49 protein-coding genes (2 of these 49 cut by a window edge) are annotated in these 57,671 nt (G+C 57.4%); 33 read left to right on the top strand and 16 right to left on the bottom strand.

All coding sequences use genetic code 11. The features are described 5' to 3' along the window. The 3 genes in view from dppC to ABJT94_RS17640 are tightly spaced (at most 11 nt apart) and all read left to right on the top strand, a layout consistent with a single transcriptional unit that may run on beyond the window. Nucleotides 1-463: the 3' portion of a dipeptide ABC transporter permease DppC gene (gene dppC, locus ABJT94_RS17650; RefSeq protein ID WP_348477350.1), read on the top strand. 437 nt of this gene lie to the left of the window's left edge; the window shows 463 of its 900 coding nt (coding positions 438-900); the start codon falls outside the window, past its left edge; the stop codon is at nt 461-463. A gap of 9 nt (nt 464-472) precedes the next feature. Then, nucleotides 473-1,468 (top strand): dipeptide ABC transporter ATP-binding protein, encoded by a 996-nt coding sequence (gene dppD, locus ABJT94_RS17645; protein ID WP_127556738.1) that lies wholly within the window; start codon nt 473-475, stop codon nt 1,466-1,468. An 11-nt stretch (nt 1,469-1,479) separates the two neighbouring features. Continuing rightward, nucleotides 1,480-2,502: a peptide ABC transporter ATP-binding protein gene (locus tag ABJT94_RS17640; protein WP_348477626.1), complete on the top strand. Its 1,023-nt coding sequence runs from the start codon at nt 1,480-1,482 to the stop codon at nt 2,500-2,502. A gap of 38 nt (nt 2,503-2,540) precedes the next feature. On the opposite strand, the gene ABJT94_RS17635 is transcribed toward ABJT94_RS17640, so the two are convergent. After that, entirely contained in the window at nt 2,541-2,999 is a 459-nt protein-coding gene (locus tag ABJT94_RS17635; RefSeq protein ID WP_348477351.1) for a hypothetical protein, read from the bottom strand. Next, nucleotides 2,978-5,347, bottom strand: coding sequence for a penicillin-binding protein 1B (gene mrcB, locus ABJT94_RS17630; RefSeq protein ID WP_348477352.1), 2,370 nt, complete (start codon nt 5,345-5,347; stop codon nt 2,978-2,980). Before mrcB ends, ABJT94_RS17635 begins: the two co-directional genes overlap by 22 nt. Nucleotides 5,348-5,743: 396 nt before the next feature. On the opposite strand from mrcB, the gene ABJT94_RS17625 reads away from it, so the two are divergent. Then, a complete protein-coding gene (locus tag ABJT94_RS17625; protein WP_348477353.1) occupies nt 5,744-6,745 on the top strand; it encodes an adenosine kinase in 1,002 nt (333 codons plus the stop codon). Between the two features lie 166 nt (nt 6,746-6,911). Next, nucleotides 6,912-7,457, top strand: coding sequence for a DUF4124 domain-containing protein (locus ABJT94_RS17620; RefSeq protein ID WP_348477355.1), 546 nt, complete (start codon nt 6,912-6,914; stop codon nt 7,455-7,457). Between the two features lie 63 nt (nt 7,458-7,520). On the opposite strand, the gene ABJT94_RS17615 is transcribed toward ABJT94_RS17620, so the two are convergent. Continuing rightward, on the bottom strand, nt 7,521-9,845 hold the full coding sequence (locus ABJT94_RS17615) for a DNA polymerase II (RefSeq protein ID WP_348477356.1): 2,325 nt from the start codon (nt 9,843-9,845) through the stop codon (nt 7,521-7,523). 43 nt (nt 9,846-9,888) lie between these two features. On the opposite strand from ABJT94_RS17615, the gene ABJT94_RS17610 reads away from it, so the two are divergent. Together ABJT94_RS17610 and ABJT94_RS17605 are read left to right on the top strand one after the other, a co-directional pair. Continuing rightward, nucleotides 9,889-10,671, top strand: coding sequence for a cyclic nucleotide-binding domain-containing protein (locus tag ABJT94_RS17610; RefSeq protein ID WP_348477358.1), 783 nt, complete (start codon nt 9,889-9,891; stop codon nt 10,669-10,671). A gap of 443 nt (nt 10,672-11,114) precedes the next feature. Beyond that, nucleotides 11,115-12,560 carry a protein adenylyltransferase SelO gene (locus tag ABJT94_RS17605; protein WP_348477360.1) on the top strand — a complete coding sequence of 482 codons (1,446 nt, stop codon included), beginning with the start codon at nt 11,115-11,117 and terminating at the stop codon, nt 12,558-12,560. A gap of 3 nt (nt 12,561-12,563) precedes the next feature. Here the strand turns inward: ABJT94_RS17605 and ABJT94_RS17600 are convergent, their stop codons facing one another. The 3 genes from ABJT94_RS17600 to ABJT94_RS17590 form a co-directional block, all read right to left on the bottom strand. Then, nucleotides 12,564-14,174, bottom strand: a complete 1,611-nt coding sequence (locus ABJT94_RS17600) for a methyl-accepting chemotaxis protein (protein WP_348477361.1) — start codon at nt 14,172-14,174, stop codon at nt 12,564-12,566. A 287-nt stretch (nt 14,175-14,461) separates the two neighbouring features. Next, nucleotides 14,462-16,228 carry an acyl-CoA dehydrogenase C-terminal domain-containing protein gene (locus ABJT94_RS17595; protein WP_348477362.1) on the bottom strand — a complete coding sequence of 589 codons (1,767 nt, stop codon included), beginning with the start codon at nt 16,226-16,228 and terminating at the stop codon, nt 14,462-14,464. 275 nt (nt 16,229-16,503) lie between these two features. Next, the gene (locus ABJT94_RS17590) at nt 16,504-18,285 is read right to left on the bottom strand and encodes an acyl-CoA dehydrogenase C-terminal domain-containing protein (protein ID WP_348477363.1); all 1,782 of its coding nucleotides are present in this window, start codon (nt 18,283-18,285) and stop codon (nt 16,504-16,506) included. A gap of 491 nt (nt 18,286-18,776) precedes the next feature. On the opposite strand from ABJT94_RS17590, the gene ABJT94_RS17585 reads away from it, so the two are divergent. After that, a complete protein-coding gene (locus tag ABJT94_RS17585) occupies nt 18,777-19,259 on the top strand; it encodes a fasciclin domain-containing protein (RefSeq protein ID WP_348477364.1) in 483 nt (160 codons plus the stop codon). Between the two features lie 103 nt (nt 19,260-19,362). On the opposite strand, the gene ABJT94_RS17580 is transcribed toward ABJT94_RS17585, so the two are convergent. The 5 genes from ABJT94_RS17580 to ABJT94_RS17560 all read right to left on the bottom strand — a co-directional run bounded on the left by ABJT94_RS17580 (nt 19,363) and on the right by ABJT94_RS17560 (nt 24,154). After that, nucleotides 19,363-20,289, bottom strand: coding sequence for a glyoxylate/hydroxypyruvate reductase A (locus ABJT94_RS17580; RefSeq protein ID WP_348477366.1), 927 nt, complete (start codon nt 20,287-20,289; stop codon nt 19,363-19,365). A gap of 46 nt (nt 20,290-20,335) precedes the next feature. Next, nucleotides 20,336-21,118 carry a glucosamine-6-phosphate deaminase gene (gene nagB, locus ABJT94_RS17575; protein WP_348477367.1) on the bottom strand — a complete coding sequence of 261 codons (783 nt, stop codon included), beginning with the start codon at nt 21,116-21,118 and terminating at the stop codon, nt 20,336-20,338. A gap of 154 nt (nt 21,119-21,272) precedes the next feature. Then, nucleotides 21,273-22,415 carry an N-acetylglucosamine-6-phosphate deacetylase gene (nagA, locus tag ABJT94_RS17570; RefSeq protein ID WP_348477368.1) on the bottom strand — a complete coding sequence of 381 codons (1,143 nt, stop codon included), beginning with the start codon at nt 22,413-22,415 and terminating at the stop codon, nt 21,273-21,275. Between the two features lie 81 nt (nt 22,416-22,496). Continuing rightward, entirely contained in the window at nt 22,497-23,273 is a 777-nt protein-coding gene (locus ABJT94_RS17565; RefSeq protein WP_127556753.1) for a GntR family transcriptional regulator, read from the bottom strand. Beyond that, entirely contained in the window at nt 23,273-24,154 is an 882-nt protein-coding gene (locus ABJT94_RS17560) for a BadF/BadG/BcrA/BcrD ATPase family protein (RefSeq protein ID WP_348477370.1), read from the bottom strand. Before ABJT94_RS17560 ends, ABJT94_RS17565 begins: the two co-directional genes overlap by 1 nt. A 403-nt stretch (nt 24,155-24,557) precedes the next feature. On the opposite strand from ABJT94_RS17560, the gene ABJT94_RS17555 reads away from it, so the two are divergent. From ABJT94_RS17555 to ABJT94_RS17505, 11 genes are all read left to right on the top strand, one after another. Further along, nucleotides 24,558-26,435, top strand: coding sequence for a family 20 glycosylhydrolase (locus ABJT94_RS17555; protein WP_348477372.1), 1,878 nt, complete (start codon nt 24,558-24,560; stop codon nt 26,433-26,435). 167 nt (nt 26,436-26,602) lie between these two features. Next, nucleotides 26,603-27,856, top strand: coding sequence for an extracellular solute-binding protein (locus ABJT94_RS17550; RefSeq protein WP_348477373.1), 1,254 nt, complete (start codon nt 26,603-26,605; stop codon nt 27,854-27,856). Nucleotides 27,857-28,108: 252 nt separating this feature from the next. Further along, nucleotides 28,109-29,098, top strand: coding sequence for a sugar ABC transporter permease (locus tag ABJT94_RS17545; protein ID WP_348477374.1), 990 nt, complete (start codon nt 28,109-28,111; stop codon nt 29,096-29,098). Nucleotides 29,099-29,105: 7 nt separating this feature from the next. Further along, complete coding sequence (locus ABJT94_RS17540; protein ID WP_348477375.1) at nt 29,106-29,948, top strand: carbohydrate ABC transporter permease; 843 nt, start codon at nt 29,106-29,108, stop codon at nt 29,946-29,948. 577 nt (nt 29,949-30,525) lie between these two features. Next, entirely contained in the window at nt 30,526-32,880 is a 2,355-nt protein-coding gene (locus ABJT94_RS17535) for an efflux RND transporter permease subunit (RefSeq protein ID WP_348477376.1), read from the top strand. After that, nucleotides 32,880-33,692 (top strand): outer membrane lipoprotein-sorting protein, encoded by an 813-nt coding sequence (locus ABJT94_RS17530; protein WP_348477377.1) that lies wholly within the window; start codon nt 32,880-32,882, stop codon nt 33,690-33,692. The genes ABJT94_RS17535 and ABJT94_RS17530 overlap by 1 nt, the downstream gene beginning before the upstream one ends. Continuing rightward, a complete protein-coding gene (locus ABJT94_RS17525) occupies nt 33,692-35,047 on the top strand; it encodes a DUF1302 family protein (protein ID WP_348477379.1) in 1,356 nt (451 codons plus the stop codon). Before ABJT94_RS17530 ends, ABJT94_RS17525 begins: the two co-directional genes overlap by 1 nt. Nucleotides 35,048-35,130: 83 nt before the next feature. Further along, nucleotides 35,131-35,811, top strand: a complete 681-nt coding sequence (locus ABJT94_RS17520) for a TetR/AcrR family transcriptional regulator (RefSeq protein ID WP_348477380.1) — start codon at nt 35,131-35,133, stop codon at nt 35,809-35,811. A 43-nt stretch (nt 35,812-35,854) separates the two neighbouring features. Next, nucleotides 35,855-36,151 (top strand): 2Fe-2S iron-sulfur cluster binding domain-containing protein, encoded by a 297-nt coding sequence (locus ABJT94_RS17515; protein ID WP_348477382.1) that lies wholly within the window; start codon nt 35,855-35,857, stop codon nt 36,149-36,151. A 178-nt stretch (nt 36,152-36,329) separates the two neighbouring features. Then, nucleotides 36,330-37,715, top strand: coding sequence for an AlkA N-terminal domain-containing protein (locus ABJT94_RS17510; RefSeq protein ID WP_348477383.1), 1,386 nt, complete (start codon nt 36,330-36,332; stop codon nt 37,713-37,715). Continuing rightward, entirely contained in the window at nt 37,712-38,191 is a 480-nt protein-coding gene (locus ABJT94_RS17505; RefSeq protein ID WP_348477384.1) for a methylated-DNA--[protein]-cysteine S-methyltransferase, read from the top strand. The genes ABJT94_RS17510 and ABJT94_RS17505 overlap by 4 nt, the downstream gene beginning before the upstream one ends. Here ABJT94_RS17505 and ABJT94_RS17500 read toward each other — a convergent pair. Next, the gene (locus ABJT94_RS17500; RefSeq protein WP_348477385.1) at nt 38,150-38,611 is read right to left on the bottom strand and encodes a GNAT family N-acetyltransferase; all 462 of its coding nucleotides are present in this window, start codon (nt 38,609-38,611) and stop codon (nt 38,150-38,152) included. The genes ABJT94_RS17505 and ABJT94_RS17500 overlap by 42 nt on opposite strands. Before the next feature lie 226 nt (nt 38,612-38,837). On the opposite strand from ABJT94_RS17500, the gene ABJT94_RS17495 reads away from it, so the two are divergent. After that, nucleotides 38,838-40,013, top strand: a complete 1,176-nt coding sequence (locus tag ABJT94_RS17495; protein WP_348477386.1) for a hypothetical protein — start codon at nt 38,838-38,840, stop codon at nt 40,011-40,013. Between the two features lie 65 nt (nt 40,014-40,078). After that, the gene (locus ABJT94_RS17490; protein ID WP_348477387.1) at nt 40,079-40,969 is read left to right on the top strand and encodes a DMT family transporter; all 891 of its coding nucleotides are present in this window, start codon (nt 40,079-40,081) and stop codon (nt 40,967-40,969) included. Here ABJT94_RS17490 and ABJT94_RS17485 read toward each other — a convergent pair. After that, nucleotides 40,966-41,484, bottom strand: a complete 519-nt coding sequence (locus ABJT94_RS17485) for a GNAT family N-acetyltransferase (RefSeq protein WP_348477389.1) — start codon at nt 41,482-41,484, stop codon at nt 40,966-40,968. The genes ABJT94_RS17490 and ABJT94_RS17485 overlap by 4 nt on opposite strands. After that, nucleotides 41,484-41,960 (bottom strand): ribonuclease E activity regulator RraA, encoded by a 477-nt coding sequence (gene rraA / locus ABJT94_RS17480; protein ID WP_348477390.1) that lies wholly within the window; start codon nt 41,958-41,960, stop codon nt 41,484-41,486. Before rraA ends, ABJT94_RS17485 begins: the two co-directional genes overlap by 1 nt. 173 nt (nt 41,961-42,133) lie before the next feature. Between rraA and ABJT94_RS17475 the strand changes: the two genes are divergently transcribed. The 3 genes from ABJT94_RS17475 (at nt 42,134) to ABJT94_RS17465 (ending at nt 44,198) form a co-directional block, all read left to right on the top strand. Next, complete coding sequence (locus ABJT94_RS17475; protein ID WP_348477391.1) at nt 42,134-42,670, top strand: GNAT family N-acetyltransferase; 537 nt, start codon at nt 42,134-42,136, stop codon at nt 42,668-42,670. A 145-nt stretch (nt 42,671-42,815) separates the two neighbouring features. After that, on the top strand, nt 42,816-43,706 hold the full coding sequence (locus tag ABJT94_RS17470; protein ID WP_348477392.1) for a hypothetical protein: 891 nt from the start codon (nt 42,816-42,818) through the stop codon (nt 43,704-43,706). Nucleotides 43,707-43,787: 81 nt separating this feature from the next. Continuing rightward, nucleotides 43,788-44,198 (top strand): hypothetical protein, encoded by a 411-nt coding sequence (locus ABJT94_RS17465; protein WP_127556772.1) that lies wholly within the window; start codon nt 43,788-43,790, stop codon nt 44,196-44,198. Between the two features lie 374 nt (nt 44,199-44,572). On the opposite strand, the gene ABJT94_RS17460 is transcribed toward ABJT94_RS17465, so the two are convergent. Beyond that, on the bottom strand, nt 44,573-45,094 hold the full coding sequence (locus tag ABJT94_RS17460; RefSeq protein WP_348477393.1) for an adenylate kinase: 522 nt from the start codon (nt 45,092-45,094) through the stop codon (nt 44,573-44,575). Nucleotides 45,095-45,427: 333 nt separating this feature from the next. Here ABJT94_RS17460 and ABJT94_RS17455 point away from each other — a divergent pair, with 333 nt between their 5' ends. Then, the gene (locus tag ABJT94_RS17455; RefSeq protein ID WP_348483231.1) at nt 45,428-46,177 is read left to right on the top strand and encodes a glycerophosphodiester phosphodiesterase family protein; all 750 of its coding nucleotides are present in this window, start codon (nt 45,428-45,430) and stop codon (nt 46,175-46,177) included. Between the two features lie 15 nt (nt 46,178-46,192). Here ABJT94_RS17455 and ABJT94_RS17450 read toward each other — a convergent pair whose 3' ends face one another. Next, on the bottom strand, nt 46,193-48,025 hold the full coding sequence (locus tag ABJT94_RS17450) for a methyl-accepting chemotaxis protein (protein ID WP_348477396.1): 1,833 nt from the start codon (nt 48,023-48,025) through the stop codon (nt 46,193-46,195). Between the two features lie 194 nt (nt 48,026-48,219). Here ABJT94_RS17450 and iadA point away from each other — a divergent pair, with 194 nt between their 5' ends. The 8 genes from iadA to ABJT94_RS17410 form a co-directional block, all read left to right on the top strand. Beyond that, nucleotides 48,220-49,392, top strand: a complete 1,173-nt coding sequence (gene iadA, locus ABJT94_RS17445) for a beta-aspartyl-peptidase (RefSeq protein ID WP_348477397.1) — start codon at nt 48,220-48,222, stop codon at nt 49,390-49,392. A gap of 107 nt (nt 49,393-49,499) precedes the next feature. Continuing rightward, a complete protein-coding gene (locus ABJT94_RS17440; protein ID WP_348477398.1) occupies nt 49,500-50,414 on the top strand; it encodes a GlxA family transcriptional regulator in 915 nt (304 codons plus the stop codon). A gap of 357 nt (nt 50,415-50,771) precedes the next feature. After that, nucleotides 50,772-51,977 (top strand): aspartate aminotransferase family protein, encoded by a 1,206-nt coding sequence (locus tag ABJT94_RS17435; RefSeq protein WP_348477400.1) that lies wholly within the window; start codon nt 50,772-50,774, stop codon nt 51,975-51,977. A gap of 262 nt (nt 51,978-52,239) precedes the next feature. Continuing rightward, nucleotides 52,240-53,253 carry an arginine N-succinyltransferase gene (locus tag ABJT94_RS17430; protein ID WP_348477401.1) on the top strand — a complete coding sequence of 338 codons (1,014 nt, stop codon included), beginning with the start codon at nt 52,240-52,242 and terminating at the stop codon, nt 53,251-53,253. Nucleotides 53,254-53,268: 15 nt separating this feature from the next. Then, on the top strand, nt 53,269-54,321 hold the full coding sequence (gene astA / locus ABJT94_RS17425; RefSeq protein ID WP_348477402.1) for an arginine N-succinyltransferase: 1,053 nt from the start codon (nt 53,269-53,271) through the stop codon (nt 54,319-54,321). Next, entirely contained in the window at nt 54,314-55,783 is a 1,470-nt protein-coding gene (gene astD, locus ABJT94_RS17420) for a succinylglutamate-semialdehyde dehydrogenase (RefSeq protein WP_348477404.1), read from the top strand. Before astA ends, astD begins: the two co-directional genes overlap by 8 nt. Then, complete coding sequence (astB, locus tag ABJT94_RS17415; RefSeq protein ID WP_348477406.1) at nt 55,780-57,120, top strand: N-succinylarginine dihydrolase; 1,341 nt, start codon at nt 55,780-55,782, stop codon at nt 57,118-57,120. Before astD ends, astB begins: the two co-directional genes overlap by 4 nt. 175 nt (nt 57,121-57,295) lie before the next feature. Beyond that, nucleotides 57,296-57,671, top strand: the 5' portion of a protein-coding gene (locus ABJT94_RS17410; protein WP_348477407.1) for a response regulator. Its footprint extends 128 nt past the window's final position; only the first 376 of its 504 coding nucleotides appear in the window; it begins with the start codon at nt 57,296-57,298; its stop codon lies off the right edge, out of view.

The following is a 57,671-nucleotide window of genomic DNA, read 5'->3' as shown; positions in this document are numbered from 1 at the left end:
GCTGCTGGCCATTGCCATTGTCGCGATTCTCGGCCCCAGCATCGTCAACTCCGGGCTGGCGCTGTCACTGGTGTACCTGCCGCACTACGTGCGACTGACGCGTGCCTCGGTTCTGACAGAAATCAACAAGGATTATGTGATCTCCTCCCGCGTAGCGGGCGCAGGTGCTTTACGCCTGATGTTTATTGTTATTTTGCCGAACTGCCTGGCCCCGCTGATCGTTCAGGCGACGCTCGGCTTCTCTAACGCCATTCTCGATATGGCCGCACTGGGTTTCCTCGGTCTCGGCGCCCAGCCTCCGCTGCCGGAATGGGGGTCAATGCTGGCCACGGCACGTGAATTCATTCAGAGCGCCTGGTGGGTGGTGACCTTCCCCGGCCTGATCATTCTGATGACCGTTCTGGCGTTTAACCTGATGGGTGATGGCCTGCGCGATGCCCTCGACCCGAAACTGAAACAATAGGAGACCGACATGACTGAGACTGACAAGAGCCTCCTGGTCGTAAACAACCTGTCGGTGGCCTTTGGAACCAAAGACAATCCGTTCAAAGCGGTCGACCGGGTCAGCTTTCACGTCGAACAGGGCGAAGTGCTGGGCATTGTGGGCGAATCCGGCTCCGGCAAGAGTGTGTCATCCCTGGCGCTGATGGGGCTGATCGATTTCCCGGGCCGTGTAACGGCGGATGAACTGCGATTCAAGACAACCGACCTGCAGACCCTGAACGAAAAGGCCCGGCGCAAGATCACCGGTGACGAAATCTCGATGATCTTTCAGGATCCAATGACCTCCCTGAACCCCAGCTACACCGTGGGCAATCAGATCATGGAGGCCATTGAAGTTCATCAGGGTGGCAGTAAAAAAGAGCGCCAGGCCAAGGCCATTGACCTGCTGCGCCAGGTTGGTATTCCAGCACCGGAAAGCCGCATCAACAACTACCCGCATCAACTCTCTGGCGGCATGAGCCAACGGGTCATGATCGCCATGGCGATCGCCTGCGATCCGAAATTGCTGATCGCGGATGAACCCACTACCGCACTCGACGTCACCATTCAGGCGCAAATCATCGAACTGTTGCTCAAGCTGCAGCGCGAGAAACAGATGGGCCTGATGCTGATCACCCACGATTTGGCATTAGTCGCCGAAGCCGCTGACCGGGTGGTGGTGATGTATGCCGGACAAATCGTTGAAACCGGACCGGCCAGCGACATTTTCAAGGCACCCAAACACCCCTACACCCAGGCACTGATGAACTCCCTGCCTGAGTCGTCTGAAGGTAAAGACCGGTTGAATGCGCTGCCCGGTGTTGTACCCGGCGCCAACGACCGGCCACAGGGTTGCCTGCTGAACCCGCGCTGTCCCTATGTGACCGATCGCTGCCGGGCCGAAGAACCTGAGCAATATGGCCCGCGAGGTCGTCAGGTGAAATGTTTTTACCCGCTGGATGAAGCCGGGAGGCCCACGGTATGAGTGAACAGCCAATGACCCAACAACCTTCCGAAACACCAGCGGCTAAACCACCGATCATGAGCGGTGTCGGCCTCAAGCAACACTACCCGGTCAAACAGGGGTTCATGAAACCACCGGGCCTGGTCAAAGCTCTGGATGGTGTTAATTTCACCGTTGAAGCAGGCAAGACGCTGGCCGTCGTCGGGGAGTCCGGCTGTGGCAAATCGACCCTGGCGCGTTTGCTGACCATGATTGAGCTGCCCACCGAAGGCGAGCTGAACTTCGACGGCAAAAACCTGCTGACGCTGGACCGGGAAACCCGCAAGGAATTGCGCCAGCGCATTCAGATTATTTTCCAGAACCCTTACGGGTCACTGAACCCGCGCAAGAAAGTCGGGTCCATTCTGGAAGAGCCATTGGTGATTAACGGCAAGCTGACCAAGGCAGAGCGCAAAGAGCGCGCCCTGAATTTGTTGCAGAAAGTGGGACTGAAGCCTGAACACTACGATCGCTACCCGCACATGTTCTCAGGTGGCCAACGCCAGCGTATCGCCATCGCCCGGGGGTTGATGATGAATCCCAAGGTCGTGGTGGCTGATGAGCCGGTGTCGGCCCTGGACGTGTCGGTACAGGCGCAGGTGCTGAACCTGATGATGGACCTTCAGCAAGAGCTTGATCTGGCTTACGTGTTCATCTCTCACGATTTGTCGGTGGTCGAGCACATTGCCGATAAAGTCATGGTGATGTATCTGGGTAAAGTGGTGGAGTACGGTGCAACCGAAGACATCTTCACACACCCCCAACACCCCTACACCCGGGCGCTGCTGTCATCGACACCGCGTATCGACCCTGAACACCGGATCGACAAAATCCGGCTGACCGGTGAATTGCCTTCTCCGCTGAACCCGCCCAGTGGCTGTGCCTTTCACGGCCGGTGCGAGTTTGCCAATGAACGCTGCAAGGTTGAGACTCCGGTGTTGAAAGACAAGAGCGGCGAATCTTCCGTCGCCTGCTTCGGGATCGACGAAAACCGCCTGCCTTACATTAACCGCTGAACCACCGCGCCGCAGCCTTTCGGCTGCGGCCTGTTCAGTCACTCGGGCTGAACAAACCGCTGTAACCCTGCCGCCAGTTCGCTGCCCGCTTCCGCATAGGTCAGACCTTTGCGCGCAATCTGCGTGGCGCCGACAGTATCTCCCTGACGGGATTTGAGTTCAGCCATCTGCAAATACAGGTCTGCTGCCTGGGGTTCGATGCGCAATGCCCGCAATAGCAGGGCTTCGGCCTGATCCCATTGGCCAACAGCCGCCCGTTCATGCGCTGAACGCTGCAGTGAATCCACCAGGCTGCTGCGAGTGGCGATGGGGGTTTCGATAGGCTGACCGGCACGTTCTTCCTTGCGTTCCCAGGTACTCAGCCGGGGATCATCGGGCTGATCTACCGGTACCGAAACGCACCCTGAAAACCAGATCACTGAGAGCAACACCCAAACCAAACGCCCATAAAAGGGACAAACCCGGCCCCGGTATTTTAATTGAACAGCCGTTGCCACCAGCCACCTCCTTCGTCATCGCTGGAAGGGTCGGGGCTGCCAGAGCAACCACGCCGCTCGGGGGGTTCTGAACCGGCTAAAAAGGGCAATACCCTCTGGTTATCACAGCGTTCGCTGACCTGAGCCCCCTGCGCATTCACCGGCACCCGAACCACGGTAGCTGGCTGCCCGCGCCGCTCCTGATTGGGTTTCAACCCGGCCATAATGTCAGCCCAAATAGGCAAGGCCCCGCTCGAACCCGTCAGTGGCGTTGGCTCGTTGCCATCGCGGCCAACCCAAACAACCGCCTGGCGGTCACTGCTGTAGCCGGCAAACCAGGCATCCCGGTTATCGTCAGTGGTACCCGTTTTACCCGCCAGCCACCAGCTTTGCGGCAAGCGCCACTGCAAGCTGCGCGCCGTGCCTTCCAGGGTGACCCGGTGCAGGGCTTCCTGGATCAGGTACATCTGTTCGGGCTCGAAACGCTGCTCTACCTGCAGGTCGAACCGCTGTAGTACGCCGATATCCGGGTGCACCACAGCGCGTATGGCGTTCAACGGGCTGTAGAAACCATTGCCGGCGATGGTCTGGTACATCTGGGCGACATGAAAGGGCGACAAATCCACGGTCCCCAGCATGACAGCGGGTACGGCTGGCAAGCGCTCACTCACGCCCAATCGATCGATAACATCGAACACTTCGGCGAGGCCCACTTCCATACCCAAACGCGCAGTCGCCTGGTTATAGCTGTTGGAAAAGGCATCGACCAGCAACGGTAAGCCATGGCTTTCCCGATCAAAATTTCGGGGCTCCCACACATCCCCATCGGCCGACGCCACCTGAACCGGTGCATCGTTGACCGGTGTGGCCAGAGTATAGCCAGCTTCAAGCGCCGCCAGATAAACCGCGGGTTTCATCAGCGAGCCCACCTGACGGCGCGCATCCAGCGCCCGGTTGAAACCAGCCAGTTCCGGTTTGCGCCCACCGGTAATCGCCAGCACATCGCCGGTGGAAGGCCGAGTCACGACCGCCGCCCCCTCCAGGGTGTCATGAGCCAGGTTGTAACTGGTTTCCAACTCAGCAAGGCTATTGGGCAAGACGGCTTCCAGGTGGTTTTGCGCCAGCGGATCGAGGGTGGTAAAGACGGTCAACCCTTCGGCCAGCAGATCCTGACGCCGATAGCCCTGGTCGAGTTGCCGGCGCACCAGGTCCATAAAGGCCGGATAACTGGCATCGCCAGGCACTTCGGTGATGTCCAGGCCAGAAGCCAGCGCGCGGTCGTATTCGGCCTGGGTAATCACCCCGGCTTCACGCCAGACAGACAACACCACATTGCGCCGGGCCATTGCCTGATCCGGGTTACGCCGGGGGTTGTAATAGGATGGCCCCTTGATCAAACCCACCAACAAAGCTTGCTGATGGATGTTGAGCGAGCGCAACGGACTCCCGAAGAAAAACTGAGCGCCCAGTCCAAAGCCATTGATAGACCGGCGCCCCTGCTGACCGATGTAGATTTCATTGATGTAGGCTTCAAGTATGTCTTCCTTGCTGTAATGCCACTCCATCAACAGGGCCATCAGCGCCTCATTACCCTTGCGCCACAGTGTCTGGTCGGCGGTCAAATACATGTTCTTGACCAGTTGCTGGGTTAGGGTACTCCCACCCTGGGCAATGGAGGCCGAGGTGACATTAGCCCAGAGGGCCCGGGCGATGCCGACTGGTGAGATGCCCCAATGCTGATAATAGCGCCGGTCTTCGACCGCAATGAGGCCTTCAATCAGGGATTGCGGCACTTCATCGAGCGGCAATAACAAGCGGTCCTCACCGCTGCCGGGATAAATCTGACCAATAAACAGCGGGTCGAGCCGGGCAACCAGAACCGGTTGCCCGGCCGTGGTTACCATATTGACCAGGCTGCCCTGGCTGAAGTCCAGCTCAAGACGTCGGGCGGGCTCCGGGTTGTCCCAGAAATCGAAACTGCGAGTGTGCACCGAGAGCGTTTGCCCGCGCCGCAAATACCGGCCAGACTGGCCAAGATCACCGGTCTGACGATACCCAAGTGCCTGCAACAGGGATTCGACCTGATCGGCACTGACCGGCGCTCCGGTATAGAGTTCCTGGGCTTCGCTGTACACCCGGGCCGGCACGGTAAAGCGCTGCCCTTCAAAGCGCTCGCGCACCACGGCGTTCAAATAGAACATCCAGGCGATCAGCACGGCTGCGCCAATTATGCTTAACTGCAGTAAACGCCAGCGCCACAAAGCACCCCGGCTCTGTTTGCGAGCCTTGCTGCTTCGTCTGGAACGGGATTTGGGTGCTGCGCTGCGGCGAGTACTGCCGGAGCGGGATCGAGTTGGTTTCTTTGCCATGGCGCGGGAGTATAAAGGGCGAATTGGTTGCTGTCTTTGGTCGTGTTGGCAGAATGGATAACCTAGGTTCGGAGTTTGGGTCGCCTCGGTGGTGATGGCCCGCACCGGATACCGGGTATGCCTCTGTGGGGTCGGCGTAAATCCATCCGTGGAGCCTAGGCCGCAGCATCCCTGCTGCGGACTACCCCACAGAGGCATACCCGGCACCCGGTGCTAGTCACTCTGGCAAACTCAGAAACTTGACAGAAAACCTATTTGGGAAACGCTTAATGGGTATTTGACTGATTGATCAGGATCGGTACACTGCCCGCCCCACCCGGTCGCCGACGTTGTTTGACAGACGCTGGCCGTTCGTCATCCTACCGGTATCCGCCGGTCTAACAGGCAGTTATGCGAATGAGTCATCTTGATATTTACGCGGTCGGACAGGCGCTGGTAGACGAAGAATACAGTGTCGATGAGGCCTTTCTGGCCACTCTGGGTGTGGCCAAGGCGCACCGGACCCTGATCGATTTTGAACGCAGCCGCACACTGCGCACAGCCGCCTCGCGCGAAGGTACCCTGCTCAAGCGGATGAACGGCGGCAGTGGCGCCAACAGCCTGACCGCCAGTGCGCAACTGGGGGCAAAATGCCACTTTTCCTGTCGACTGGGCGATGACGCCGACGGCGACTTCTACATTCAGCAGTTGACCGATTCCGGCGTGACAACCGACCCGCACGACCGTGTGAAAGACGGCCATACCGGTGTCTGCCTGATTATGGTAACCCCCGACGCCGAACGCACCATGAACACCTACATCGGCATTACCGACGATATTGGCATCGACAACGTCAACTTCGAGGCGCTTGCCGCCGCCGACTGGCTGTTCCTGGAGGGGCATTTGTCCATCTCAAGCCTGGGCCACCAGGCCGCCCTGGCCTGTCGTAACCGGGCACGCAAACTGGGCAAGAAGATCGCCGTAAACTTCTGCGACCCGGCCGTGGTGCGCCTATGCCGTGAGGAAATGACCGAACTGCTCAGCGACCGCTGTGACCTGCTGTTTTGCAACGAAGAAGAAGCCCGCATCTGGAGCCACAAGCCCGATCTGGAAGACGCCCTGTCCAGCCTCGATGACCTGGCCGATACCTGGGTGATGACCCGGGGCGACCAGGGTGCCATTGCCTTCGACGGTCACACCCGATTTGAGATCCCGGCGCACAAGGTTAAGGCGATCAACACCACCGGAGCAGGCGATACGTTCGCCGGAGCCTTCATGTATGGCTTGTCTCAGGGCCACAGCTACCAGACCGCCGGTGCACTGGCGAGCCTGGCCTCGGCGGTAAAGGTTCAGCACTCCGGTGCCCGGCTAGACCAGGCCCAATTGCTGGACTGCCGCAAGCGCATTCTGGGCCACTGACCCGGGGCGTCAGCCAACGAATGGCCCTTTGCCAGCAACCCATTGGGAGAAGTGTCGAGCGGGTCACAGCAAAACATTCACTTTCTGGGCGCCAGAGGGTTAAACTAATCGAAACGGTTTGTCATATTCTACACTGCTGCCGATGCTCACAGTTTAAGGAACCCTCATGAAACAAGGCTTGCTGTTAACAGCTTCCCGCCTGACGCGCTCAGCACTGGTTGTGGCGCTGGTCGGCTTTCTTGCATCCCAAGCTGGCCCGGCCCTGGCCGAAGGCAAGATTTACACCTGGACGGACGAAGAAGGCACGGTTCACTACGGTGACCGCCCACCGCGCAATGCCCAGGCCGAGGAAGTCAGCATACGGGGTCAGCGTCAGGAGGCCATCGAAGTCAATGCCGCCCAGCTTAACGGCACCTGGTTTGGCCGTGGCGCTAATGGCGGCGAAACCCGCATTCGCATTCAGGAAAACGGCGCCATACGCTTCACCCAGACACGCCCGGACCAGTCCATCTACAACTACCAGGGCATCTGGCGCCTGGAAGACCGTACCTTGAGCGTCATTACCGAGTTTATCGAAGAAGGGGGTGCCGGCACCGGCATGCAACGCTCGGTAGAACCCGTGCAGCTCACATACACCTTCACCGCCTTCAGCCCGGAAAGTTTTACGTTGCGCAGCCAGGGCCAGGACATCAATGTGAGCCTGGTGAACTGATTCAACGTCGTCATCAGCATTCAAACAAGGCTCCTGTTCGGGAGCCTTTTTTTTTGGGTTGATTTAAAACAACGTCATCTGCTCATCCACCAGCGTCGCGAAGTCCATTCCCAGAAAATGCAGAATGCCATCGGCGATGGGTGCCAGCTGTTTGTCGAGGTAGTGGTCGTAGTCGAGCGGTGACTCAATAAACGGCTCGGGTTCCACGCCATTGAGCGTCATGCGATAGCGGATTTCACGTCCGCTCCACTGCGGCTGTCGCTCCTTGCGTTTCAACGCGGCCTGAACGTGCGGTGGCTTCTGTTTTTCGTAGGAAGCCAGCGAGCGCCGCAGCCGGCGCCGGTAGGTCAAATCTTCGTCGCGCTGGCCCGCCAGCAAGGCGGCCACTTCGGCTTTTACAAAGCGGGTAACATCTTCCTTCATAAACACCCGCCGGTAGAGCTCCCGCTGAAAGGTTTTAGCCAGGGGGGTCCAGTCTGAGCGCACCACTTCGAGCCCCTTGAACACCAGCTCGGGCTCGCCATCGCGCATGATCATGCCGGCATAGCGCTTTTTCGAGCCAGTTTCCTGCCCGCGGATGGTGGGCATTAAAAACCGGTGGTAATGGGTTTCGTACTCCATCTCCAGGTGAGATTCCAGGTCGAACTCGTCGCGCAGGCGGGTCTGCCACCAGTTATTCAATTGGTTGGCCAGCTCATTGCCCAGCGCCGCCGGGTCTGTATGGCGGTCGACCCAGACGAACACTGAGTCTGTGTCGCCGTAAATAACCCGATGCCCCTGCTGTTCGATGTAATCGCGACTGTCGTTGAGAATCTGATGCCCGCGCAAGGTAATCGAACTGGCCAGGCGCGGATCAAAGAACCGGCAGAGGTTGCTGCCGAGCACGCCGTAGAAGGAGTTCATCAGAATCTTGATGGCCTGCGACAGGGGAGCGTTGCGAGCCTGCTTGGCCTCATCCCGAGCCAGCCAGAGTTGATCGATGATGCCGGGCAATAAGTGACCGGTGCGGTGAAAGCGCGCTCCGAGAAACCCCGGTACCGATTCGGTTTCCGGCCCTTCCAGGCCCAGATGCAACCCGAGCGGGTCGATCAGAAAGGTGCGGATGATACTGGGGTACAGGCTTTTGAAGTCGAGCACCAGCACGTTGTCGTAGAGACCGGGATTGCTGTCCATAACGAAGCCGCCGGGGCTGTGCTCGGTCAGTTGCTGGTCGCCTACCGAGGGGGCGACACGCCCGGCTCGGTGCAGCCGGGGCAAATAAACGTAGCTGAAGGAGGCCGCCGAGGCGCCTATTCTATCCAGCGTCAGGCCAGTCAGGTGCGCCCGCTCGATCAAAAAGCCCCAGAGGTCGGCAGTTTTGAAGATGTCGAGCACTAACTGGGCGTCTTCGCGGTTGTAGGTATAGAGCGCCACAGGGTCATCGCGATAGAGTCGTTCGATTTCGCCGACCCGGTCGTCGCTGTCGGCAATGGCCTTTCCTCGTCCCAACAACGCGCGTGAAACCGCCTCGAGCGAATAGCTTTCAAGTGACCAGGCCGCAGAGCGCAGCGTGCCGGGGCCATCGACGACCTGGCGGCCCTCCAGTTCTATGCGCTGACGCCCCGACTCACGCCCCTGCCAGCGTGCCGGTTGCCGGTCGCGGCCCAGGGCCAGTGGCACGCCCAACTGGTCGCAATGCTGCTGCAACACCCACAAATCAAAATCGACCACGGCCCAGCCCACCAGCACATCCGGGTCGGTTTGTTGCACAAAGCTGAAAAAGGCCTCAAGTGCGGCACGTGGTGTCTCTACCCAGTGAAAATCGCCGGCCGTTTGAGCGGGCTTTTCCTGCCCGCGGTCAACAACCCAGACCGCGCTGGCGGTGTCAGTGACGGCTGCAATGCTGTACAGATCAGGCACCTTACCCGGTACAAACCAGGCGGTTTCGATATCGAGCGACAGTACGTTAAGGGTGGGCCTGGCCCGGGCCGGACGTGGGCGCTGGCCTTCCAGTTGCACACCGGCGGTGATCAGCCGTTCCATCAGAAAGCGGTCGGCAGGCAGAATGTCATCTTCCCAGACCCGCAGTTGCTGGTCGCGCCCGCGCCGAACCCACTGGCGCTGGGCACTGAACTGGAGGGAGTACACGGGTACAACCGGCTCGCCACTGAGCAGCCTCAGCTCAGCATCGCCTACTTCGGGCACCGACCCGAAGGCGGACCAGACCCGACCCCAGGCTGCTCGTTCAGCCACCGGGATAAAACAGACAGAACGCTGGTTGGCCACCTGCCAGCACTGCACCTGATCCGCCGTCTTCAGCCAGTAGCGCAACTGTATGCCCTGATCGTTTTCCGACCAGTGCCGGCTGAGCACAAAGGCCGATGGTAATGACTGGCTGTTCTGAGGCATGGCAATTGCTATACTGATGGCAGTGACTTTGAAGGAATTGTATATGCTTTTACTGGGTGAGCGGTCGCCTGTTACCGATCAATTGCAGGAACGCCTGAGAATTCTGGCCGACAAGCTGTTCGAAGACCGGCCCGAAGGCCAGTTATTGTCGCTCGACTCGGTCACCGACCTATACGCCAGCCATACCCGTGAAACGCTGTTCATTCTGCGCAGTGGCACCCTTCAGGGGCATCAGGAGGAGCGTCACTGCCTCTATTATGAACCCGGTGATGTGGTCGGCCTGTCCGATTGTTACCAGCTACCCTCATTTCGCATCAGCAGCGATGGCCCGGTAGAACTCGAGGCCTACGCGGCTGACGTTCTACTGCAACATTGCCTGGAAAACCGCCAGCGCCAATCGATCTGGACCAGCTACCTGATCTCTCTGTCGGCCCTGTTCATGCACGCCTTCGGCCGCTACCTGAGCGAAGCCAACCAGCAACCACTGACAGGCTTTCTGAACTTTGCCGCCGGGGAAACCATCATCGCCGAGGGCGACCCGGCACATGAGGTGTTCACCATTCTGACCGGCCGGGCTGAAGTGACCGTAGCCGGAGCCCCGGTAGGCGAAGTCCTTAAAGACGAGATTTTCGGCGCCATGGCCGTGTTCACCGGCGAGCCGCGCTCAGCTACGGTCATCGCCGCCGAACCCTGCACTGTATTAGCTGTTCCCAAAGACCAGTTCATCTCGCTGATCAAATCCCACCCGGATACTGTGCTGACACTGATCGAAAACATGGCGCGCAGCATTCAGTCACTGAACACCCAACTGACTGAAGCAGGGTGACCTTTGTAGTCAATTTCCTACACGGGGTGTCACCGATGACGCCTTTTACCGACACCCGGGCCACTGCATAATGCACACATTGCTCAGGACGAGCTGGGGTGCATTGGACGCACCCGGTGCAGGACGCCAAGACCACATACTGGTTTTATGAACCTGATTCGCACTACCCAAAGGACTCCTCAGTGGGCAGCTGAGTCGGCCAAGGCAGGCTGTTTCCCCAACCGGTTACCCTTAATCCGCGACGGGATCGGCTCTGCTTTCAGGCTGGCGAAGCAGCGACGTATCGCATCGGCTGGTTACCGACCTGTTGCCCGCGCCCCAACCTTCCTTTCGACACGACTTGACTAAGCGCCAATACCACCTATTGTCACTCTCGCCCCTGGCTTGACTTCCCGGTCATCCCCCCCATGCTCATTACCATAGCCCGCAATGGTTAATTGCCCATGCCTGATGATCTGGTTACCCCCATGCAGTTTGACAACCGCTATCAGCGGGAGCTGCCAGACACCTATGCCCGGGTCACACCCACGCCAGTGAAGAATCCGCGCTGGGTCGCCTGGAACGAGCCCCTGGCACGCGAGCTGAATTGGCCAAACCCGCCCGATGACGATGTGCTGGCCGCTTTCTCCGGCCACGGCCAACTGGAAGGCACCGACCCCATTGCCCAGAAATACGCCGGACACCAGTTTGGCACCTTTAATCCGGACCTCGGCGACGGCCGTGGCCTGCTGCTGGGAGAGTGGGTTGATGGCCAGGGCCAACACTGGGACTTTCACCTCAAAGGCTCCGGAAAAACGCCGTTCAGCCGATTCGGCGATGGCCGGGCCGTGCTACGATCATCCGTCCGCGAACTGCTGGCCAGTGAAGCCTTGCACGGGCTGGGCATTCCCACGACACGTGCCCTGGCGTTAATTGGGTCTGACGAGCCCGTCATGCGCGAGCGGCTTGAGAATGGCGCGATGCTGCTGCGCGTGGCTAAAACCCACATTCGCTTTGGTCACTTCGAATGGTTTGCCTTCAGCGGCCAGACCGAAAAGCTGGAGCGTTTGCTGGCGTTTTGTCTGACCCACCTGTTTCCAGACTGCAACAATGCCCCTGACCCCGCCGCCGCCTTCTTTGACGAGGTGGTTACCCGCACCGCTTGCCTGGTCGCCCACTGGATGAGTACCGGCTTTTGTCACGGGGTAATGAACACCGACAACATGAGCATCATCGGCGATACCTTCGACTATGGCCCCTACGCCTTTCTCGACGCCCTGCAGCCCGGCTTTATCTGTAACCATACCGACACCGGCGGTCGCTACGCCTACAATCAGCAGCCTGACATTGCCTTCTGGAACCTGCAATGCCTTGCCCAGGCTCTGGCGGGCATCGCCGACCAGGGTGCCTTGCGCGACAGCCTGAGCCGATTTGCCGGACACTATAACGCCCGGTTTCTGGAGTTGATGGGAGCGCGCCTGGGGGTATTGAACGTATCTGAGGAAGACCAGTCGCTGATTCGCGACTGGATGCAACTGGCCACCGGGGAGGCAAAGGACTTTCATCGCCCGTTGCGCGCACTGGCCGAAACAGAAACCTCAGACTGGGCCAGGCTCGACGACGATTACATTGATCGCGAGCGTTTTCGTCGTTTTCGACAGGCCCTGGCGGAACGCCGTGATCAGGAACCCGACGCCCAATCCCTCGCATTGGCCAGCAACCCGGTCTCGATTCTGCGCACCCATCATGCCCAGGCGGTGATAGACGCCTGTGAACAGGGCGACGATTCACTGCTGCACAGCTATCTCGCCGCCCTGCAATCGCCGTTCGAAGACCGGCCGGAGTGGCAGCGCTGGCGCACACCGCCTCCAGCGAGTTATCAGGCTCAGCCGCTCAGTTGCAGTAGCTAATTACTATACCTTAAAGCGGCCAACCACATCGCTAAGTTCATCGGTTCGATGCTTCAAGTTTTCGGCCAGTTCGCTTAGATTGCGTGACTGGTCAGAGCTGCGGCTCGAGTAATCCGAAATCATCTGCAGGTTTTTGTTAATTTCCTCGACCACATGGGTTTGCTCTTCGGTGGCCGTTGCAATTTGCATCGACATATCGGTGATTTGCGAAATAGCCCCTTCGATGGATCTGAAAGAGTCGGCTGCACTGGCAACGTCCGAGACGGTGCTTTCCAGCACTTCGATGCCGCTTTTCATGGCGCCAACAGTTTCATCGACACCGGCTTGCAACGTCTCAATCCGCTTTTGGATGTCCTCGGTCGACTGCTGAGTCTTGCTGGCCAGCGCCCGAACTTCATCGGCGACAACGGCAAAACCACGCCCCTGTTCGCCTGCACGCGCCGCCTCAATCGCCGCGTTAAGCGCCAGCAGGTTGGTTTGCTCGGCAATGCCTCGAATCACATCCAGCACCGAGGCGATGCTGACGGCCTCTTCGGCCAGACGGCCGACGGCTTCAGAAGAGCGATTCAGGCGATCAGACAACTGCGCGACACGCTCATTGGCCTTTTGCGATACCTCCGTACCCTGCCCTACCGAGTTTTGTGCTTCATTCGCTGCATCGGCACCGGAATTCGAGTTATTGGCGATCTCCCTGGCAGCACCGTGCATTTCTTCGACAGCCGTCACTACCTGATCAACGGTCTGGTGTTGTTCATCGGCCAGCTTGATGTTGCCTGCTGCCGCTTCGCGCAGCGAGGAAGCTCCCTGCTCAAGATGCACATTGACGTCTTTGACCACAGAGATCGATTTCTGCAGTTTTTCGATCACCGCATTAAAGGCCAGAGCCAACTGCCCCAATTCGTCTTGCGAGCGAGCCGTTAAGCGGGCGGTCAAATCACCCTCGCCCTGAGCAATGTCATTCATCTTATCGCGCAACATTTCGATCGGCCGCACCAGCATCATGGGTAGCGTGATTCCGATCAAGACAAATACAATAACCAGCACGATTACCTGGAGTAATTGAAAGCTTGTTTGCTGTGACAGTGTTTCAGAGGCGGCCGAAGCGGCTTCATTGGCCAGTTGATCAAGCCGCTCACCGAGCAGGTTGAGTGAATCGCGCGGGGCATTGAACAGATCGCTATTGTCATTTGAGTCATAGTTAGCGATGACCTGATCGCCATGGGCAAGCCAGGCCTGCATTTGAGAACGGTATTGCGCTGCCGTATTCGGCTCAAGCTGATCACCCATCATCTCAATGGCAGTCAGCCCCCGGTCGAGCGCTTGCTGGTAGTTTTCAAGTCGATCGGCATTAAGCGCCTGCAGCGTCTCCGGGTCAGCGCTGGCGCCCAGCTCAACGTATTCTCGCATGGCCACCAACGCCTGGTACAAATCGCGATCGGCATTCAGGGCTGCGGATATGGCCGGGAAATACTGCTGATCAAAGGCAGCAACCTGTGAATCGATTTCAGTCATCGCCCGGTATGACTGGAATGACATCCAGAAAATAAACAGGGCAAGCAACAGCAGTGGCAGGCGAATCTTATTTTTTAACGACCAGTGTTTGAACGATTTCATGCAACACTCACTCTTCCAGTTAACCCATTTGTCGCGTGCTTATTCCCTTAACACGGGCACTTTTCATCCAACTATCTGCCAACTAACACCAGCAAAATGCGAGCATCCCGGCCCTGGGGTACTCTCCAGACGATAGTCTAGACCAAGGTTATCGGATAGATTAGAAAAAACTGAAGGAAATGAACTGTTACTGAACAGATGCGTTCCAGAATTGAGAACACCAGACGTAGATGAGGGATTTTCCAAAAAGACAGCCCGCCAATGGCGGGCTCGAACAAAACCGGAGGTTAAAAGGCGTCGGCGGGTGTCGCCATGAGGGTCTCGCTGCCAGCCAGTACCTTCGCGTGGTAACCGAGAGACTCGGGCAACAAACGCTGCATGAAGAACCGGGCGGTCTCCAGCTTGGTGCGATGAAACGCTGAATCTTGTGCTTTGGCCGCACTGGCCATCATCGCCCACATATAGGCATAGGCCGTGAGACCAAAAAGGTTCAGGTAATCGCAACTGGCTGCACCAATGGCGTTCGGGTCGTCTTTTACCTGGTTCAATACCGCTGTGGTGGCATCATCCAGCCGGGCGAGCGCATCCGCGAGCGGACCGTTGAATTCAGCCAGATCGGGGGTACTGTCAATAAATGCCTGAACTTCCTGTTTGAAACTCTGGAAGAAAGCCCCCTGATTGGCCGCAATTTTCCGACCCATCAAATCCAGTGCCTGAATGCCGTTGGTGCCTTCGTAGATCTGGGCAATGCGGGCATCACGCACGAACTGTTCGAGGCCCCACTCACGAATGTAGCCATGGCCGCCCAATACCTGCTGGCCAAGCACCGTGGCATCCAGCCCACGATCGGTAAAATACGCCTTGGCAACCGGTGTCAGTAAGGCAACCAGGCCTTCGGCTTTGGTCCGCGTTGCGTCATCCGGGTGGCCCTTTGCCATATCCAGCCACATGCCGACGTAGGCCGCAAACGCACGACCGCCTTCGGTGTAGGCACGCTGGGTCAGCAACATGCGACGCACATCCGGGTGTACGATGATCGGGTCGGCCACCTGATCCGGCTGCACTTTACCAGCCGGAGACCGGCTCTGAATCCGCTCCAGCGCATACTCGCGCGCCAACTGATAAGACACATCACCCAGGCCAATGCCCTGCAAGCCAATCGACAGACGCTCGTAGTTCATCATGGTGAACATCGCCGCCAGGCCGCGGTTTTCTTCACCGACCAGATACCCTTCAGCGCCGTCGAAGTTCATCACACAAGTCGCCGAACCCTTAATGCCCATTTTGTGTTCAATGGAGCCACAGGCCAGCAAATTGCGTTCACCCAGCGAACCATCGGCATTCACCTTGAACTTGGGCACCACAAATAGAGAAATGCCTTTTGGCCCAGCGGGGGCATCCGGCAATTTGGCCAGCACCAGATGAATGATGTTTTCATTCAAATCATGCTCACCACCGGTAATGAAAATCTTGGTACCGGAAATCTTATAGGTGCCGTCATCGCCAGGCACCGCCTTGGTCTTCATAATGCCCAGATCCGTACCACAATGCGGCTCGGTCAGACACATGGAACCCGACCAGCGGCCTTCATACATTGGCGGCAGATAGGTTTGCTTAAGCTCATCGCTGGCATGGTGCAACAGGCACAAACAGGCACCGGCGGTCAGCGCCGGATACAGCGCAAACGAGGTATTGGCCGCATAGACCATTTCCTCGAACATCACCGTCAGCATCTTCGGCATGCCCTGGCCACCAAACTCAGGGTCACCGCCCAAACTCAGCCAGCCGCTTTCGGCGTAGGTCGCGTAGGCTTCTTTGAAACCCGTCGGCGTTGTCACTTCGCCGTCTTTCCAGGTACAGCCTTCCTCATCGCCCTGACGGTTGATGGGGAACAACTCGTTTTCACAAACGCGCGCGCCTTCTTCGAGAATCGCCGACACCAGATCCGGCGTCACTTCAGAAGTAGAAGGCATACTGGCCCAAAGGTCGTCGGCTTTGAACACGTCGTGCAGTACGAACTGCATGTCCTGAATGGGTGCTTTGTAATTTGCCATGATCGGTTACCTGAATATCTGAGTCATGAAGTAAGCAAAACGAACCGTGGTCTTACGTCACTAGATTTTGAAAATAGCACTGACTAAGTAGCAGGTGCCGGGTATGGCTATCCGGGGAAGTTCGCAGCATGGATGCTGCGATCTAGGCCCCATGGATGGGTCCACGCCGACCCCGGATAGCCATACCCGGTGCCTGATACGAACCCCTGGCGCAACAGCAAACCCAACCGGGTGCCACTTAACAAAACGGGCTCATCAGAGCCCGCTAGAAAAGATTAAAACGCGAAGTGCGCTTCATCCAGTGCCATGGTGCTGTCGACACCGGCCAGCATGCAGCCTTTGTGTCCGGCGGTGCGCGGCAGAATGCGGTCGAAGTAGAACTGGGCCGTGGTCAGCTTGGCCTGGTAGAAATCGACTTCATCGGTGCCTGCGGCCAGGGCTGCCTGAGCTTTTTCAGCCATCAGTGCCCAGTAGTACGCCAGCACAGCGTAGCCTGAGTACATCAGATAATCGACCGCTGCACCGCCAACTTCCTCGCGGTTCTGCATGGCTTTCATACCGATCTGCATGGTCAGGTCGCCCCACTCTTTGTTCAGCGTCGCCAGTTGCGTCACCATCGGCTTGATGGCCTCGTTTTCAGCATTGGCCTTGCAGAACTTGTGCACGATCTTGGTGAAGTTCTTCAGCGCTTCGCCCTGAGTCATCAGCACTTTACGGCCGAGCAGGTCGAGTGCCTGAATACCCGTAGTGCCTTCATACAACTGGGCAATGCGGTTATCGCGAACAATTTGCTCCATGCCCCACTCTTGAATGTAACCATGACCACCGTAAACCTGCACACCGTGGTTGGCGGCTTCGGTACCCACTTCGGTCAGGAAGGCCTTGGCAATCGGCGTCAGGAAGCCAAGCAGATCATCGGCTTCTTTCTTCTGAGCCTCGTCTTTGCTGTATTTGACCAGATCGACCATTTGGCTGGCGTGCATCATCATCATGCGGCCGCCTTCGGCAAAGGCTTTCTGGGTCAGCAACATGCGACGCACATCCGGGTGAACAATGATCGGGTCAGCCGGCTTTTCCGGTGCTTTCGGGCCAGTCAGGCTGCGCATCGCCAGGCGATCGCGAGCATACGTCAGCGCGCCCTGGAAGGAGAGCTCAGCTGAAGCAACACCCTGCATCGCCGTACCCAGACGGGCAAAGTTCATAAAGGTGAACATGCACTTCAGGCCCTGGTTCGGCGGGCCGATCAGGAAGCCTTTGGCGCCATCGAAGTTCATCACGCAGGTGGCGTTGCCGTGAATGCCCATCTTGTGCTCGATGGAGCCGCATTTAACATCGTTACGGGTGCCATCGGGCAGGACTTTGGGCACGATGAACAATGAAATGCCCTTGGTGCCTTCCGGTGCATCTGGCAAACGAGCCAGCACAATGTGGACAATGTTCTCGGCCATATCGTGCTCGCCGGAAGAGATGAAGATCTTGGTGCCGCTGATGGCGTAAGAGCCGTCGGCGTTTTCTTCGGCCTTGGATTTCAGCGTGCCCAGGTCAGACCCGCAATGCGGCTCGGTCAGACACATGGTGCCGGTCCACTCGCCTGACACCAGCTTCGACAGATAGACTTCTTTCTGCTCATCGGTGCCGTGCAGTTCGATGGTGTTCATCGCACCGTGCGACAGACCCGGGTACATGCCCCAGGCCCAGTTAGCGGTAGAGACCATTTCAGAGACCACATTGCCGATCGAATCGGGCAGGCCCTGGCCGCCGAATTCGGTCGGTTGCGCCAGTGACGGCCAGCCGTTATCGACCCACTGCTGATAGGCCGCTTTAAAACCGGTCGGGGTGGTCACTTCGCCGTCGTTCCAGGTGCAGCCTTCCTGATCGCCGACCTGGTTCAACGGTGACAATACCTCTTCACAGAACTTGGCGGCTTCACCCATGATGGCATCGACCATGTCGCGGGTGGCATCTTCGGCACCGATGGCCTGATAGTGGACTTCTGCGTTAAGCATTTCATGCATGACGAACTGCAGATCGCGCAGGGGGGCTTTATAAGCTGGCATTGTGTTCACCTCAACAGGGCCCGTAGGCGGTAAGAGGCCAGCTCAGTTCAACCATAACGTAAGCGGGTGGAACCGAACCGACTTCAGTGTTCAAACGATCGTTTGAAACATACGTTCGCATTCAAGCCAAGTCAAGCGCCATTCTCACTGTGCTCACAGGTTTGGGCCCGGCCTGGGGTATTGCTTCCTTCCCGGCATAAACCGTCTCATTCCTGTCGCGATTGACCCGGGAAATCGAAGGCTCTGTATAGCTTGGTTTCTTTACTTTTTAACGACATCTGGCGGACTGCCAGCCCGTATACGAGGGTCAATATGAACTGGTTTGACGGAATATTTTGCGCAAGACACCCAGTTTTGCTTAACAAACCGGTTGATTAGCCAGGAGCGTATCTAGGGTGCAGTTCGATCTGTCGAGTGCAGATCCTAACTTTGAAATCGCCGGATACCGTTTATCCCGCAAACCGATAACGCACGACAGGAGTTTTACTGATATGAACTTGATCAAACGCGCAACCATTAGCCTGGCTTCCGTAGTCTTCGCAGCAACGGCGTTTGCCGGCGCTCACATGGCCAGCAAAGACATTGTTGAAACCGCCATCGAATCCGACGACTTCAACACCCTGGTCGCCGCCGTTCAGGCTGCTGGTCTGGTCGAAACATTGCAGGGCGACGGACCTTTCACCGTGTTTGCCCCTAATGATGCCGCCTTCGACAAGATCCCCAGCGCCACTCTGAACAGCCTGCTGGAAGACCCGGAAGCCCTGGGCGCCATTCTGGGCCTGCACGTCGTGGCCGGTAAAGTGATGGCCGAAGACGTCGTCGGCCTGAGCAGCGCCGAAACCATTACCGGTGAAACCCTGACGATCGAAGTCATGGGCGGCAAAGTCATGGTGAATGGCGCAACCGTGATCGCCACCGACATTGAAACCTCAAACGGTGTCATTCACGTGATCGACACCGTCATCACTGAGTAAATCTGTTCTATTCAGACATCGCTTTCAGCGTGATGCGTTAACGGGCTTCGGCCCGTTTTTTTTATTGCAGAGCCGCTCACTCAAGGCCTGTCGAAGCCCCTGCTCAATACTCCCGGCTCAAATCTACCGGGTACCGGGGCGGCTCACCGGCCCTAACCTGGCGCAGATTATCGATCGACAGCCGGATCACATCCGACGGATCGCTGATCGAGGCAATGTGCGGCGTGACCCAGATATTCGGGTGTGACCAGAGCGGGCTCTGCGATGGCAGCGGCTCAGTCTCGAACACATCCAGAATAGCACCGCTGAGCTGCCCGACTTCCAGCGCAGGTATCAGATCATCTTCAGCCAGCGATGCACCCCGGCCCACATTCATGATCACAGGCTGGCGTTCGCACCGTGCCCACAGTTCGCTGCCGAGCAACCCGCGGGTGGCGGAAGTCAGTGGCAATAGATTGATCAGATAATCCGCCCTGGCCAGACCAGCATTCAAGCCAGGCTTCCCGGTCAGAGATTCCACCCCCTTCAGTTTCTTCGGCGACTGACTCCAGCCACTGACCTTGTAGCCCTGCACTGCCAGTGATTCTGCTACCGATTGACCCAATTCACCGAGACCAAGAATCAGCACCTGCTCACCCCAGCGGCCATCGTGCCAGTCCCAACGCTTTTCATTCTGGGCCTGAACCAGTCTCGGCATATCCAGCTGCCAGTTGCTCAACTGAGCACAGACATAACGCACCATCCGGTCTTTCAGAGACTGGCCCATAAAACGGGCCACCGGCCAGTCGGCGGGAAAACCCGCATCCAGCAGGTGATCCACTCCGGCGCCCCAGCTCTGCACCAGTTTGACCCCTGTATAGGCTGACCAGTCACGGACTTGCGGCTTCCAGGCAAGCACCAACTCAATGCTGGCCGGGTCATAGTCTTCACCCGGTAACCAGACCGGATCGGTAATACCCAGTCGCTTGAAATCGGTTTTAATCGCATCGAGCCGGCTTTCGCTGCCGGTCATATCCACCAGAATGGCCATACTGCGTCTCTGTACTCGGAGTGAACTCGCTACCCTACCACAGAGTTCAAACGCCGGGCAGGCGCTGATTTTCCTGCTCGATGTACTGGTAAAACGCCACATCTTCCAACTGACTGGCCGCCGCCCTGTCCAGCACCAGCGTGGCTTTGGGGTGCATTTGCAAAATAGACGCCGGGCACCGAGCCGCGAGCGGCCCCTCTACCGTCGCCCTCACCGCCGCCGCCTTGCCCTCACCGGTCGCCAGCAACAGAATCTGCCGCGCCTCCATAATGGTGCCAATGCCCATGGTGATCGACAGATGCGGCTGAAACTCACCGTCATCGAAAAAGCGCTGGTTGGCCCTCACCGTATCCGGCGTCAGCGTTTTAACCCGGGTGCGCGAGGCCAGGCTGGAACTGGGCTCGTTAAAACCAATGTGACCATTGCGACCGATACCCAATAACTGCAAATCGATGCCACCGGCGGCTTTAATCGCGACTTCATACGCATCGCAGGCGGACAGCGGTTCCTCGGTAGCGCCATCAGGAACAGCCGTATTGGCCAAATCAATATCCAGATGCCGAAACAGATGCTCATTCATAAAGTAGCGATAGCTTTGCGGGTGTGTACCAGCCAACCCCAGATATTCATCCAGATTAAAAGTACGAGCTTTGGCAAAGCTCAATTCGCCGCGCTTCACCCGTGTAATCAATGCGTTGTACAACGCAATTGGGGTTGAGCCGGTAGCCAGGCCCAAAACAGAGTCTGGCTTGTTGTTTAACTGATCCGCGAACCGGTCTGCACCATAGCTGGCGACTTGTTCGGGTGTGTCCAGAATTACGATTTGCATGTCAACGGCTCGAAGATGATTAAATGAAATGTTTGCTATGAGTGAAACGGTTACCAAGGGTTAGAAATTCGTACGGTTCAACCACTGACTATCCAGGGATCGCCACAAATCAAAAAGCAACCACCGAACCAATTTCGGCCGCAGAATTTCGAACTCATGGCACTAACCTAAGACCAGCCCGCCAGAGCCCCTTCACGTTCATGGCGTCATCGAACCAGGTTAGATCTGCCATGCGGCCCGCTCGCAAGCTACCGAAGCGATCATCGATGCCGAGGTATTCCGCCGGGTAGCGACTGGCCATGGCAATGGCTTCATCGACCGGCACCTGCAAGTGCTCGCAGCAATAACGCACGGCATCGACCAGGGAAATGGCACTGCCGGCGAGTCGGCCCGCCGCATTGACCAGACGGCCATCGACTTCGGAAATCCACTCGCCATAGAGTCGGAATTGTTTGTCCACAGAGCCAATGGTCGCCATCGCATCGCTGACCAGATAGACCTTGCCTCTGGGCTTGGCTTTCAAAGCCAATCGCAAAGAGGCCGGGTGCACATGAATGCCATCAGCGATCACGCCGCACCAGGTTTCATCACTGGCCAGAGCAGCCCCGACCACACCGGGCTCACGACCGGTTTGCGGGCGCATGGCATTGAACAAATGGGTAAAACCGGATAAGCCAGCATGGATGGCTGCGTTTACCTCATCAAACACCGCATTGGTATGGCCGGCGCTGACGCGCAAGCCCAGCGACGCCATACGCTGAATGTCGGCAACCGCTACCTGCTCTGGCGCCAGCGTAACGATGCCCGGAATGGTCGCCGCCCGCTCCAGCCACTGCCAGTCGGCTGCCTCCAGTTTGCGCAACTGATCCTGATGGTGCACCCCATTGCGTTCGTTACTGAAAAACGGGCCTTCAACATGAATGCCCAGAATACCAAAATGCGGATCGGCACTGGCAGCAATGGCGGCGTCTACCGCTTGCTCGGTCACCATTCGGGTATCGGAAATTACGGTCGCAAGAATGCGTGCTACGCCTTTGCGGGCATGACCTTCGGCCATCGTCTTCAGAGTCGATAGACTGGGGTCATTGTTCAACAGCGCGCCACCGCCACCATTGGCCTGCAGGTCCAGCAGACCCGGTGCCAGCAAGCCGCCTTGCAAGGTTTCTGCAGCGTAATGCGAGGGGATGTCGCTTGGCGAAACCCGACCCACCAGGGTGTCGCCTTCAATCAGAAGCGCACTGGTACCCAGTCGCTCAAAACCGTCAAATACAGCGGGGGCAATTAATGCCGTATGCATACTCTGTCCTTCCTGGCCGAACCCGGTACAAACCCGGGTTAATGACTGATTGATCGGTCTCGTTCGGCCAGGCCAACAGGCTCAGGCCGGCATCGCCGATAATTCAGTCACGAAATCGTAGATGTCACCCCGGTACCAGGACCGGGTAAATTCCACCGGGCGGTTGCTGCCATCGAAGCCCTGGCGTTCGATGTACAGCACCGCGTCGCCCGGCGCGATGTTCAGATGCCGCGCCACTTCGGCATCGGCGTTGTGCGCGGTCATGGTTTGCAGGGCGCGAACCGGCCGGGCATTGGCTTCATCGAGCGCCTGATACAGCGACACGTTCACGTCCTTAGCGTCAGCAATAATGCTGCCGGGCACCGAGGCAATCTCGTAGGCCATGGGGGTTTCACTGGCAAAACGCACCCGGGTGTAACGACCAACCCGGCTTCCGGGCGACAGATTCAGCGCCATGGCTTCGCGTGGTGAACTTTGCACCGTTATCCGGCTCACCCATTCCGACGAGGGCTCAAGGCCTCGGGTAATCATGTCTTCGGTAAAGCTGTTCAAAACCGAGAGGTTCTTGTGAATCGACTTGCGTTCGCCTGAGGTCACTACCGTGCCTGCACCCTGGCGCTGGCGCAGCAACCCCTCATTCACCAGTGCTTCAATGGCTTTGCGGACGGTGACCCGGGAGACACCCAGCGCAACGGCCAGCTCACGCTGGGGCAATAAATAGTCGCCGTCTTTGAGCAGGCCTTCGTGAATGGCCTGACTCAGGGAGCGAGACAGTTGCGTATAAAGTGACCCGGGGCGATCCGGATTCGGGGTCAGAAAATCGATCAGGTCCTGATCGTTAAGCGGTGCTGTGGCCATCAGTCGGGGCTCCTCGTCTGGGCCAACCGCAGTGCCCCGTCCAGTGCGTCGCCCTGCGCGGTGCGCAGCTGCAAACGATGTCGCTCTGCCAGCAAAGGGCTGACCCGGGCGGCCAGGCCACCCATCACAACAAGTGGCTGGGGAGTCGGGCTCAGGGCGTCCAGCAATCGATCCAGAATGTCGAGCTGGTCAGAGACGATCTGGCGGGCAATGGGGTCGGCCTGGTCATACCAATCCATTACCAAAGGCGCCAGCTTACCATAATCGACGGACTTGGCCTTTTGGGCCCAACCAATAAGACCACTGGCCGAATCATGGTGCAGTGCCCAGACTGCCCGGGTCAGGTCAGTGCCTTCAATCAGGCCGTCCCGTTGCCAGAGAGCATGCCGCACAGCTTGCATACCCAGCCAGGCGCCACTACCGCCGTCGTCCAGCGGAAAGCCCCAGCCAGAGACCTGACGCCACTGCCCTTGCTGGAACGACACGCCAATCACGCCGGTACCAACCACCAGCAAGGCACCGTCAGCACCGTCATGGGCACCAACACAGGCAATCTGGCCGTCGTTCAATAACTGGAACCGGGCAAAGCCATGGGGTCGTGCCAAAAACGCGGCCGCAGCAGATTCGATTTCAGACCCCGCCAACCCGGCCACAACCACCAATCTTTTCCGGTCAGCCGGTTGCAGACCACTGGCTTGCAATACACTGGCCGTAGCCTGATCAACCGAGGCCCAACTGGTCTCAACGCTCTGATACACGTTGGCACTGCCGGCACTGGCTTCAGCCAGCACCTGGCCACCGGCGTCTGCCAGCCGAACCCGGCAGGAAGTCCCACCCCCGTCGATCCCCATAAAAAGAGGCGAACTTGTTGCGGTTGTCATTTTCCGGCGCCTCCTTTTTTTGTGGCTTAGTCCGTGCAGGCTACCGGGTGTACCTAGCCGGGGTCGTCGTGAATCCATCCATGGAGACTAGGCCGCAGGATATGAATCCCATCCATGGGATTCACCCTTCGGGCTCGCTCCGCTCATGCCAAAACGCTCCTGGCGTTTTGGTCCATGCTGCGGACTCCCCCGGCTAGGTACACCCGGCAGCCTGCACTCGGTTGGTTGCCAATTTCAGAATTTAAAACCTGAATAACTGCCGTTCAGGTTACTTGTTGTTGCTACCCTGACCTCAAGTTTTGACAACATGGGGGTCAGAATTATTTCGGGCAAGAATACGACCTTTCACTGGCCATGACAATACCAATATAATACCTTTAAGAAAAACACTAAGGACTCAAACATGACATTAACGGCCGAACTCGCCATCACCGCCCGGGATGGCCACTACCATTTGACGCTTACGTTGCCTGAATCGCTTGCCAGAGAGCCTGCCGCAACCGAACTCTGTTTCAGTATCGCGCACCCTATGGACCTGTCGAGTTTAAAAGGCGCCCGGTTGCTGGATGCCCAGGGCGACTGGCATCGCATTGAACTGGAGGCGCCCTGGACGGGTGAACAAGCGGTGACCGTGAGTTTTTCAGGTAAGAATGAGCTGAAAAAGCTGACCGATCGCCCCTACGGTGTTTATCTGGTTCAGGGTGAGAAACGCCTGCCGGTTCGGTTCGAAGGTGAAGCAGAGCGACACTTTATTAAACCCGTTGCGGTGCCCCCCGATACCCTGAGTTTTATTCCCAGACCCAGTCATTTAAGCGCTGACTCGCCTTCGATTCCCTGCCCGATCGCTCTGCGATTTATAGCTACACCCTCTGGCCCAGCCTGGAACACTGGCTGGTATCAGCGGCTCATGGCCCGGCTCAATACCTCCGCCCCAGCACTGGCTGATGATGGATTTCCGATTAACGCCACACTCGCCAGCGACCTTGCCGAAAGCTTTCGACTGAAAGTTGATAATCAGGGCGCTGAATTGAGTTATCGAGATGAATCAGGCTTTTACGCTGGCCAGGCGTATCTGATGCAGTATCTGCTGCAGTGGATACTGGCCGGCTCGCAACCGGGCGTCACCCTGGCTGGCACATCGGCTTTTGCGTACCGCGGTGTGCATCTGGATGTGGTACGGCACTTCTTCCAGGCCGGTACAATCCAGGGTTGGCTGGATATCATCGCCCTGCTGCAATTCAATCACTTCCACTGGCACCTGACCGATGACGACGGCTGGCGTGTGCCAAGCGAGGCTTACCCGGAACTGGCGCGCATTGCGGCCTGGCGGGGGCACGACCTGCCTGTGTGTCCGCAAATGGGCTCCGGTTCAGAGCCCTATGGCGGGGCTTATACGCCTGATGAAATTCGTGACACCGTGAGCCTCGCACGGGAACTGGGCATCACCGTGGTGCCGGAACTCGACATCCCCGGCCACGCCCGGGCCTTGCTGATTGCCTTGCCAGAACTGGTTGAGCCAGACGATGCCTCTGTTTACACCAGTGTTCAGCACCATCACCGCAATGTGATCAACCCCGCTTTGCCGAAGACGTCTGAAGTGATGAAAACCCTACTCGACGAGTGGTGCTCGTTCTTTCCCGGCCCCTTGTTCCATCTCGGGTCGGATGAAGTACCTGACGGCGTCTGGCAGGGGTCACCGGCTGCCCAATCCTGGTCCGAGCAGAGCGGTCAGCCTGTCGATACCTTGCACGGTGCTTTTATGGCAGAGATGGAACGAGAGGTTCAGGCACGAGGGAAGACCGTTGTCGGCTGGGAGGAAATTCGTACCGGCCAGGCCGTTTCCACCGACACCTGGGTGATGTCGTGGCAAGGCATTGAGGCAGGCCAGGCCGCCGCCGAGGCCGGGCATCCGGTGATAATGACCCCCGCCCACCATTGTTATTTCGATCTGGCCGTGACGGATCAGCCTCTCGACCCCGGCTACTATTGGGCCGGTACCGTCACTCTGGAAAAAGCCTGGGCGTTCGATCCACTGGCTGGCCTCTCTGACACCGCTAAGGCAAAGATCAAGGGGGTTCAGGCCTGTTTATGGACCGAGATCGTCGAAACCCCACGCCACGCCGAGTACATGTGGTTTCCACGCCTGCTGGCAACCGCCGAGGTGGCCTGGGGCACCGGCGCGGAGCGCACTTTTGCTCAGTTCGAACGGGATGCCCGGGTAACAATGAATCTGTTGGCTCACCTTGGTATTGCCGCTCGCGATGAAGCCGCGAGCTGGTAAGCAACTGATTTATTTGACTATTTTGAGAGAGGCTCAAAAAAGCAACAAGAAAAATCAGGCTGGTTATTGCTTGGTACTACCATTGGTATTATATTGGGCTTGCCCTTATCGAAGCATTCATTAAAAAAGATCACAGGCTGTGATCTGCCAACAATAAAGAGGTTCATATGAAACTCATCAAAAAGACCCTGGTTCTGGCGACTGCAGCGGCCACACTTGCTACCAGCCACCTGGCCTTCGCGGAAAGCACAACGGTAGAAATGTACAGCTGGCGCATTCAGGACGAGGCGCTGATTGATTACATCAACGAGAAAAACCTGATCCCGGGTGTTCAGATCAACCTGAACGTCTATACCGAAGACATTGAATCCAAGCTGCGCATTGACATGCAGACCAACCGGCCAGACCTTTACCACGCCAAAGCCGGCTCTGCCTGGATGCAACCCTGGATCGACGCGGGTGTTGCGGCTCCGGTCAGCGACCTCGGCATCGATATGTCGGCCTTTGGCGAGGCTGCCCTGGCGGGCGCGACCGGCAGCGATGGCCAGGTTTATGGCGTGCCTTTTGTGATGCAGATGGAGTCCATTCTGTACAACAAGTCGGTACTGACCACGGAACCGACCAACCTGGAAGAACTCGAAGCCACGTTTGAAGACCTGAAGGCTCAGGGCATCGTACCTCTTCACGTCGATGGTCGAGATGGCTGGTACCTGAACCAGGTACTGCACGAAACACTGCTGGCGGGCCTAACCAGCGATGAATGGGCCCAGGGTGTTGTGGAAGGCACGGCCTGCTTTACCGACGACATTTATGTTGACGCCATGGCGCGTTTTAAGTCCTGGCAGGACAAAGGCTACCTGAACCCGAACCCGATGGCGGATGACTACGGCGCCATGCGTACCGGCGTAGCACTGGGTACCTCGGCGATGATGATCGATGGCATCTGGTCTGCAACCCCGGCCTCCCCTATGTATCAGATAGATCCGGAGCTGCAACTGGGCTACATGGCCATTCCGGGCTCGGCGAATAAAGTCTATGGCTTTACCGATGCGCACCTGGCCTACAACCCGCAGTCTGATGACATTGAAGCGGTTGAGAAGGTGCTGGAATTTTACGCCTCGCCGATGTTCGCACAGTTGTTTGCTGACCTGGTCGAAGCCGTACCTGCGTCGAACTACCCGGTTGATGTAAACAATGAGCGCGTGCAAATGGCCTCAGAGATGATCGCCAACAACTCTCTGGTCGCCCAACCGTTCTTTGCCGACTCACTGATCAGCGTCGACCCGGGCTATCGCCCACTGGTCTCGGAAGGTCTGCAAGAGTTACTGGCGGGCAAGATCACCCCGCGCGGTCTGGCTGAAAAGATCCAGTCCGGTCTGAACCAGTCGGATTACATAGGCGCGGCTAACTGCGCAATGTAAACGGAAGTATCGGTCCTAGTTCCCGGGCTTGCACCCTATAAGCGGCGGATGCCGGCGGTGCCTCTGCAGGGGAGTCCGCAGCATGGATGCTGCGGCCTGGGCTCCATGGAAGGATTCACGCCGACCCTGCAGAGGCATCAGCGGTAGCCGACGCGGACCATAGCCACTGAAGCTATAGAAACCGGTGCTACATAGGGAGCCTCTGATAAGGCTCCCGCTCCCTCTTCTCTACCGCCTGCAAATGTGACTATCATGACACGACATGCCCCCGCTGAGCCTTTGGCTCCACTGAGCACCGCCGACATGCCAGACGACAAACAAGCCAGCCGTGTAAAGCTCAGCTATCGCACGATTGAAAAAATTCAGCGCACGCTGCTGCTAACGCCCGGCGTACTGCTCTACAGTGTATTCAATTTTATTCCGTTGCTGATGCTGTTTTACCTGAGCCTGGTCGACTGGCCCGGCATTGGTCCGAAAGAATTTGTTGGCCTCGACAACTTTGCAAAAGTGTTGACCCAACCCTATTACCGCGATCAGATGATCAACGCACTGCTTCAAAATGTGATCTTTTTTACGGTCATCATTGGCTGCTTTTTGATTATTGGTACTGGACTGGCGCTACTGCTGAGTTTTCGCACTTACGGTCGGAAAACCTATCAGGTGTTGTTCTTTTTACCCTACCCGATGGCTGGTGCTGCCGTTGCTTATTTGCTCGACTTATTTGTACACCCGCGCGGCCCACTAAACGCGGCACTTACCCAATGGGGCCTGGCCGACGCGCCTATTCCCTTTTTAGGCTCGGAAGACACCTCGCTGATTACCATGGCGTTGTTTTACTCCTGGCACCGCATGGGGTTCGCCATCATTCTGATTTTGTCAGGCATTCTCGCGGTTCGAACCGATCTGCTCGAAGCCTCAATGCTCGATGGCGCCAGTCGCTGGCAATCGATCCGTCATGTCGTGTTCCCGGTGCTTGGCCCGGCCTTTATTCTGATCACGGTGATCGTGCTGGTCGATGTGTTCAACAACGCCGATTACATTCTGCTGATCATGGGTCCGGAAGCCGGCCCGCTGCGCTCAACCGACATCATGGGTACCTTTTTGTTCCGCACCGCTTTTGGCGGCAGCGCTGACACCACCGACACCAATTTCGGTCTGGCAGCGGCCATTGGGCTGCTAACCGCACTGATGATATTACCGGCGGCCATCTTCCTCGCGCTGCGCAATCTACGGAAAACCTGAGGCCGTTATGGACAAGATATTCAAGCTCAACAAACGTGAACAGTTGCTGGTGCAATTCATCATGCTCGCCTGGGTCGCGGTGGTGCTGATTCCCTTCGGCGCAGCCGTACTCAACGCACTGAAGCCCAACGTCGGGCAGGTATTTCGCGAACCCTTCGGCCTGCCAGACCCCTGGACCTGGAGCAACTTTGCCAAGGCCTGGGTCAACGCCAATTTTGCACAGTACTTTGCCAATTCAACCATCATCGCGGTCAGTTGCGTCGTGCTGGTCACCTTCTGCGCCAGCACTACCGCCTTTGTGCTAGCGCGGATGCCGTTCAAAGGCAGTACCTTTATTTTTATCTGCTTTTTATTCGGCGTCATCATCCCTATCCGGCTCGCACTGGCACCGTTGTTCGACATTGTGCGGTCGCTCGGATTGCTCGACTCGCTGCTTGGGGTCATCCTGGTTCAAAGTGCCAGCATGATGCCGGTGTCGGTATTCATTCTGGTCAGCTTTATGAAAGGCATTTCGACCGAATTGGAAGAAGCCGCCAAGATGGACGGCGCCCTGCCCTTCACCCTCTACTGGCGCATTATTTTCCCGCTAATGCGACCCGCCATCGCCACCATCGCCCTGCTGACCTTCGTGCAAGCCTGGAACGAATACTTTCTGCCGCTGATCTTTTTGCAATCAGAAGCCAACTACCCACTCACCCTGGGCCTGCAACGCTTCAACCAGCAATTCTCAATCCAGTGGCACATGATGTTTGCCGGCATCCTGATCATGATGGGCCCCACCATCATAGCCTTCATGCTGGCCTCCAAGCAGTTCATTGCCGGGCTTACTCAGGGTGGCGTTAAGGAGTAAGTGGTTGCATTAACTTCCGGTTGCTCTGCCTCCGAGGTTAGGGGCGGAGAATCGGGTGCTGTCAGTCGGGGTCGCTGTGAATACCTCCATGTACGCTTGACTTCGGGATATGAATCCCATCCATGGGATTCACCCTCCGGGCTCGCTGCGCTAGTGCTAAAACGCTCCCGGCGTTTTAGTCCATGCCTCAGACATCCCCGACTGACAACACCCAATCCCCCACCCCCGATTTCACCCGCGGTTAATTAATCAGTGTTAGAAATACTTAATATCAAGTTCTTGATTAACCACGTTACAAACTATCGTTGAGCTGGAACCAACTAGATAACTCCAGCAGCACACATATTTAGCAGCTTGTGCCACTGCCCGACACCCCAACTCCCAGCCCTTTAAGTTCAACCTCTTAAACAGCCACATAGTTAGCCCCATCTCTTGACCTTCCTCCCACTGAACCCTCCAGACTGCCTCCGCACAAATATTTACACTGTTATATTTACACCGTATATTTCTAGTGATAAGTTTGCATCGTTAACTTAACACCATAAACATAATGAGTGATCAACACAGGAGCATGACAATGAACGGATTGATACGGGGTTGGGCACGATGCGTGGTGCGCGGTCGCTGGGCTGTACTGGCTCTGGTGGCTGCGGCTATGGGCCTGGCCTTTGTGCCGATGGGCAACCTCTACTATGACAACTCCAATGAGCGATTCTTCCTTGAAGATGACCCGAACCTGGCGACGTTTAACGACCTGTTATATCGCTTTGGCGATGTCGAATACCTGTCAGTCGGGATTGAAGCCCCGGCTGGTGATGCCGACCTGTTTACGCCGGAAACGCTCGGTGTGATCGATGAGCTGACCCGGTTCCTGGAGGACCGGCCAGAAGTGACCCAGGTGCGGTCGCTGAGCAAGTACCAGTACACCCACTCGGGTGGCGGTATGTTAAGTACCGATACCGTATTTGAAGAGATTGATAACCCGACCGCCATTGCCGACGGCCGCGAGATCATGCTCGGCGAAGACATGGCGCTGGGCAGCCTGCTGACGAAAAACCTGCGCCACACTCGCATTGCGGCTCGGGTGCAGTATGAATCGGGCACCAGCGAACTGAAGATGTCGCTGATGGCCTCGCTGCGCGATTTTATCGCCGAACAAGGCTATGAGACACAGGGTTATCCGCTTCGGTTAAGTGGGCAGCCGGTGTTCAATGAACAGTTCGAAGTGTTGTCGAAAAGCGATCAGGCCTGGATCAACCCTGCCATGGCGCTGGTGATGATTATTATTCTGGCGTTTAGTTTTCGCTCAGTTACCGGCACGCTCGTGCCCTGGGTCTTGATCGGCAGCGCTATTACGCTGGTCACCGGCATACAGGGACTGATGCGCTGGCCGCACTCGGTGGTTGAATCGGCCCTGGTGCCTGCGCTGATTATCATTGGCGTGGGGGTTTCTGTGCATGTTCTGGTCGAATTCTACCGGTTTCGTGGTGAGGGTCTGTCGCCCAAAGAAGCGGCTCAACGCACCATTGAACACCTTTGGGTGCCTGCGTTTTTTACCGCCTTTACGACAGCCGCTGGCTTTATGGCGCTGAGCGTTACCCAATTGGTACCTGTTCAGCAATTCGCCTGGTTAGGTGCCATAGGCGCCATGATGTTGTTCTTACTGGCGATGACCCTGCTGCCGGCCGTGCTGAGCTTTATTCCCTGGTTTTCCGACCGTACCCGTCACAGTGTCGATACCGGTCTGGTTGCGCGCATTACCACAGCAGTGCCCGGCTTTACGTATCGCAACCGTCATCTGCTGACACTGCTCGGTGCCACCTTACTGGCCATCAGTTTGGCTCTGATTCCGCGCATTCAGGTCGATTCGAATTTCATCACCTATTTCAAGGAATCCAACCCAACCCGGGCAGACCTGAATTACTTCGATGAACAGTACAACGGTATTCAAAACGTTGATTTGATGATCGACAGTGGCGAGGTACGGGGCATTCACAACCCGACCTTTCTGAGCGAAGTGGACCGCCTGCAAAGCTGGCTGGAAACCCAGCCGGAAACCGGTGAAATCAACTCCCTGATCGATTTTCACAAGCGCATAAATCAGTCGTTGAATTTCGACGACCCGGCCTATTCACGCCTGCCCGACTCCCGCGAAATGGCGGCTCAGTTTCTGTTGTTGTACGACAACAGCGGCAGCGATGAAGACCTGACCGACGCGAAGGATTTCGACGAGCGCTGGCTGCGCATGTCGGTGCCGATTCGCAACATGGCCGCCAGTGACACCTCCGCCTTTCTCGACCGTTTGAAACAGGAACTGCGCGACGAGTACCCGACACTGACCACTGAAATAAGCGGTAGCATGGTGATGTATAACGCTCAGGATGAATACATTAACCAGGGCATGTTCCAGTCGTTTCTGGTCGCGCTGGGCATCATGGCCGTCAGCTTTATGGTGCTGTTCCGCTCGCTGAAATATGGCCTGATCGCGCTGGTACCGAGCATTGTTCCGATCCTGATGACCGGTGCCCTGTTGGTGATTCTCGGCATTCCACTGAACCTCGGCACTATGGTGGTCGGTGCAATGACCATGGGTATCGCGGTCGATGATGCCATTCACATGATGAACCGCTATCTGCGTGCCCGTGCACGTGGCATGACGGCATCGCAAGCCATTACCGCTGCCAGCGACCAGGCCGGCCGAGCGGTGATTTTCACCTCTATCGTCCTGGTCCTCGGCTTCAGCATGATGCTGTTCGGCTCCTTTATTCCCTACATCTACACCGGGTTGTTTGCGGCCAGCATTATGGCGCTTGCCCTGCTGGGTGATCTGATTTTCCTGCCCGCATTGCTGCATCTGATCGACGGCCGCAAGGTCGTTGAACCCAACCCAACGGCCTCTCTGTCAACCTCATCCACCGGAGGAACACTGTAATGTCTGTCTATAAATTTCTAACGATCACGTCGCTGTCACTGGCCGCCTTACTAAACGTTGCCCAGGCGGAAACCCTGAGCGCCCGCGAAATCATGGAGCGCGTCGATGACCGTTACACCGGCGACTCGTCCGTCTCGGACGCCAACCTGATTCTGATCGATCGCAACAATCGCGAGCGGGTGCGCGACCTGAGGTTGTACTCGCTTGAAGAAGAAGGCGTTACCAGGGCAGTCACCTATTTTCTGGCACCAACCGACGTCGCCGGAACGTCGTACCTGAGTTACGACCATGACAATCAGGAAGACGAAGCCTGGCTGTATTTGCCAGCGCTGAAACAGGTGCGCCGGGTCGCCGCCGGTGATCGCTCAAACTCCTTCATGGGCAGCGACTTCAGCTATTCGGATCTCAACGGCACCACGCTTGAGTGGTACGACTATGAGCTGCTCAGTGACGACGAGAGCGTCGACGGCCACCCGGTCTGGAAGATCGAGTCACGTCCCAAGCCCGAATTCGCTGAACAGGTCTCCAACGAGACAGGCTATGAACGTTCTCACTTGTGGATCCGTAAAGATAATTTCATGCAGGTTCAGGGGCAGATCTGGGTTGAGCGCGGTGGCCGGGTGAAATATTTCAGCGCCCGGGAAATCGAAGAAGTCGACGGTATCTGGACGGCGCATCGCATTCAGATGATCACCACCCGCAACGGCGAGCGCGAACACGGCAGCGTGTTTCAGATCAACCGGGTTGAATACAACGAGCATACCGATCCTGGTCTGTTCACCACCCAGGCGATGCAACGGGGGCTGAACTGATGGCCGCACTCCCCTTTCCCAAGGCGGCGTTAGGTTTGGCACTGGTCATGCCGGGCCTGGTGCTGGCCGAGGATGACTTTTTTGGCGCACTCGACACCCAGGCTACGGCCGCCGAACCGGTCTCACAAAGCCCGGTGCAATGGCTCGGCTGGGTTCAACAAAAAGCCGCCTATGGCTACCGGGCACCCGAGCCCGGCCCAAGCCGGGACAAGGCCGCGCTGACTCGCCTTGAGACCCAGCTTTACGGCCAGATGAGCGCCAGCCAAGAAGCTTGGTCCGTTCGGCTCGCCGGGTCTCTCACTTACGATGCATTGCCAGACGTGAGCGAAGCGGATGCCTGGGAGACCCACAATTTCACCGACGCCCAGGCAGAAGAACGCCGCTGGCAGGCCCAATGGGCCGATAGTTACCTTGGCTGGCAAGACGGCAATTGGTGGCTGAAGGCCGGGTACCAGACACTGGCCTGGGGCCAGGCGGAATCGCTGATCGTCACCGATGTGCTGGCCCGGCGCGACCAGCGCTGGCCTGGCCAGCAGGATCTGGAACAGACCCGCCTGCCGGTGCCTGCCCTCAGCCTGAACTGGGCGGGCAAACTGGATGTGGCGGTGCTGGGCTGGGCTGAAACCGACCTGACTCCGGCCCCCTTTGACGACTTCGATCAACGCGCTGGCCTGCGTGCCAGCGGTATTGAAATCAGAGACAAAGAAGCTGAGAACCCACTGGGCGTTGCCGTGCGCTGGCAACAGCGCTGGCCCGGGCTCGACCTGACCTGGCTGGCAGCCGATGTGAATGCCTTCGAAGCCACACTGAGCGACGTCAGCTACAGCGGTGCTATTCCCGAAGCCGCCACCTTTCAGCCGGAACGACGCCGGGTGCTGGGCCTGAGTGCCCAGCTCGCCCGGGGTTCCTGGCTGCTGAAAACCGAGCAAGCCTGGCATCAGGGGGTGCAGCACGCGACGGACAATGCGCTGGAACCCTGGGTCGAGTCCGATGAATGGCGCGCCATGATCGGGGCCGATTACAGCGGTTTCCGCAACCTGACGCTGACACTGGAAGTCGGCAGTCAACTGTTGCTGGACCCGCCAGACGACATCGCCGATGACGAAATACGGCTGTCGCAATCGGCACGCGCCCGTTACACCACCTGGAATGACCGGTTGGAACTGACCGCTCAGGGCGTGAATTTGCCCGGTGATGCTGGGCAGGTTGTGCGGCTCGCCGCCGACTGGCAAGTCAGCGACCCGCTCTCGGTCGGCCTGAGCGCGGTTGACTACCTCGCTGATGGGTCAGACCAGGCCCTCTACGGCGTGCGCAATCAGGACGCGGCGATCTTCAATCTGCGGTATGGGTTTTAGAGAGTGTTGCTGCAGACTCATAACGGGCGAAACACCGGCTTCATTCTGGTAGACTGGCCGGTGTTTCGGTTTTGAGTATCCACATGAGTCGTCAAAAGAAATCCAGCTACCACCACGGCAATTTGCGGGTCGCATTAATGGATGCCGGTTTCCGGTCACTTGAAACCGGGCAGCTGGAAGACCTGAGCTTGCGCGCTCTGGCCAAGGAGGTCGGGGTAACGCCAACGGCGGCCTACAATCATTTTGCCGACAAGATGGCACTGATGGTTGAAATGAAGACTGAAGGCTTCCGCCGGTTCGATGCGTTTTTAGCCGAACATCTGGAAGCCTTTAAAGAGGCATCGGCGGAAGACAAGGTACGCTGCCTCGGCCGCGCCTACATGGCCTTTGCGGTCGAGCATCCTGGCATTTTCAACCTGATTTTCTTCTGGACGCCAGAACAGAAGTACCTGACGGACGCCCTGGCTCATGCGGCCGCCTGTGGCGAGAGAATGCTTCAGGATATCGTTGCCGACATGTTACAAGTCGATGGTATTGAGCTGAACGATTATCAAAAATCAGTGGCCTGCTTCAGCGCCTGGTCGATGGTTCACGGTATTACCCTGCTGCTGAAAACCGGCGTGGTCGATGCTGTGACCTATTGCGGCAACTGGCCCCAGGAATTCTCCAGCCAGAACCCGGAATCCCAGGCACATATTCTGGAGCACCTACTGGAAATTCAAATCGAAGGCCTGAAGCGAGTGCTGCCCGGCGTTAAGCCATAAACCATCTTTTTTACCAAGCCACTTAAGGAGCAGAGCGACAGCAATGACGACCGTCTCCATACAATGGCAACAGGCCCCCGTCGGCTATATTCAGGGTGACCCCAACCTCACCCTGCATCAAAACCTCGATAACCAGGGCATCACCCTGCGCAAAGCCTGCGACAATGGAGCCTGTGGCATTTGCCGCTGCCGCCTGACCTCCGGCGCCATCGATTACCGCGGCCGCCACCCCTACGGTTTAAACTCCGGCCTGCAAGCCGACGGCTGGATTCTCCCCTGCATCGCCTACCCCAAAACCCATGTAAAACTGGCGGACTTGCGGTTTACGAGTGAAGCCTGAGGTTCGTTAACTGAGTTAGAAATTCACGTATAAACAATTATCCCTAGTTTCTCACCATACAGTGCAAAGCGGACACGGAATCAGTCCAATTCTCCCCTCACTCACATTCAGTTCCGTTTCCGGCCAGTTTTTCATACTTTTCGGGTTACACTGATCCTCGTGAACTGAGGACAATATTGTGACCCACTGCCACTACCAACAAGCCCGACTCGCACGCGACCACCGATTCGATGGCCGGTTTTTTGTGGCGGTTAAAACCACCGGCATCTACTGCCGACCAATATGCCCGGCACCAGCGCCAAAAGAGCAGAACGTCTGCTATTTTGAAACGGCCATTGCGGCCGCTAACGCCGGCTTTCGTCCCTGCCTGCGTTGCAGGCCAGACAGTGCACCAGCGTCCTCGGCCTGGAAAGGTACAGATACTACGCTAGAGCGGGCGCTGCGATTGATTGATGGCGGGACCCTGATAACTGGCAGCGTCACTGACCTTGCGGATCGGCTGGGCATTACCAGTCGTTATCTGGGCCAGTTGTTTCAGCGTTCTGTCGGCACCAGCCCGAAACAATATGGGCTTTACCAGCAAGTGCTGTTCGCCAAGAGTCTGCTGCAACAGACCGATATGCCGATCACTGACGTGGCACTGGCCTCCGGGTTCAACAGCGTACGCCGTTTCAATGACTGCTTTGCCAGCGTGCTTCAAATGACGCCGCGTTCGTTGCGACGTCCAACGGGCAAACGAATTCAGGAGCCGGGTATCCGGTTGTTGTTGAGTTACCGCCCCCCTTACGACTGGGCGGCGTTACGCGATTTCCTGCAGACCCGGTTAATTGACACCCTGGAATGGTGTGGCGATGACCACTACGGTCGCACCTTTCGCCTGGCCAATGGTGCTTCCGGCTGCTTTACGGCCTGGCACCGGCCTGAGCGATTCGGGTTTGATGTTTCGCTTCAGTTCAGTCAAGCCGTACCCTTACTGCCGGTGGTGCGGACCATCCGCCGGCTGCTGGATCTCGATGCCGACAGCAGCACCATCGACGCTCATCTGGCGCCGATTCAGGCAGAAGTTGGGCCGGAACGGCCGGGCTTACGGTTGCCGGGTACCTGGGATGCGTTCGAAGCCGGTATTCGTGCCATTCTCGGGCAGCAAATCAGTGTGGCGGCAGCGCGCAACCTGGTGCGCCAGCTTGTGGCTGAGCAAGGGGAAGTGTTGAGCGGAGCGGACGATGAGCATCGCCTGTTTCCCACCCCGGCGGCGCTGGCTAACAGTGATCTGGCCAGCCTGAAAATACCCGGACGCCGGCGCCAGACGCTGATCGATTTCGCCCGCTTCTTCGACAACGAGCCCGACCAGGCCGCAGACCCGGAGCATTGGCTGGCGCTCAGCGGCATCGGCCCCTGGACGGTGAATTACGCCCGCATGCGCGGGTTGGGCGACAGCGATGTCTGGCTTGGGTCTGATCTCGGGGTGAAGAAAGCCCTGGGACAGGCGAAGGGTGCCTGGCAACCCGCCGATGCCTCACCCTGGCAAAGTTATCTGACCTTTTATATGTGGAATCTGCTATGAAACCGGTTTATCAGAGTGTATTGCCTACCCCGATCGGCACGGTGCGCATACTCGCCAATGACGAGGCGATTACGCGCATCGATTTTGTCGACGAAGCTAACGCTTCAGCTCATGCAGAGAACGACGTAACTCGTTTGGCCCGGCAGCAGTTGACTGATTATTTCGAAGGCCAGCGACAGGCATTTGATTTGCCGCTGGCCCCATCGGGTACCGAATTCCAGCAAGCCTGCTGGCAGGCCCTGGTGCAGATACCCTATGGCGAGACACGCTATTACGCCGAGCAAGCCCGGGTGATCCAGCGCCCGAGCGCGGTGCGGGCTGTTGGCGCAGCCAATGGGGCCAACCCGATCTCCATTGTGGTGCCTTGCCACAGGGTGATCGGGAAAAGCGGTCAGTTGACGGGTTATGCGGGTGGGTTGGACCGCAAGGCCTGGTTACTGGCCCTTGAGCGGGGTGCTGTAACCACTGGTCAGTGATTCGGGCAAAGCCACTGCGCCCACGGTGCGCTGATAGAACTCTATAGGCCCCGGGTCACCAATGAACGCATACACATACCCCCGAGCCCTCAGCCGATGCAGTGCATCGAGCAACAAGGCCTTGCCCAGCCCCAGGCCGCGGGCCGATTCGGCCACGCCGGTTGGCCCGAAAAAGCCGGGAAAGGTCACATCGAAACAGGCAAACCCCAGAATCTCGGTGCCGCGCCGGGCAATCAGTACCCGGCACGGGTGGTGACCCAGCCCATTGGCCACCTCGCTCGACCAGAGCGTGCCAAAATGGTCGCGCACCCAGTCGACTATCACCTCTCTGTCCCAGGTTTTGGCTGGCGTCAGTTCATACCCTTCTACCAGGGGCGGTATGACGGGCAAGTCTGACAAACCAACAATCATATCGGTCATGCTCGGTTCCTACTTGAGTCGAAGTCGACAATTTAACAGGCTGAGAGCCTGGTTTGGAAATCCGGACCATTTGAAAGCGATGAACTCAAGATGAACGCCAAGGTTAAAAAGGCAAAAAGGTGACCAGTTGCACTCGCACCGGCTATTCGCCTGCCTGATAATAGCCCTATTGACACAGCACCCGGCCCTCACCTTTCTTGCCGCCGGGCGACAAGGAGACACCGACATGCGCGCCACCGCTTTCGTTTTAATGCTGGCCATGACCCCCTGGGCCTGGAGCGAGACCCGGCCCGAACCGGTCAGTGTTATCAGCACGGCCTTTGCCGACACCCAATCCGCCGCCTGCCGCCTTGCATTTGAACAGGCTGAAGATGATGCCCGGGCACAACTGGGCACTGGCGACACAGACCGTCTGGAGCTGGTCAGCCGTACCGATGAACGGCTAGGCACCACAGAAGACGAGCGTTTTGAATGTCAGGTCGAGACCTTCTGGCTTGAACGCCAGGCGCTAACAGCAGAGCAGCCCCAGCCAGACAGCATCCGTGAAGACCCGTTGCGTTTGGGTGGTCTGGAATCCATAGAAGGCCGGTACCAGGCCGATTGCCGGGCCAGCCGTCGAGGTGAAGCGTGCCGCGAGCAGATTGAAACCGAGGCTGGTGAGGCGCTGCTGAACCGGCTGTTACAGCGTGAAGGCTTGTCAGACGACGAATTGGCACTGGAATCAGACGGGTTCGAAGGCAGCCAGACATTCGACTACGACCAGTCGGACCTGACGCTGACCATGGACGGCACCTTCTACTTCATTCGGGTCGCCCCCGAGCAGCAAGACACTGACTCGACACCAGCCCCTGAACCCACAGGCACCCAAGGTGAACTGACCCGCGCCAAGCCAGCCAAGCCTGGCCCAATGGATAACCTGGACGTTACTCTGTTCTACGTTTGGGATGGCAACGACAGCGCCAGTGAAGATGAACTGGCACTCAGCGCTCGCCGCTGGGGCGTGGGACTTTGGGTCGATAACCGCATTGGTGTCTCGGCCTTCTGGGGCGATGAACGAGCCGGCATCGCCGATTCACGCGGTAACGTTCATAACGCCGGCGACCGTTACGACATTCGCGGCGTCGGCATTGGTTATCGCGTGTTCGACAACCGCTCAGTCACACTGGAAAACATGCTTCACTACGTTGATGCCCAGCCCTACTCAACCGCCAATCTCGACCCGGGCTGTGCCGCCTGCACGTCCCGCAGCTACGAAGCGGAAGATTACTTCCAGGCGTCCGTAAACCTGAAAACCAACAACGAAGGCCTCAACCTGGGCTGGATGCTGACCTGGAAATTGCGCGACGATGTCACCCAGTTCGACAGCCTCTCCGGCGGCTGGTATGTGGAGTTGCAGTTTTAAGCTTTACTCACCCAGCACCAGTCGCTAGCCTAGCCCGCTCATTTTAGGCTACTGGCGAGCAAGTGATGTCATCTGAAACCCGGGCGCTGTGTTATGCACTCGCTGCTGTACTGCTCTGGTCAACTGTCGCCACGGCATTCAAAGTTGCTCTGGGGTTTGTCACCGTCAGTCAGCTAATGTTCGGCGCTTCAGTGTTTTCGGTGATCGCTCTGGCGGCTACGTTGCGGGTTCGGGGTGAACTGCGCCAGGCCCTGCAGCGGTTCTGGTCTGATCGCAATGCGGCCTTTCGGCTCGGGCTGGTCAACCCGGTACTCTATTACGCCGTTCTGTTCGAAGCCTACGACCGCCTGCCTGCTCAGGTCGCCCAACCGGTGAACTACACCTGGGCGATCACCCTTGGGCTGCTCTCTGTCCCCTTTCTCGGTCATAAACTGACCCGCTGGGATCTGATCGGCATGTTGCTGGGTTATTCCGGTGTGGTGTTCATCTCGCTGGCTGGCAAAAACATCTCGGGCACACTCGATGGTTTCGGGCTTTTTCTGGCGTTGTTTTCCACCCTGCTCTGGGCCGGCTACTGGCTACTGAACGCACGCGACCCCCGACCGCCGATCATTGGCCTGTTCCAGAACTTCAGCTACGCCCTGCCATTACTCCTGATCTGGATGCTGGCTACCGACGGCTTCCCCGCCATGAACAGCTGGCAACCCTGGGCGGCCCTAGCCTATGTGGGCGTGTTTGAAATGGGCGTCACCTTTGTTTTCTGGCAATTGGCGATGCACTACACCAACAACGCCAGCCGCATCGGCACGCTGATCTTCCTCTCACCCTTTATCAGCCTGTTCCTGATCCACTTCGTGCTTGGCGAACCCCTGCAATTGATGACGTTCGGCGGCCTCGGCCTGATCATCGCGGGGCTCTGGTTGCAGCAGCAAATGGCAAGGCGGGAAGCACCCTAGCCTTCATCAACCGTCTTAAACAACTGAAACCCGCGCGCTTCGTAATTGGCGCGCGCATTGGGGTGATCACCCGAGCAAGTATGTAGCCAGACTCGTTTTGGCAGATTGCCCCGTTCATCAGCGAACGCCCAGGCCAGGTGCAGTGCCTCGGTCAGAAAGCCACTGCCCAGACCCTGGCCGATGAAGGGTCGCGACAGACCAAAGTTCTCTATCTCGATCTGGTGGCCCTCGCCGTCGATCAGTGGCTGACGCACCATCTCTACATAGCCCGCCGGGCTGCCCTTCAGGTAGAGCACCCAGGTGCGGACTTCCGGGCGTTCAACCTGGGCTTGCCACTGCTCGAGCGACCAGCTGTTCTTTTGGGTCCAGTCCCAGTCTTCGCCGACCAGCTGGTACAAAAACCGGTTAAACGCCGCCTGGCGAATTTCAGCTTCAGCCAGCACGGTATCCGCGTGTTCCAAACGCTTGCCGGTCACTGCCTCGGGCGAGCGCATTTCCAGGTGCCAGACAATCATCAGAACAGCTGCCTTTTGCTGACCACGATGCCGGTTTCATCGGCATAGAGGTACATTCCCGGCTCGATCGTCTGACCCGCAAAGGTGACCGGTACATCGACATCGCCCAGACCTTTCTTTTCGGTCTTCACCGGAATGCTGGCCAGGGCCCGCACACCAATGGGCATGCGCTGCAGTTCGTGAATGTCGCGTGCGCAGCCGTTGATGACGACGCCCTGCCAGCCGTGATTAACGGCATCGAGCGCAATCTGGTCACCGATCAGGGCTTTGGCCAACGACGCACCCCCATCGACCACCATCACCTTGCCATCGCCATCGGTACCGGCCAGCTCTTTAACGCGGGAGTTATCTTCAAAGCACTTGACCGTCACCACCTGGCCAAAAAACGCCGGTTTGCCACCAAAGTTTTGAAACAGCGGTTCGAGGACAAGTACGTCATCGGGGTTGTCATCACATAAATCGGGTGTATTCCACATGGGCTCTTGACTCGCTTTCTTTGGCAATGAATGATCATGAACGTTTTAACCGGGGCGCTCATGGCATGACAACAGGCCCCGATCCAGGTTAACAAGAGAATGAGTGCCGACGTGACTTACCGTGACATCCAAACACCCGAATCCAAAACCGGCTCAACACACGAGGCAGCGCCATGTTAACCACAGAGCGCCTCGTTCTGGTAAGCCCCGAGGTCATCAAAGCCCCGGTACTGCTCGACTTTCACTTACAAAACGCTGACCATTTTGCCCAAGCAGGCGGCACATTGCCAGAGTCTCTCCGTATCTGCCGGCAACGCCTGAAAGCGGAAACCACGCTCTGGAAAAACGATCGGTCCTACCGGTTCTATGGCTTGCTCGAAGGCGAGCTGATTCTGGATGTCAGCCTGAGCAATCTGGTGCGCGGTGTGTTCCAGGCCGCGCATCTGGGCTACAAGATAGCGGAGCATCACACTGGCCAGGGCTTAATGACAGAAGCCGTCGATGCGGTGGTACGACACGCCTTCAATCGGTTGCGCCTGCACCGGATAATGGCCAACTACCAACCCTGGAACACCGCAAGCGGCCGAATACTCGAAAAGCTCGGGTTCGAACGGGAAGGGTTTGCCAAAGACTATTTGTTCATCAATGGCCAATGGCGAGACCATGTACTGACATCGAAAACCAATAAAACATTCCAGTTCAAACAATGACCACGTCGCGCCGAATGTGCTCATTGATGTCATGGTTTATATACAGGATCATCAAACGCCATCAATTGAACATTTGTCTACTCGATCACAAATTCAATCACACCGGTTTGTACGAAAAAAATTCTGCTGATATCTTCGATCTCAATTGACAGCATGCGACATTCGTCGCAATGCTGATGGAAAAAACCGCCAAGGACGTATTCGCCACCCGTTACCGACCAAACAGCATCCGCTGTTATTCACTGATTTCGCCCGTGCCGTTTGTGTGTTGCGCTTGCGTAATAGCAACAGACTTTTAGTGCCGGAAGAAATTCAGCGGACGGCTGACAGCGACATACTGACAAATGCAACTCACCCTGGATGGACCCAGACAGTGTTGAAATCCCTTATTCTTTCACCACCCCGGCAGTTGATCGAAAAACTGCTCCCGACCTCCGACAACGTCGTCGTTACCCTTTACGACAAGTTTGGTCATTCGCATACGGGCACCGTCTTATCCGTGTCGGCAGAACGAGGCCTGATCGGCCTGCAGTCCGATGGCAAGAGGGGCAAAGATATTTCCCTCAGCGTACTTGCGCTGAACGATATCGTGTCATTTATGCTGCATCAGGCAGAAGCACATCTGGAACACCTTACCAGCGCCAAACCCTCCAGTCAGACTACCTCAAGTGCACCCTATGGCTTTGATTTTGACGACTATTTGCTTACACAGCAGACCATGCTCAAGACAAACTATGGGTTAACACTTGAGCTTTCTCTCGATCAGGCAGACATCGAAGACGAGGCTTCCGAGACCCGGGTCAAGAACATGGTCGACAAACTAATCGACCTCATTGCCAAAACCAGTCAGGACGAGTTTGGTCTTCAGATGGTCGCCACCCTCAGTACTATCCACATCGTGAATAACGAAGCGCAGTTGATCTCCATAAAAAGAGCGGAATCAGCCCTTCGGGTCCAATACGATTACCGGGCCAGTTCGGGCACACAGGCACAACTCGCCGATAAACTGAAAGTCTTGTTTGAACGGGTTCTTTAAGTTCGGCGCTTCCTCAATGGTTGAGAAAGGCCGTTTTTTATACCTGGCCAATAACCAGGTGACGTTAAGAAGGAGCAAGTAATGGGTTTAGCAGAAAAGAAAGCCGCGCGTGAGTTTCAGAACAACCGTTTCGAATCTCTGAAAAAGCAGATCGACAAGGAAGCGGGCTTCGAAGTAGACGTTGAAGTGAACTGGGAAACATTACAAGTTGAAAAGTACTCACACCTTTTTGATGAAACCTGGCCCAAGGTTTACTTTCACCCTTTGATCAAAGCGCTGAAGGAAATGTGCTCGGAAGATTTTGCACAGGAAGCCGTTCAGGAAGGGCTCAAAAAAGTCGTTATCCAGAATTACAGCGATAACCACAACTCTGATCGTTTTGCTACGTTCAAAAACGGCGTTTTGACGTTAAATCACTCACCGATCTTCAACGTAGACCAGATCGACGATCGGGCTCACAACATCCAAACCGTTGTCGAGAAAGAACTCTGAACTAGGAACCACCATCTGTACTCCCACCCTTGCCGTCTTTACCTCGGGTGGGAGCCTTCAGCACACAAAGGGAACACTCAGGGGCAAACCCGGAACGGCTGTTAAAACGCACGTTAATCTGGCCGTGCTTGAGTAACAACTCTCCCCCGACCTACTCGGTGTGCTTTGGCTGAGCTTTATGGCAACGGATAAAATGACTCACCATCTCTACCGGTACATCCTACAACTGAAAAACCAAGCGGTCACAGTACCGCCTGCATCGTCCAGGCATTGAGTGGGAGCTGACCAGGGAGCCTATTGCTCCAGTCAGCCTCCAGTGTCAATAATGCGAGATCAATAACACTCGATCACTATAATCTCCAACCCTGTGTCTGTTAAACAGACTCGACATGCTGTTCAACAAAACGATTCAGCTCAGAAACGGACCGAATAACATACAGCGATTTAACTACCGACATACCTTCCAGCTTGCTGACAAACCCATCATTCCAGAACCTTGGGCATTGTGTTAATACTCTATAGCTTTCCAGGGTTCCCTTTAACACTGAACTCCCTTCAGGCCAGCCTTCCGGTCTTACAACCAAGCCTTTCAAACAACGCTTTGTCACCAGCCAATAGCTGACAAAATAGGGCAAATCGATGTAGACCAATGTATCCGCCATGTGCAACCGACGATAGAATGACTCGATGGGTCCAAAGCCATCAATGAGCCAGTGCTCTGACGTCAGTATCGATTCATGTTTGTCTTCGTAAACTTGCCGATCGACCAGGCTTCCATTGCTTTCATATAGAATTGAATCCAATGGATACAACGCAACTCCTGTAGCGAGTGCCAGACGCTTGCTTAAGATGGACTTACCACTACCCGGTTTACCGAAAACGGCTATCTTCTTCATTCTACCTCCATTAAATGAGACTAAACCCATGAGGCAGACACAAAAAACCCGCCTCTTGGGCGGGTTTGATCAATCACGAACGCATCAAAAACCCACCATTCCTATAGAATGATGATAATTCTGTCTGCCTGTTGCGTACGGTGAGTATGCATTATCGATTGCATTGCTGATGATGTTTCCACGAGTTCAAATCTTATCTGGCCCTCAGAGTCTATACTCACATTAAAGAAAAGAGAGCGTTGTTGGTGAGCCCCTGAGCAACTCACTCTTGCACCATCCTACCAGAAGAGGAAAATAGCCCCCAATCAACTTTCCGCCACGAGGGCCCACGTCATGCCATATCTAATGCCAGCTCTAATAGGTCACCGGGGCGTTGCGAGTGAAGCCCCCGAGAATACAGCCATTGGCCTGAAACGCTGCAAGTCGCTTGGCATCAAGTGGGTGGAGCTGGATGTTACCCAGGCCGGGGATGGCAGCCTGGTGATGATGCACGATGAGACCCTTGAACGGTTTGGCGGTCGGGCGGAGCGGATCAGTAATATGGACCGGGAGGCACTGATGAAGGTGGATGCGGGCACCTGGTTTTCGCCCGTGTTTGCCGGTGAACCTTTATTGTTTCTGGAAGAAGCGCTGGATCTGGTGAAGACCCTGGGGCTGGGGCTTAACCTGGAAATTAAAGTAAACCCGGATTTGCCAGTGGCGCCGTTGGTCGATGCGGTGGTTGCAACCCGAGGGTTGGATGCGTTGCACAATGGAGAGCGGCTGGTTATTTCCAGTTTCGATCATACCGCGCTTGCCCGGGTTGCACAGCAGAAGCCAAACTGGGCGCTGGGCGCTTTGTATGAAGGGGTAACGGAGCAATGGGCCGAAAGCCTGGCTGACTTTACGCCCTACAGCATTCATACCGATTTCGAAACACTCACGGCTGAACTGGCAGCGGAGATTCGGGCTCAGTACCCCCTGTATTGCTACACAGTGAACGACCCTATTACCTTCCAGCGCCTGCTGGATAAGGGCGTGAACGGGGTCTTTTCAGACCGCGCCCACGCGCCGGATATGCGGGCTTTGGTCAAGGCTGGCTGACACCCCCTACACCTATCAAACTTTGAAACGATCGGCCTGTTCGCGCAGGCGCTCGGCGTCTTCGGCCATGGTGCGCACACCAGCGACGGTTTGCTGGGCCTGTTCCGCTACCTGAGCAATCAGGGTTGCAATGCTCGTTACGCTGTTGTCGATGGAGTCGGTTGCTTCAGCCTGTTCCTGCGTCGCCTGGGAAATGTGTTCGTTGGTGGCGCGAATGTCGCCCACTACCGTTACCACTGAACGCATCGCCTCGCCGGCGCTGGCACTGAGCGTACCGGCCGAGGCGGCGGATTCCACGGCACGTTGCATGGCCGCCACGGTGGTGTTCACTTCGTTGGAAAAGTGCGCCACCATCGTTTTAATCTCTTCGGAAGATTGCTCGGTTTTTTGCGCCAAAGTACGTACTTCATCGGCCACGACGGCAAAGCCCCGACCCTGCTCGCCAGCGCGCGCAGCCTCAATGGCAGCGTTAAGGGCCAGCAGGTTGGTTTGCTCGGAAACGCCATGAATCACATCGACCATGGCGTGAATGTCTTTGGTGCGGTCGGCCAGGGCGTTCAGGTTGCCGGAGGCGGTGCGAATCTCCTGCTCCAGGGCCGTTACCTGCTCGCCGCTGGCGACGGCTTGGTCGCTGCTGTTGCGGCAGGCAGCTTCTACATCCATGGCACGGTTGGCCGCTTCCGTGGTGTGTTCATTAATGCCGCGCACGGTGGCTGACAGCTCGTTGATGGCGGCGGCGACCAGATCTACCTCGGTATTCAAACGGTCGAGTATCTGACGGATGGATTCATTGGCCTGTGAATTCTCCGAGACTTTTTCAGCCATTGACTCGGCGCTGCTGCGCACATCCTGAACAATGCTGCTGAAGCTGGTCAGCATGTTGTTGAAACTCTTGGCAATGCGGCCCACCTCGTCGCGGCGCTTCAGGTGCACTCGCTGGGTCAAGTCGGCGGTTTCATCAATGCGTTTAATGGCTTTTTCGAGTTGCAGCACGGGCTGGCTGACCGAGCGGGATAGAATAAAGCCGACCACAATAAACAGCACGCTCACCACCGCCGCCGTCAGCCACCCCTGACGCTGGGTGGAACGGCCCCGATCGACCATGGTTTCAATACCCGCTATCAGGGTTTCACTGCCGTCGGCCACTCCGGCCGCTGCGCGTTCAACATCCAACACAGACGTTTCCAGGCTGCTCAGTGCATCGGTCACGCTGCTGTTGGCCGCGACCACCGCTTCAGATGAGAGCATGGCCACCACTTCCATCATGGTGTTCATTGAAATGAAGTTACTCTGGGTGCTCTGCACAATGCGTTGGCCTTGCTCGGCATTACCCTGTTCGAAGGCTTCCAGCGCGCGCTCAATGTTGCTGTTGAAGTCATCCAGATCGAGCAGGAACACATCAATGGCCTCGGCCAGCTCCTCATCCAGCTCCCCCAGGGCCTGCACCGCGTCGCGCAGTTGCACCTCAGCCCGGTCACCTTCGCCAATATCGGTGGAAGACAGCGAGGCCGTAGAAGCCAGGCGCCAGAACAAGAAGGCCGGGTAGCGTTCCAGCGCAACCGCCGTTTGCTGCTGCACCTGTACCGCTTGCAACTGGTCTGCCAGTGCTACCTGTTGTTGTTCAAGCTGGCGTTTTTGCTGCTGCAATACCTCACTTTGGCGGGTGAGCGTGGTGCGCTGTTCGTCTACCAGGTCGGCCTGGCTCTCGCTTTGCGCCACCAGATCCTGAACACCGGCCATCACAAAGGCAAAACCGAGCAGCAACAATATGACCAACACGCCCACCAGCAGCTGCGTGCGCACAAACAGCGTCCAGTTACGGGGGTTGGCCTTGGCAATTAGGGACATCGTTCAACTCCAATGGCACGCCAGCCTGAGGGCGCGGGGTATATTAATGAATCTCAGTATAGCTTTAAAAACAGGCGCCTCGTTTTCATCATTGCGGCCTGTGGCACTGCCTTGCCTTGGTGCAAGAGCGGCAGCCACGTATGATGGCCCGACACATTCCTACAAAAACATTCAGGACAGGACACCGACTCGATATGCTGACTTTGATCCGTGGCGCCCACCTTCTGGCACCGGAAGACCTGGGCATTCAGGACGTACTGATCGCCGCTGGCTCCATCATCGCCATCGGCACAGATCTGAACCTGTCGGGCACCGTTGATATAGAGGTTATCGACGCCCGGGGCCAATACTTGACGCCCGGCCTGGTCGACACCCTCACTCACATCACCGGTGGCGGCGGCGAAGGCGGCTTTCACACCCGCACCCCGGCCATGACGTTCAGCGACGCGATTGGCGGGGGCGTGACCACCGTTACCGGCGTTCTGGGCACAGACGCCATCTCCCGAACACTGCCCGACCTGCTCGCCAAGGCCGCCGGACTCGAAGCCGAAGGCCTCACCGTGGTTTGCCACACAGGCTCTTACCAGGTACCGGTGCGAACGCTTACCGGAAGCATCCAGCAAGACATTATGCTGATCGAGCGGTTTGTGGGTGTCGGCGAAGTCGCGATAGCAGACCACCGTGGCAGTCAGCCTAGCTGGCAGGAACTGGCGCGCATTGGCGCTGAGGCCCGGGTCGGCGGCTTGCTCAGTGGCAAGGCAGGGATCGTCAGCATTCACGTCGGCGAGGCCAGCGAACAGCTGTCGTTGTTGTTCGATGTCGCCAACCAGTCGAACATACCCCTCAGCCAATACTACCCAACGCACATGAATCGGTCGCCCGAACTGCTGCAAGACGGCCTGCGCTTCATCAAAGGCGGCGGCAGCATCGACTTCACCGCCAGCCATACGCCCGAGATTCTGGACGCCGGCGAAATCAAATGCGCCCATGCCCTGAAATACGCCCTGGACCGGGGCGCCGATGAAGACCGCCTGACCTTCAGTACCGATGGACACGCCAGCCTGCCTCATTTCAATAAGGAAGGTATACTGGAAAGCCTGAAGGTCGGTGCCATGGATGCCATGCTGAACGAATACCGCGATGCCGTACTTGAAGAAGGCATACACCACAGCACCGCACTGAAAGCAGTTACTGCCAACCCGGCCCGAGTCTTGAAACTGCCCAGAAAAGGCCGACTGGCTCCCGGCTGCGACGCCGATCTGCTGCTGCTGGATAAAGACACCCTGGCGCTGCGGCGCGTAATGGCCAAGGGCGACTGGTGCCTGGCCGACGGGGAAACCCTCAAAAAAGGCACCTTTGATCGTTGACCGACGGTTTAATCAGTACCTTTGTTTTCCATACAACAACGCCCCACCGCGGAGAGTAACAGGTGACACAACGCATTGGTTTTATCTTACTGCCCGGATACTCCTCTATGGCCTACGTATCCGCCATGGAACCTCTGCTGGTGTGCAACGAACTGACTGGCGAAGACGCCTTCAGCACCTTTACCGTGGCGCTGTCCGGCAATAAAACGTTTTCCAGCCTCGGCAACCGCATGGACACCGATTTCAACCTGGACGACGCTCCGGACGCCGATGTCTGGGTCGTCGCCGGCACCTCACCGGCGCGCCACCCTGCCACGCCGGGGCTGGATGACTTTCTGCGGGCAGTGCCCACACGCTGTTCCCTGGGCGGGCTCGCCTCCGGCACCTACGTACTGGCCCGGCTGGGCCTGGTGAACGGTTACCGGGCCGTGGTGCACTGGCTGAGCTACGACGAGCTGTTGAAAGAACACAAATCCATCCTGCTGGCTTCCGAACAATTCTGCATTGACCGCGACCGGCTCACCTGCCGGGGCGGCAGCTCAAGCCTGGACATGATACTGATGTGGATCGCCCGCAACATCAGCGCCGAAACCGCCGAAGCTGTTTCCCGCCATTTCGTCAACGAACGCCTCGGTATTCCATCCGACACCGTGCCGCAACAACTGAGCGAGCGCACCCGCGCCGAACAACCCAAGCTGGCTGAAGCGCTGGAGCTGATGGATGCCAACATTGAAGAACCACTGACCACTGACGACATCGCCTTTCACGTCAAAATCAGCCGTCGCCAGCTGGAACGACTGTTCAAAAAGCACCTGAACGCCGTGCCAAGCCGCTATTACCTGCAGATCCGGCTGGAAAAAGCCCGGAACAAGCTGCTTTCCTGCTCGGAAAGCATTGCGGAGATAGGCCTGAGCTGCGGCTTCTCTTCCGGCGCCCACTTTTCTACGGCCTATCGCAACCAGTACGGTCTTACCCCATCGGAAGACCGAAGCCTGCATCAGAAGATGTCCATTGATAAATAATCTTGTCAGTTCAACAAAAAGAATCAGAACTTCGTGGTTATTTAACCACTGAGCATCCAAGGACAGCCGGGTGCGTCTACTGGGGGCCGTTAGACCGCATGGATGCGGTCTCCGAGCTTACAGGGAGGTATTTGCAGCGTGCCCCCAGTAGACGTACCCGGCTGTCCGACAGGCACCAGAGCAGTTCGGACGATATAACCTCGTGTCGCACCCCCGTAACCTTTTAGCCCCGACTTTCTCTATGATAGTCACCATAGCGTTCCCGCTGACTCTGCACAGTCGGCAGACAGAACGGACCCGATAACCGGTTGCACCGCCCAACACAGACGGCGCCAGCCCAAACCAGTGGAAATCGAGATGAGCGATATTACCAGAGCACAATTTGATGACGTCATGGTCCCGAACTACGCCCCGGGCAAAATCATTCCCGTCAAGGGCAAAGGCTCGCGCGTCTGGGATCAGGACGGCCGCGAATTCATCGACTTCGCCGGCGGCATTGCCGTAAACGCCCTGGGCCACGCCCACCCTGCACTGGTAGAAGCACTGACGACACAGGGCCAGAACCTCTGGCACCTGGCCAACGTGATGACCAACGAACCGGCCATTGCCCTGGCAAAACGCCTGACCGAGCTGACCTTTGCCGACAAAGTCTTTTTCTGCAACAGCGGCGCCGAAGCGAACGAAGCCGCCCTGAAGCTGGGCCGTCGTCACGCCTTCCTAAAGTATGGCCCCCAGAAAAACGAGATCATCTCCACTCTGAGCTCCTTCCATGGCCGCACCCTGTTCACCGTATCGGTCGGTGGCCAGCCCAAGTACAAGGAAGGCTTTGAGCCTACGCCGGGTGGCATCAGCCACGTACCTTACAACGACCTGGACGCCATGGCCGCCCAGATCTCCGACAATACGGCGGCCGTCATCATCGAGCCGATTCAGGGTGAGGGCGGCGTTACCCCAGGCAAGAAAGAATACCTCGAAGGCGTGCGCGCCCTGTGCGACAAGCACAACGCCCTGCTGATCTTCGACGAAGTACAAAGCGGTGTTGGCCGTACCGGCGAACTCTACGCCTACCAGAAATACGGCGTCACACCCGACATTCTGTCTACCGCCAAAGCGCTCGGCGGCGGCTTCCCGATTGGCGCCATGCTGACGACCGACAAGTGCGCAGAAAGCCTGGGCATCGGCACTCACGGTTCAACTTACGGCGGCAACCCGCTGGCATGTGCGGTATCGCTGGCGGTGATCAATGAAATCACCAAACCGGGCGTACTGGATGCCGTTGAAACCAAATCACAACGGTTCCGTGATGGCCTGCAGAAGATCAACGACCAGTACCACATCTTCAAGGAAGTGCGCGGCATGGGCTTGTTGCTCGGCGCAGAGCTGACCGAAGACTGGGCCGGTCGCGCCAAGGATTTTCTCGGTGCCGCTTTGGATGAAGGCCTGATGATGCTGATTGCGGGGCCAAATGTATTGCGCTTCACCCCGTCTCTGATCATCCCGGATGAAGACATCGACGAAGGCCTGGCACGTTTTGAGAATGCCGTTGCAAAGCTGGTTAGCTAAAGAACTGAATTAAATCTCGAGCTTCGACACTTGCGCGATGCAAGCGACGGGTGCCGGTGATACCTCTGCGAGGGAGTCCGCAGCAGGGATGCTGCGGTCTAGGCCCCATGGATGGGTTCACGCCGACCTCGCAGAGGTATTACCGGTAGCCGGCGCGGACCCCGCCAGGGCTTCCGAAGCCTGAGTAGAATATTCAGGCCGAAGTGTTCGGCCACACTGAATGACCGGGGCCTGTTAATGGCCCTTTGTGAGAGGACGCACCATGCTCGTTGTTCGCCCGAGTAACTTCGTGGACCTGACCAGCATCGAACGATTGCTGAATGCCACCGATGCCCGCGTGACAACCCTGCCAAAAGACAGGGATAAGCTGTCGGAGAAAATCGGCCAGTCCGACGACGCCTTTAAAAGTGGCATCGACCAGGATGGCCCGGCGTCGTTTCTGTTTGTGCTGGAAGACACCGACAACCAAAAGCTGATGGGCACATCGGGAATCGATACCGAAGCCGGCGGCGGTTATCCGTTTTTTAATTACCGGATGGATGCTGTGGTTCACGCCTCGCATCACCTCGATGTCAGTTCCAAGGTACCGGTCTTGTTTCTGTCGCATGAGCTGACCGGCAAAACGCTGTTGCGCTCATTTGCCATCGACCCGGACCATAAAAACTCCGATGCATTTGATTTGCTGTCACGCGCGCGGCTGCTGTTTATGGCCTGTCTGCCTGAGCGGTTTCACCGCGAAGTGATTATAGAGATTCAGGGCATATTCGACGACAAGGGTGAATGCCCGTTCTGGGATGCGGTTGGCCGACACTTCTTTGGCATCGACTTTAATACAGCCGATTACTACTGCAGCGTGAAAAGCAAAACCTTTATGTCGGAACTGATTCCACAGCACCCGATTTATGTACCGCTGCTGCCGGAAGTGGCGCAGGGCAACATTGGCCAGAATCATGAAGCGGCTAATCGCGCCTGCCAGTTGTTCTACCGTGAAGGTTTCAGTAAAACCGTCTTTATCGACCCGTTCGACGGTGGACCGGTGCTTACCGGCGAGCTAAACAATCTGTTCACGCTCAAGCAGGTGCGCCACAAAAAAGCGCGGCCGAGCGATGTGGTCGGCGGGCTGAAATACCTGATCAGCAATCGTTCACTGAGCGATTTCCGCTGCACCATTGGCACCCTGGTAGACGGCATTGGCGAGACCATTCGCATACCCGAAAACGTCGCCGAGGCCCTCAACGTCAAAGAAGGCGACCCCATCGCCTACGCGCCGCTATAAGGAAGGAATACGACTATGTACATTCGTCCGGTAGCGCCAACTGATATCGATGCGCTGTGCACCATGGCCAAAAACTCCGGAGTGGGGGTCACCACCCTGCCGGATAACCGCCAGAAAATGCAGGCCAAACTCGATAAAGCCGTGGCATCGTTTAAGAAAGAACTCCCCGAAAAAGACCGGCTTTATCTGTTCGCGATGATCGACCCCAGCAACGATGAGATTGCCGGCATTTGCGCACTCGAAGCCAGCATCGGGCACGACGACATCTGGTACAACTACCACGTTGGTAAGACCGTGCATGCCTCCAAAGACATTGGCGTGCACAAGATCACCAAAACGCTGTATCTGAGCAACGACCTGACCGGCAGCTCCGAAATCTGCACCCTGTTTTTGATGCCGGATTACCGCCAGAACCAGAACGGCCAGTTGCTGAGCAAAAGCCGCTATCTGTTCCTGGCCGAATTTCAGGACCTGTTTGGCCGGGACATCATCGCTGAAATGCGCGGTTTCAGCGACGAAGAGGGAAAATCACCGGTTTGGGAAAGCCTGGGGCGGCACTTCTTCCAGATGGAATTTTCCGACGCAGACTACCTGACGGGCCTTGGCAACAAAGCCTTTATTGCCGAACTGATGCCCAAGTTCCCAATCTATGTCCCCATGCTGTCGAAAGACGCCCAGGAAGCCATCGGCAAGGTCCACCCGGATACCGAGCCTGCCCTGGCAATGTTGAAAGCGGAAGGTTTCGACTTTAACGGCTATGTGGATATTTTTGACGGTGGCCCTACCGTCTCGGCCCGCGTTGCCAACGTTCGTGCCGTTAAAGACAGCCAGCTGTATACCGTCGCCGTGCAGGATGAAACGCCTGTACCCGACCTGACCCGAAAAGATGGCTTAACCCTGGTATCTAACCGCCGGTTCGACGACTACCGGGTCAGCCTGATCAATACCGCGGCCATCGATGGCACCACCCTTCACCTAAGCACGGCCCAGGCCAGCAACCTGCAGGTGACTGCAGGCGATTCTGTCCGCGCCGTCGCGCTGAGACCCCGGAGACCCTCCGATGACTGAAGCAAGACTCTTTATTGGCGGCCAGTGGCACACTGGCCACGGCGATCACCTCGACTCCATCAACCCGATCGATCAATCGGTTGTCTGGGCGGGGAATACCGCCAGCGCCGACGATGTCGACCAGGCGATTAACGCCGCCCGTACCGCCTTTGCTGAGTGGAAGCACCGTTCACTGGATGAGCGCATCGCTATCTGCCGCAAGTTTGCCGGAGGCCTGAAAGACAACCAGGAAAAACTGGCGCGAGTGATCGGCAGCGAAACCGGAAAACCCCTGTGGGAAGCGCGTACCGAAGTGGGCGCCATGGTTGGCAAGATCGAAATCTCGATCAAAGCTTACAACGAGCGCACGGGCGTTACTCGCAGTGAACTGCCAGACGGCGAAGCCGTATTACGCCATCGCCCACACGGCGTTGTGGCCGTATTCGGACCGTATAACTTCCCCGGCCACCTGCCCAATGGGCACATTGTTCCCGCCATTCTTGCGGGCAATACCGTGGTATTCAAACCCAGCGAGATGACGCCCAAAATGGGCGAGGAAACCGTTCGGATCTGGGACGAAGCTGGCTTGCCCAAGGGCGTCATCAACCTGGTTCAGGGTGCGAAAACCACCGGTGTAGCGCTGGCCGGACACCCCGGCATCGACGGCCTGTTTTTCACCGGCTCCTCGACTGTCGGCGAGATCCTGCACAAACAGTACGGCGGCCAGCCAGGCAAAATTCTGGCGCTGGAAATGGGTGGCAACAACCCGCTGATCGTCGATACCGACATCGACACCGATGCGGCCCTGCACCATGTCATTACCAGTGCCTTCATTTCAGCCGGGCAACGCTGCACCTGTGCACGTCGCGTCTTCATCGCCAACGGCGAACAGGGCGATGCCTTCCTGGCCCGCTTGATCGAAGCCACTCGCAACCTCAAGGTCGGCCACTGGGACGCCGACGACCAGCCTTACATGGGTTCCGTGGTATCACTGCCCGCCGCCGATGCCTTGCTGGAGGCCCAGAAGATGCTGATCAGCAAGGGCGGACGCAGCTTGCTGGAAATGACGCGTCATGAAGCAGGCACGGCCTTGCTGACACCGGGCATCGTCGATCTAACCGACGCCAACGACGTGCCGGATGAAGAATACTTCGGCCCGCTGCTGAGCATCTACCGCTACGACAGTTTCGACGACGCCATTGCCGGGGCAAACAACACCCGCTACGGCTTGTCGGCTGGCCTGCTGTCAAATGACCGGGCCCGTTATGAGCAATTCATCGATGAGATTCGCGCCGGCATCGTCAACTGGAACAAGCCGATCACCGGCGCCAGCAGCGGCGCCCCCTTCGGCGGCGTAGGTGCCAGCGGCAACCACCGCGCCTCTGCCTATTACGCGGCAGACTACTGCGCCTACCCGGTCGCCTCGATGGAAAGCCCGACCCTGACCAAACCCGAAACCACTGCGCCGGGAATGAACCTATGACCGCCTTTGAAATGAACCTGGATGGCCTGGTTGGGCCAACCCACAACTACGCTGGCCTGTCTTACGGCAACATCGCCTCGCTGAGCAATGAAAGCGAGGCGTCCAACCCGAAAGAAGCCGCCAAACAGGGGCTGCGCAAAATGAAAGCGCTGTCGGACCTCGGCTTGCGCCAGGGCATTTTGCTGCCGCACGAGCGCCCCGCCATCTGGGCGTTGCGTGAACTGGGGTTCAGCGGAACAGACGCCCAGGTGCTGGAGAAAGTCGCCAAACAGAACCCGGCGATTTTAAGCGCGGTCAGCTCTGCCTCCTGCATGTGGACCGCCAATGCCGGCACCGTATCGCCCAGCGCCGATACGGCCGATGGCCGGGTGCATTTCACTGCGGCCAATTTGAACGCCAAGTTTCACCGTTCCATCGAGCACCCAACCACCACCCGGATGCTCAAATCAATCTTTCGTGATGAACGTTACTTCGCCCATCACGATGCCCTGCCTGCCGTCAGCTTCTTCGGCGACGAAGGTGCCGCCAACCACACCCGGTTCTGCGGCCAGTACGACAGTTCCGGTGTCGAATTGTTCGTTTACGGCCAGGAAGCCTTCAACCAGAACGCGCCGCGCCCACAGCGCTTTCCCGCGCGTCAGACGCTCGAAGCCAGCCAGGCCGTGGCCCGGTTGCATGGTCTGGGTGACGATCAGGCGGTTTTCGCATTGCAGAAGCCAGAGACCATCGATGCCGGTGTGTTCCACAACGACGTGATCGCCGTGGGCAACCGAAACGTGCTCTTCTATCATGAGGAAGCCTTCGCCGATACCGACGCGGTGCTGGACGAGCTGCAACGCAAGCTGGGCGACGTCAAACTCATTGCCGTCAAAGTTCCGACGGCTGAAGTCTCCATTCTGGACGCCGTGCGTTCTTACCTGTTCAACAGCCAGCTATTAAGCCTTGCTGACGACAGCATGATGCTGGTAGTGCCCGGCGAATGCCGCGAGACCGGACCGGTAGCCGACTTTCTGGACCGCCTGATGGCCGACCCCGGCAACCCGATCAACCGGGTGGAAGTGTTCGATCTGAAACAGTCGATGCAAAACGGCGGTGGCCCGGCTTGTCTGCGTTTGCGCGTGGCACTGACCCAGTCCGAGTACGAAGCCATGCATCAGGGCATCATCCTCACCGATGCGCTGTTCAACTCGCTGAACGACTGGGTCGACGCTCACTACCGCGATCGCCTGAGCCAGGCCGACCTGGCCGACCCCAAGCTGCTGATCGAGAGCCGTACTGCATTGGACGAGCTAACCCGCCTGACCGGCGTTGGCACCATTTACCCCTTCCAGCGCTGACCGTTTCCGCGGGCTCAACCGAGCCCGCAATTTTCCCCAGAAAGAAACCCCGAATATCGTCAAATTACCTTTGCATTGCTTAAAAAAAGCACTATCTTTAGGGATAACGACTATGGATGGCAGCCCTTGTTCGCCTGGAATTCAGGTCAGGGGGCACAGCAGAGGCGAGGCTTTAATGGCATCGATGAATTGGCTAGACGAAAAGACCAGAGACGGCGAAGAACCTCCGAATGCTGGCTGGCAAGTGCTGGTCGTCGATGACGAACCCGAAGTCCACGCGGTGACCCGCCTGGCCCTGCGCCGCTTTACCTTTGAAGACCGCCCCCTTGTTGTCCACACGGCCTCCAGTGGACAGGAAGCACTGGCCATCGCCCATGAGCTGGGCGAAGAACTCGCCATGGCCATCATCGATGTGGTGATGGAAACTGACCGCGCCGGTCTCGACCTGGTCAAAGCCATTCGCGAGGAAGTTGGCAACCACCTCACCCGCCTTGTGCTGCGCACCGGCCAACCCGGCAGCGCTCCGGAAACCGATGTGGTCCGAGATTACG

This window comes from Saccharospirillum sp. (genome assembly GCF_039982735.1).
In the GTDB taxonomy this organism is placed as follows: Bacteria; Pseudomonadota; Gammaproteobacteria; order Pseudomonadales; family Natronospirillaceae; genus Saccharospirillum.
Note: the sequence above shows the minus strand (reverse complement) of the source record. Positions and strands in the feature narration are given on the sequence as shown.

Coding starts and splice junctions, on each gene's coding strand:
- ABJT94_RS17440 (WP_348477398.1), top strand. CDS start 49,500: ATGGCCTACGTATCCGCCATGGAACCTCTGCTGGTGTGCAACGAACTG.
- astB (WP_348477406.1), top strand. CDS start 55,780: ATGACCGCCTTTGAAATGAACCTGGATGGCCTGGTTGGGCCAACCCAC.
- ABJT94_RS17595 (WP_348477362.1), bottom strand. CDS start 16,228: ATGGCAAATTACAAAGCACCCATTCAGGACATGCAGTTCGTACTGCAC.
- ABJT94_RS17605 (WP_348477360.1), top strand. CDS start 11,115: ATGCCTGATGATCTGGTTACCCCCATGCAGTTTGACAACCGCTATCAG.
- ABJT94_RS17585 (WP_348477364.1), top strand. CDS start 18,777: ATGAACTTGATCAAACGCGCAACCATTAGCCTGGCTTCCGTAGTCTTC.
- ABJT94_RS17620 (WP_348477355.1), top strand. CDS start 6,912: ATGAAACAAGGCTTGCTGTTAACAGCTTCCCGCCTGACGCGCTCAGCA.
- nagB (WP_348477367.1), bottom strand. CDS start 21,118: ATGCAAATCGTAATTCTGGACACACCCGAACAAGTCGCCAGCTATGGT.
- ABJT94_RS17610 (WP_348477358.1), top strand. CDS start 9,889: ATGCTTTTACTGGGTGAGCGGTCGCCTGTTACCGATCAATTGCAGGAA.
- ABJT94_RS17550 (WP_348477373.1), top strand. CDS start 26,603: ATGAAACTCATCAAAAAGACCCTGGTTCTGGCGACTGCAGCGGCCACA.
- ABJT94_RS17515 (WP_348477382.1), top strand. CDS start 35,855: ATGACGACCGTCTCCATACAATGGCAACAGGCCCCCGTCGGCTATATT.
- ABJT94_RS17625 (WP_348477353.1), top strand. CDS start 5,744: ATGAGTCATCTTGATATTTACGCGGTCGGACAGGCGCTGGTAGACGAA.
- ABJT94_RS17505 (WP_348477384.1), top strand. CDS start 37,712: ATGAAACCGGTTTATCAGAGTGTATTGCCTACCCCGATCGGCACGGTG.
- ABJT94_RS17455 (WP_348483231.1), top strand. CDS start 45,428: ATGCCATATCTAATGCCAGCTCTAATAGGTCACCGGGGCGTTGCGAGT.
- ABJT94_RS17530 (WP_348477377.1), top strand. CDS start 32,880: ATGTCTGTCTATAAATTTCTAACGATCACGTCGCTGTCACTGGCCGCC.
- rraA (WP_348477390.1), bottom strand. CDS start 41,960: ATGTGGAATACACCCGATTTATGTGATGACAACCCCGATGACGTACTT.
- ABJT94_RS17540 (WP_348477375.1), top strand. CDS start 29,106: ATGGACAAGATATTCAAGCTCAACAAACGTGAACAGTTGCTGGTGCAA.
- ABJT94_RS17490 (WP_348477387.1), top strand. CDS start 40,079: ATGTCATCTGAAACCCGGGCGCTGTGTTATGCACTCGCTGCTGTACTG.
- ABJT94_RS17615 (WP_348477356.1), bottom strand. CDS start 9,845: ATGCCTCAGAACAGCCAGTCATTACCATCGGCCTTTGTGCTCAGCCGG.
- ABJT94_RS17495 (WP_348477386.1), top strand. CDS start 38,838: ATGCGCGCCACCGCTTTCGTTTTAATGCTGGCCATGACCCCCTGGGCC.
- ABJT94_RS17535 (WP_348477376.1), top strand. CDS start 30,526: ATGAACGGATTGATACGGGGTTGGGCACGATGCGTGGTGCGCGGTCGC.
- ABJT94_RS17465 (WP_127556772.1), top strand. CDS start 43,788: ATGGGTTTAGCAGAAAAGAAAGCCGCGCGTGAGTTTCAGAACAACCGT.
- ABJT94_RS17600 (WP_348477361.1), bottom strand. CDS start 14,174: ATGAAATCGTTCAAACACTGGTCGTTAAAAAATAAGATTCGCCTGCCA.
- ABJT94_RS17460 (WP_348477393.1), bottom strand. CDS start 45,094: ATGAAGAAGATAGCCGTTTTCGGTAAACCGGGTAGTGGTAAGTCCATC.
- ABJT94_RS17485 (WP_348477389.1), bottom strand. CDS start 41,484: ATGATTGTCTGGCACCTGGAAATGCGCTCGCCCGAGGCAGTGACCGGC.
- ABJT94_RS17525 (WP_348477379.1), top strand. CDS start 33,692: ATGGCCGCACTCCCCTTTCCCAAGGCGGCGTTAGGTTTGGCACTGGTC.
- ABJT94_RS17590 (WP_348477363.1), bottom strand. CDS start 18,285: ATGCCAGCTTATAAAGCCCCCCTGCGCGATCTGCAGTTCGTCATGCAT.
- nagA (WP_348477368.1), bottom strand. CDS start 22,415: ATGCATACGGCATTAATTGCCCCCGCTGTATTTGACGGTTTTGAGCGA.
- iadA (WP_348477397.1), top strand. CDS start 48,220: ATGCTGACTTTGATCCGTGGCGCCCACCTTCTGGCACCGGAAGACCTG.
- ABJT94_RS17435 (WP_348477400.1), top strand. CDS start 50,772: ATGAGCGATATTACCAGAGCACAATTTGATGACGTCATGGTCCCGAAC.
- ABJT94_RS17520 (WP_348477380.1), top strand. CDS start 35,131: ATGAGTCGTCAAAAGAAATCCAGCTACCACCACGGCAATTTGCGGGTC.
- ABJT94_RS17475 (WP_348477391.1), top strand. CDS start 42,134: ATGTTAACCACAGAGCGCCTCGTTCTGGTAAGCCCCGAGGTCATCAAA.
- ABJT94_RS17580 (WP_348477366.1), bottom strand. CDS start 20,289: ATGGCCATTCTGGTGGATATGACCGGCAGCGAAAGCCGGCTCGATGCG.
- astD (WP_348477404.1), top strand. CDS start 54,314: ATGACTGAAGCAAGACTCTTTATTGGCGGCCAGTGGCACACTGGCCAC.
- ABJT94_RS17545 (WP_348477374.1), top strand. CDS start 28,109: ATGACACGACATGCCCCCGCTGAGCCTTTGGCTCCACTGAGCACCGCC.
- ABJT94_RS17450 (WP_348477396.1), bottom strand. CDS start 48,025: ATGTCCCTAATTGCCAAGGCCAACCCCCGTAACTGGACGCTGTTTGTG.
- ABJT94_RS17500 (WP_348477385.1), bottom strand. CDS start 38,611: ATGACCGATATGATTGTTGGTTTGTCAGACTTGCCCGTCATACCGCCC.
- ABJT94_RS17555 (WP_348477372.1), top strand. CDS start 24,558: ATGACATTAACGGCCGAACTCGCCATCACCGCCCGGGATGGCCACTAC.
- ABJT94_RS17430 (WP_348477401.1), top strand. CDS start 52,240: ATGCTCGTTGTTCGCCCGAGTAACTTCGTGGACCTGACCAGCATCGAA.
- astA (WP_348477402.1), top strand. CDS start 53,269: ATGTACATTCGTCCGGTAGCGCCAACTGATATCGATGCGCTGTGCACC.
- ABJT94_RS17560 (WP_348477370.1), bottom strand. CDS start 24,154: ATGACAACCGCAACAAGTTCGCCTCTTTTTATGGGGATCGACGGGGGT.
- ABJT94_RS17640 (WP_348477626.1), top strand. CDS start 1,480: ATGACCCAACAACCTTCCGAAACACCAGCGGCTAAACCACCGATCATG.
- dppD (WP_127556738.1), top strand. CDS start 473: ATGACTGAGACTGACAAGAGCCTCCTGGTCGTAAACAACCTGTCGGTG.
- mrcB (WP_348477352.1), bottom strand. CDS start 5,347: ATGGCAAAGAAACCAACTCGATCCCGCTCCGGCAGTACTCGCCGCAGC.
- ABJT94_RS17565 (WP_127556753.1), bottom strand. CDS start 23,273: ATGGCCACAGCACCGCTTAACGATCAGGACCTGATCGATTTTCTGACC.